This window comes from Thalassolituus alkanivorans (assembly GCF_020447205.1).
GTDB classification, from domain to species: domain Bacteria; phylum Pseudomonadota; class Gammaproteobacteria; order Pseudomonadales; family Oceanobacteraceae; genus Venatoribacter; species Venatoribacter alkanivorans.
On the sequence record NZ_JAJAEL010000007.1, the window covers coordinates 48363 to 104711 of the forward strand.

Annotated in this window: 58 protein-coding genes, 4 tRNA genes and 2 pseudogenes (1 of these 64 cut by a window edge); 31 read left to right on the plus strand and 33 right to left on the minus strand. The window is 53.1% G+C overall.

The window, feature by feature from the left end:
* Positions 1-1449 (plus strand): helix-turn-helix transcriptional regulator (locus LGT44_RS04825; protein ID WP_230333535.1); only part of this gene is annotated, 1449 nt, incomplete at its 5' end.
* A gap of 105 nt (positions 1450-1554) precedes the next feature.
* Entirely contained in the window at positions 1555-3195 is a 1641-nt protein-coding gene (locus tag LGT44_RS04830; protein ID WP_230332238.1) for an electron transfer flavoprotein-ubiquinone oxidoreductase, read from the plus strand.
* A 72-nt stretch (positions 3196-3267) separates the two neighbouring features.
* Here LGT44_RS04830 and LGT44_RS04835 read toward each other — a convergent pair whose 3' ends face one another.
* From LGT44_RS04835 to LGT44_RS04880, 10 genes are all read right to left on the minus strand, one after another.
* The gene (locus LGT44_RS04835; RefSeq protein ID WP_268866386.1) at positions 3268-4083 is read right to left on the minus strand and encodes a DUF6160 family protein; all 816 of its coding nucleotides are present in this window, start codon (positions 4081-4083) and stop codon (positions 3268-3270) included.
* A gap of 170 nt (positions 4084-4253) precedes the next feature.
* On the minus strand, positions 4254-4772 hold the full coding sequence (locus LGT44_RS04840) for a DUF1285 domain-containing protein (RefSeq protein WP_230332240.1): 519 nt from the start codon (positions 4770-4772) through the stop codon (positions 4254-4256).
* Positions 4772-5656 carry a radical SAM protein gene (locus tag LGT44_RS04845; protein ID WP_230332241.1) on the minus strand — a complete coding sequence of 295 codons (885 nt, stop codon included), beginning with the start codon at positions 5654-5656 and terminating at the stop codon, positions 4772-4774. Before LGT44_RS04845 ends, LGT44_RS04840 begins: the two co-directional genes overlap by 1 nt.
* Positions 5657-5767: 111 nt before the next feature.
* Positions 5768-5853, minus strand: a tRNA-Leu gene (locus LGT44_RS04850).
* 41 nt (positions 5854-5894) lie between these two features.
* Positions 5895-5968: transfer RNA gene (locus LGT44_RS04855), tRNA-Cys, on the minus strand.
* 26 nt (positions 5969-5994) lie between these two features.
* A tRNA-Gly gene (locus LGT44_RS04860) sits at positions 5995-6070 on the minus strand.
* A gap of 75 nt (positions 6071-6145) precedes the next feature.
* Positions 6146-6694, minus strand: coding sequence for a CDP-diacylglycerol--glycerol-3-phosphate 3-phosphatidyltransferase (pgsA, locus tag LGT44_RS04865; protein WP_145468673.1), 549 nt, complete (start codon positions 6692-6694; stop codon positions 6146-6148).
* Between the two features lie 15 nt (positions 6695-6709).
* Positions 6710-8530, minus strand: a complete 1821-nt coding sequence (gene uvrC / locus LGT44_RS04870) for an excinuclease ABC subunit UvrC (protein ID WP_230332242.1) — start codon at positions 8528-8530, stop codon at positions 6710-6712.
* Positions 8530-9177 (minus strand): UvrY/SirA/GacA family response regulator transcription factor, encoded by a 648-nt coding sequence (gene uvrY / locus LGT44_RS04875; protein WP_230332243.1) that lies wholly within the window; start codon positions 9175-9177, stop codon positions 8530-8532. Before uvrY ends, uvrC begins: the two co-directional genes overlap by 1 nt.
* An 84-nt stretch (positions 9178-9261) precedes the next feature.
* Positions 9262-11976, minus strand: a complete 2715-nt coding sequence (locus LGT44_RS04880; RefSeq protein ID WP_230332244.1) for a bifunctional acetate--CoA ligase family protein/GNAT family N-acetyltransferase — start codon at positions 11974-11976, stop codon at positions 9262-9264.
* Between the two features lie 81 nt (positions 11977-12057).
* Here LGT44_RS04880 and LGT44_RS04885 point away from each other — a divergent pair, with 81 nt between their 5' ends.
* Positions 12058-12984 carry a histone deacetylase family protein gene (locus tag LGT44_RS04885; protein WP_145468665.1) on the plus strand — a complete coding sequence of 309 codons (927 nt, stop codon included), beginning with the start codon at positions 12058-12060 and terminating at the stop codon, positions 12982-12984.
* A gap of 115 nt (positions 12985-13099) precedes the next feature.
* Positions 13100-13246 (plus strand): hypothetical protein, encoded by a 147-nt coding sequence (locus tag LGT44_RS04890; protein ID WP_230332245.1) that lies wholly within the window; start codon positions 13100-13102, stop codon positions 13244-13246.
* Positions 13247-13296: 50 nt separating this feature from the next.
* Here LGT44_RS04890 and LGT44_RS04895 read toward each other — a convergent pair.
* Positions 13297-13386 (minus strand) — tRNA-Ser (locus LGT44_RS04895).
* A gap of 143 nt (positions 13387-13529) precedes the next feature.
* On the opposite strand from LGT44_RS04895, the gene tusD reads away from it, so the two are divergent.
* From tusD to LGT44_RS04920, 5 genes are read left to right on the plus strand one after another with little or no spacing between them, the layout of a single operon-like run.
* Positions 13530-13919, plus strand: coding sequence for a sulfurtransferase complex subunit TusD (tusD, locus tag LGT44_RS04900; protein WP_230332246.1), 390 nt, complete (start codon positions 13530-13532; stop codon positions 13917-13919).
* Positions 13920-13925: 6 nt separating this feature from the next.
* The gene (locus LGT44_RS04905; RefSeq protein WP_230332247.1) at positions 13926-14273 is read left to right on the plus strand and encodes a DsrE family protein; all 348 of its coding nucleotides are present in this window, start codon (positions 13926-13928) and stop codon (positions 14271-14273) included.
* Between the two features lies 1 nt (position 14274).
* A complete protein-coding gene (locus LGT44_RS04910) occupies positions 14275-14538 on the plus strand; it encodes a DsrH/TusB family sulfur metabolism protein (protein WP_230332248.1) in 264 nt (87 codons plus the stop codon).
* 4 nt (positions 14539-14542) lie between these two features.
* Positions 14543-14857: a TusE/DsrC/DsvC family sulfur relay protein gene (locus LGT44_RS04915; protein WP_145468657.1), complete on the plus strand. Its 315-nt coding sequence runs from the start codon at positions 14543-14545 to the stop codon at positions 14855-14857.
* The gene (locus LGT44_RS04920) at positions 14854-15831 is read left to right on the plus strand and encodes a glycosyl transferase family protein (protein ID WP_230332249.1); all 978 of its coding nucleotides are present in this window, start codon (positions 14854-14856) and stop codon (positions 15829-15831) included. Before LGT44_RS04915 ends, LGT44_RS04920 begins: the two co-directional genes overlap by 4 nt.
* A gap of 77 nt (positions 15832-15908) precedes the next feature.
* On the opposite strand, the gene LGT44_RS04925 is transcribed toward LGT44_RS04920, so the two are convergent.
* The 8 genes and pseudogenes from LGT44_RS04925 to LGT44_RS20250 form a co-directional block, all read right to left on the minus strand.
* Positions 15909-17528 (minus strand): methyl-accepting chemotaxis protein, encoded by a 1620-nt coding sequence (locus LGT44_RS04925; protein ID WP_230332250.1) that lies wholly within the window; start codon positions 17526-17528, stop codon positions 15909-15911.
* A gap of 102 nt (positions 17529-17630) precedes the next feature.
* Positions 17631-19001 carry a siroheme synthase CysG gene (cysG, locus tag LGT44_RS04930; RefSeq protein WP_230332251.1) on the minus strand — a complete coding sequence of 457 codons (1371 nt, stop codon included), beginning with the start codon at positions 18999-19001 and terminating at the stop codon, positions 17631-17633.
* Entirely contained in the window at positions 18998-20272 is a 1275-nt protein-coding gene (serS, locus tag LGT44_RS04935; protein ID WP_230332252.1) for a serine--tRNA ligase, read from the minus strand. The genes cysG and serS overlap by 4 nt, the downstream gene beginning before the upstream one ends.
* 6 nt (positions 20273-20278) lie before the next feature.
* Positions 20279-20653, minus strand: coding sequence for a fluoride efflux transporter CrcB (crcB, locus tag LGT44_RS04940; RefSeq protein ID WP_145468647.1), 375 nt, complete (start codon positions 20651-20653; stop codon positions 20279-20281).
* Positions 20650-21990: a replication-associated recombination protein A gene (locus LGT44_RS04945; protein ID WP_230332253.1), complete on the minus strand. Its 1341-nt coding sequence runs from the start codon at positions 21988-21990 to the stop codon at positions 20650-20652. The genes crcB and LGT44_RS04945 overlap by 4 nt, the downstream gene beginning before the upstream one ends.
* Entirely contained in the window at positions 21980-22666 is a 687-nt protein-coding gene (lolA, locus tag LGT44_RS04950) for an outer membrane lipoprotein chaperone LolA (protein WP_225692689.1), read from the minus strand. Before lolA ends, LGT44_RS04945 begins: the two co-directional genes overlap by 11 nt.
* 12 nt (positions 22667-22678) lie before the next feature.
* Positions 22679-24238 (minus strand): annotated as a pseudogene (locus tag LGT44_RS20245) (DNA translocase FtsK); the annotation flags it as partial.
* Positions 24239-24751: 513 nt separating this feature from the next.
* Positions 24752-25321, minus strand: a pseudogene (locus LGT44_RS20250) (DNA translocase FtsK 4TM domain-containing protein); the annotation flags it as partial.
* 52 nt (positions 25322-25373) lie between these two features.
* Between LGT44_RS20250 and aat the strand changes: the two are divergent.
* The 3 genes from aat to infA all read left to right on the plus strand — a co-directional run bounded on the left by aat (position 25374) and on the right by infA (position 27089).
* Positions 25374-26069 carry a leucyl/phenylalanyl-tRNA--protein transferase gene (aat, locus tag LGT44_RS04965; RefSeq protein WP_230332254.1) on the plus strand — a complete coding sequence of 232 codons (696 nt, stop codon included), beginning with the start codon at positions 25374-25376 and terminating at the stop codon, positions 26067-26069.
* Entirely contained in the window at positions 26066-26770 is a 705-nt protein-coding gene (locus LGT44_RS04970) for an arginyltransferase (RefSeq protein WP_230332255.1), read from the plus strand. Before aat ends, LGT44_RS04970 begins: the two co-directional genes overlap by 4 nt.
* A gap of 100 nt (positions 26771-26870) precedes the next feature.
* Positions 26871-27089, plus strand: a complete 219-nt coding sequence (gene infA, locus LGT44_RS04975) for a translation initiation factor IF-1 (protein WP_028292799.1) — start codon at positions 26871-26873, stop codon at positions 27087-27089.
* Between the two features lie 28 nt (positions 27090-27117).
* Here infA and clpA read toward each other — a convergent pair whose 3' ends face one another.
* Positions 27118-29376, minus strand: coding sequence for an ATP-dependent Clp protease ATP-binding subunit ClpA (gene clpA / locus LGT44_RS04980; RefSeq protein WP_225692686.1), 2259 nt, complete (start codon positions 29374-29376; stop codon positions 27118-27120).
* 14 nt (positions 29377-29390) lie between these two features.
* The gene (clpS, locus tag LGT44_RS04985) at positions 29391-29813 is read right to left on the minus strand and encodes an ATP-dependent Clp protease adapter ClpS (protein ID WP_328296335.1); all 423 of its coding nucleotides are present in this window, start codon (positions 29811-29813) and stop codon (positions 29391-29393) included.
* 183 nt (positions 29814-29996) lie between these two features.
* Between clpS and cspD the strand changes: the two genes are divergently transcribed.
* Entirely contained in the window at positions 29997-30266 is a 270-nt protein-coding gene (gene cspD / locus LGT44_RS04990) for a cold shock domain-containing protein CspD (RefSeq protein ID WP_225692684.1), read from the plus strand.
* 81 nt (positions 30267-30347) lie between these two features.
* Here cspD and LGT44_RS04995 read toward each other — a convergent pair whose 3' ends face one another.
* Complete coding sequence (locus LGT44_RS04995; RefSeq protein WP_230332256.1) at positions 30348-32582, minus strand: NADP-dependent isocitrate dehydrogenase; 2235 nt, start codon at positions 32580-32582, stop codon at positions 30348-30350.
* A 264-nt stretch (positions 32583-32846) separates the two neighbouring features.
* Between LGT44_RS04995 and LGT44_RS05000 the strand changes: the two genes are divergently transcribed.
* Genes LGT44_RS05000 through dusA form a run of 5 tightly spaced genes read left to right on the plus strand, consistent with a single transcriptional unit; the run spans position 32847 to position 36721 of the window.
* Positions 32847-33473, plus strand: a complete 627-nt coding sequence (locus LGT44_RS05000; RefSeq protein WP_230332257.1) for a pseudouridine synthase — start codon at positions 32847-32849, stop codon at positions 33471-33473.
* Between the two features lie 59 nt (positions 33474-33532).
* A complete protein-coding gene (locus LGT44_RS05005) occupies positions 33533-33982 on the plus strand; it encodes an NUDIX hydrolase (protein WP_230332258.1) in 450 nt (149 codons plus the stop codon).
* A gap of 2 nt (positions 33983-33984) precedes the next feature.
* Positions 33985-35082 (plus strand): tRNA 2-thiouridine(34) synthase MnmA, encoded by a 1098-nt coding sequence (gene mnmA / locus LGT44_RS05010; RefSeq protein WP_268866387.1) that lies wholly within the window; start codon positions 33985-33987, stop codon positions 35080-35082.
* Positions 35079-35729 carry a high frequency lysogenization protein HflD gene (gene hflD / locus LGT44_RS05015; RefSeq protein ID WP_230332259.1) on the plus strand — a complete coding sequence of 217 codons (651 nt, stop codon included), beginning with the start codon at positions 35079-35081 and terminating at the stop codon, positions 35727-35729. Before mnmA ends, hflD begins: the two co-directional genes overlap by 4 nt.
* On the plus strand, positions 35726-36721 hold the full coding sequence (dusA, locus tag LGT44_RS05020) for a tRNA dihydrouridine(20/20a) synthase DusA (RefSeq protein WP_230332260.1): 996 nt from the start codon (positions 35726-35728) through the stop codon (positions 36719-36721). Before hflD ends, dusA begins: the two co-directional genes overlap by 4 nt.
* A gap of 44 nt (positions 36722-36765) precedes the next feature.
* Here dusA and LGT44_RS05025 read toward each other — a convergent pair whose 3' ends face one another.
* Complete coding sequence (locus LGT44_RS05025) at positions 36766-37104, minus strand: rhodanese-like domain-containing protein (RefSeq protein ID WP_230332261.1); 339 nt, start codon at positions 37102-37104, stop codon at positions 36766-36768.
* A 165-nt stretch (positions 37105-37269) separates the two neighbouring features.
* Here LGT44_RS05025 and tal point away from each other — a divergent pair, with 165 nt between their 5' ends.
* The 3 genes from tal to LGT44_RS05040 are packed head-to-tail and all read left to right on the plus strand — an operon-like array spanning position 37270 to position 39508.
* Positions 37270-38220 carry a transaldolase gene (tal, locus tag LGT44_RS05030; protein WP_230332262.1) on the plus strand — a complete coding sequence of 317 codons (951 nt, stop codon included), beginning with the start codon at positions 37270-37272 and terminating at the stop codon, positions 38218-38220.
* Positions 38217-38654, plus strand: coding sequence for a tellurite resistance TerB family protein (locus LGT44_RS05035; RefSeq protein WP_230332263.1), 438 nt, complete (start codon positions 38217-38219; stop codon positions 38652-38654). The genes tal and LGT44_RS05035 overlap by 4 nt, the downstream gene beginning before the upstream one ends.
* Positions 38651-39508 (plus strand): DNA replication terminus site-binding protein, encoded by an 858-nt coding sequence (locus LGT44_RS05040; protein WP_230332264.1) that lies wholly within the window; start codon positions 38651-38653, stop codon positions 39506-39508. Before LGT44_RS05035 ends, LGT44_RS05040 begins: the two co-directional genes overlap by 4 nt.
* Positions 39509-39586: 78 nt before the next feature.
* Here LGT44_RS05040 and sthA read toward each other — a convergent pair whose 3' ends face one another.
* The 3 genes from sthA to LGT44_RS05055 all read right to left on the minus strand — a co-directional run bounded on the left by sthA (position 39587) and on the right by LGT44_RS05055 (position 42404).
* Entirely contained in the window at positions 39587-40978 is a 1392-nt protein-coding gene (gene sthA, locus LGT44_RS05045; protein WP_145468612.1) for a Si-specific NAD(P)(+) transhydrogenase, read from the minus strand.
* A gap of 137 nt (positions 40979-41115) precedes the next feature.
* The gene (gene nqrM, locus LGT44_RS05050) at positions 41116-41349 is read right to left on the minus strand and encodes a (Na+)-NQR maturation NqrM (protein ID WP_145468610.1); all 234 of its coding nucleotides are present in this window, start codon (positions 41347-41349) and stop codon (positions 41116-41118) included.
* 17 nt (positions 41350-41366) lie between these two features.
* Positions 41367-42404, minus strand: a complete 1038-nt coding sequence (locus LGT44_RS05055) for an FAD:protein FMN transferase (protein WP_230332265.1) — start codon at positions 42402-42404, stop codon at positions 41367-41369.
* Positions 42405-42621: 217 nt separating this feature from the next.
* Between LGT44_RS05055 and LGT44_RS05060 the strand changes: the two genes are divergently transcribed.
* Complete coding sequence (locus LGT44_RS05060) at positions 42622-42960, plus strand: ArsR/SmtB family transcription factor (RefSeq protein ID WP_145468606.1); 339 nt, start codon at positions 42622-42624, stop codon at positions 42958-42960.
* A gap of 9 nt (positions 42961-42969) precedes the next feature.
* Here LGT44_RS05060 and LGT44_RS05065 read toward each other — a convergent pair whose 3' ends face one another.
* Positions 42970-43899, minus strand: a complete 930-nt coding sequence (locus LGT44_RS05065) for a DUF4062 domain-containing protein (protein WP_230332266.1) — start codon at positions 43897-43899, stop codon at positions 42970-42972.
* Positions 43900-43963: 64 nt separating this feature from the next.
* On the minus strand, positions 43964-44908 hold the full coding sequence (locus tag LGT44_RS05070; protein WP_230332267.1) for an AEC family transporter: 945 nt from the start codon (positions 44906-44908) through the stop codon (positions 43964-43966).
* Between the two features lie 159 nt (positions 44909-45067).
* Here LGT44_RS05070 and LGT44_RS05075 point away from each other — a divergent pair, with 159 nt between their 5' ends.
* Genes LGT44_RS05075 through LGT44_RS05085 form a run of 3 tightly spaced genes read left to right on the plus strand, consistent with a single transcriptional unit; the run spans position 45068 to position 47144 of the window.
* On the plus strand, positions 45068-45430 hold the full coding sequence (locus tag LGT44_RS05075) for a hypothetical protein (RefSeq protein ID WP_230332268.1): 363 nt from the start codon (positions 45068-45070) through the stop codon (positions 45428-45430).
* The gene (locus LGT44_RS05080) at positions 45430-46518 is read left to right on the plus strand and encodes a class I SAM-dependent methyltransferase (protein ID WP_230332269.1); all 1089 of its coding nucleotides are present in this window, start codon (positions 45430-45432) and stop codon (positions 46516-46518) included. The genes LGT44_RS05075 and LGT44_RS05080 overlap by 1 nt, the downstream gene beginning before the upstream one ends.
* Before the next feature lie 8 nt (positions 46519-46526).
* Entirely contained in the window at positions 46527-47144 is a 618-nt protein-coding gene (locus LGT44_RS05085; protein WP_230332270.1) for an IMPACT family protein, read from the plus strand.
* A gap of 1 nt (position 47145) precedes the next feature.
* Here LGT44_RS05085 and LGT44_RS05090 read toward each other — a convergent pair whose 3' ends face one another.
* Positions 47146-47511, minus strand: a complete 366-nt coding sequence (locus tag LGT44_RS05090) for a hypothetical protein (protein WP_145468594.1) — start codon at positions 47509-47511, stop codon at positions 47146-47148.
* A gap of 447 nt (positions 47512-47958) precedes the next feature.
* Between LGT44_RS05090 and LGT44_RS05095 the strand changes: the two genes are divergently transcribed.
* The 6 genes from LGT44_RS05095 (at position 47959) to LGT44_RS05120 (ending at position 53584) form a co-directional block, all read left to right on the plus strand.
* Positions 47959-49002, plus strand: a complete 1044-nt coding sequence (locus LGT44_RS05095; RefSeq protein ID WP_230332271.1) for an MBL fold metallo-hydrolase — start codon at positions 47959-47961, stop codon at positions 49000-49002.
* Entirely contained in the window at positions 48999-49517 is a 519-nt protein-coding gene (locus tag LGT44_RS05100; RefSeq protein WP_230332272.1) for a hypothetical protein, read from the plus strand. The genes LGT44_RS05095 and LGT44_RS05100 overlap by 4 nt, the downstream gene beginning before the upstream one ends.
* Before the next feature lie 72 nt (positions 49518-49589).
* Positions 49590-50135 (plus strand): hypothetical protein, encoded by a 546-nt coding sequence (locus tag LGT44_RS05105; RefSeq protein WP_230332273.1) that lies wholly within the window; start codon positions 49590-49592, stop codon positions 50133-50135.
* A gap of 100 nt (positions 50136-50235) precedes the next feature.
* A complete protein-coding gene (gene trhP, locus LGT44_RS05110; protein WP_145468585.1) occupies positions 50236-51570 on the plus strand; it encodes a prephenate-dependent tRNA uridine(34) hydroxylase TrhP in 1335 nt (444 codons plus the stop codon).
* A gap of 98 nt (positions 51571-51668) precedes the next feature.
* Complete coding sequence (locus tag LGT44_RS05115) at positions 51669-52970, plus strand: ABC transporter substrate-binding protein (RefSeq protein WP_230332274.1); 1302 nt, start codon at positions 51669-51671, stop codon at positions 52968-52970.
* On the plus strand, positions 52967-53584 hold the full coding sequence (locus tag LGT44_RS05120) for an RluA family pseudouridine synthase (protein WP_145468581.1): 618 nt from the start codon (positions 52967-52969) through the stop codon (positions 53582-53584). The genes LGT44_RS05115 and LGT44_RS05120 overlap by 4 nt, the downstream gene beginning before the upstream one ends.
* Before the next feature lie 25 nt (positions 53585-53609).
* Here the strand turns inward: LGT44_RS05120 and LGT44_RS05125 are convergent, their stop codons facing one another.
* From LGT44_RS05125 to sixA, 4 genes are all read right to left on the minus strand, one after another.
* Entirely contained in the window at positions 53610-54335 is a 726-nt protein-coding gene (locus LGT44_RS05125) for a lipoprotein intramolecular transacylase Lit (protein WP_230332275.1), read from the minus strand.
* The gene (locus tag LGT44_RS05130) at positions 54332-55174 is read right to left on the minus strand and encodes an alpha/beta fold hydrolase (RefSeq protein ID WP_230332276.1); all 843 of its coding nucleotides are present in this window, start codon (positions 55172-55174) and stop codon (positions 54332-54334) included. Before LGT44_RS05130 ends, LGT44_RS05125 begins: the two co-directional genes overlap by 4 nt.
* Positions 55171-55956 carry an alpha/beta fold hydrolase gene (locus LGT44_RS05135; RefSeq protein WP_230332277.1) on the minus strand — a complete coding sequence of 262 codons (786 nt, stop codon included), beginning with the start codon at positions 55954-55956 and terminating at the stop codon, positions 55171-55173. The genes LGT44_RS05130 and LGT44_RS05135 overlap by 4 nt, the downstream gene beginning before the upstream one ends.
* Before the next feature lie 97 nt (positions 55957-56053).
* Positions 56054-56349, minus strand: partial view of a phosphohistidine phosphatase SixA gene (gene sixA, locus LGT44_RS05140; protein WP_145468574.1) — the 3' portion only. It continues 169 nt past the right edge of the window; only the last 296 of its 465 coding nucleotides appear in the window; its start codon lies beyond the right edge, outside the window; its stop codon occupies positions 56054-56056.

A 56349-nucleotide genomic window follows, 5' to 3' on the forward strand; every position in this document is an offset into this window, starting at 1 on the left:
ATCCTGAACAGCAGCGAGGGCGGCCAGCTGGTAGTGATTTCAGCCCCCGCAGGCTATGGCAAAACCACACTGATCAGCCAGTGGCTGCACCATTCTCCACATACCTTTTCATGGCTGGCGCTGGATGATACTCAGGCGGCTCCGGGGATTTTCTGGCGCTACTTTATCACCGCACTGAATCAGGCATCCCCCGGCTGTGGCGAACACCCTCTGCAGCTGTTGAGAGAGAATCAAAACGAACACGCACTGGAAAATGCCCTTATTGCACTGCTCAATGAGCTGGACGCTATCAGTCCATCCTCTCCACGCGATGCAATAACACTGGTTTTGGATGATTTTCACCTGGTCGCAACACCGGAGCTGAGCGGGCAATTCAACAGCTTTCTAAACCACCTGCCACCGTCACTGCGCATTGTTATTACCTCACGCAGCGCGCCTGATCTGGCGCTGGCCAGACGGCGCGCCAGCAATCAGCTGGTCGAGATTAATCAGCACCAGTTGCGCTTCTCCGCAGAAGACAGCAACCGTTTTCTGCAACAGACAATGAGTTTGCAGATCGACAACAACCAGAGTCAGCTTTACTTTCGGGAAACCGAAGGCTGGATTGCCGGCCTGCAGCTGATCGGGCTGTCATTACAGAAGGCCGACACAACGCCAGCCCCTGCCGTCGAAAACCACCAAGCTGAGAGCAACAGCACCCTCCCTGGGCTGTCCGCGCCATCGCTGCAACGTAACATTGCCGATTATCTGCTTGATGAAGTGTTCTCACAACAGAGCCTCGACATTCAGCACTTCTTACTGCTGAGTGCAGCCGTGCCACGCTTTACCGCCGGCCTGTGTAATGCCCTGACCGGACGCAATGACAGCCTGAGCGTGATCAGCCACCTTGATCGCCACAATCTGTTTCTGCTGCCACTGGATAATCACGGCGTATGGTTTCGCTATCACGACCTGTTCCGCCGCTTCCTGTTGCAACATTTTAACGGGCTGGACGCAGATTTCCGGCAACAGGGGCACACCACAGCCGCGCAGTGGTTCGAGCTAAATGGCTATCTGCAGGAGGCACTGGAGCAAAGACTACAACTCCGAGACTGGGATAAAGCAGAAGCACTGCTGCTGCAGTTACTTGCCGGTGATGATGAAATCAACACACTGCTGCCCGGCTGGCTGGAGCATTTTCCGCACGAGCACCCGGTGCATCAGCATATACCGCAAACGCCGGGCCGGACATTATCCCCGCAGGCATTCGATACCCTGCTGACCTCACGCGAGCAGCAGGTTCTGGAGCTGGTAAGCCAGGGGCATTCCAATAAAGAAATCGCCCGCCAACTGCACATCTCACTCAACACACTGAAAGTACACATCCGTAATCTGTACGGAAAAATCGGCGTGGAAAACCGAACCGAAGCATTGCATAAACTCCTCAGCCAGGACGACAGATCACCGTAATTTCACCCCCACCAGATAGCGGTTATCACCCCCAGGGGTGATAACAAGCTGCACCGCTTTGCTTACTCTGACCGCTCAACAGGTGAAGTCTCAGAGGAGAACGCAATGACAAGAGAAACAATGGAATACGATGTGGTAATCGTTGGTGGCGGCCCTGCCGGATTGTCAGCCGCATGCCGTATTAAACAATCAGCCTCTGCCGCCGGACAGGATATTTCCGTTTGCCTGGTAGAAAAAGGCTCGGAAATTGGCGCCCACATTCTGTCTGGCGCTGTAATCGAAGACCGCGCACTGAAAGAACTTTTTCCTGACTGGAAAGCACAGAAAGCCCCACTCAATGTCGCAGTAACACACGATGATATTTATTTCCTGACGACACAAAAAAGAAGTATTAAAGCGCCACACTGGGCCATACCACGAACCATGCATAATCAGGGGAATTATATCGTCTCGCTTGGCAGCCTTTGCCGCTGGCTGGCCGAACAGGCTGAAAACCTCGGCGTAGAAATCTACCCCGGTTTTACCGCCGCAGAATACATCCTCGAAGATGGTGTCATTAAAGGCATCATTACCGGCGACATGGGTGTTAACCATAACGGTCAGCCAAAAGATGAATATGTACCGGGCATGGAACTGCGCGCCAAGTACACCGTATTTGCCGAAGGCTGCCGCGGCCACCTGGGCAAGCGCCTGATTGCCGAATTCAAACTGGATGCCGATAAAGATCCTCAGCATTACTCGCTTGGTATTAAAGAGCTGTGGGACCTCGACCCCGCCCGACACCGCGAAGGACTGGTACTGCACGGTACCGGCTGGCCACTGATGGGATCATCCACTGCCGGCGGATTCTTTTTATACCACACTGAAAATAATCAGGCGGTGGTCGGACTGTTTACCGATTTGTCATACAGCAATCCACACCTGAGCCCATTTAATGAATTTCAGCGCCTGAAACACCACCCGGTGTTAAAACAATACTTACAGGGCGGCAAGCGGGTTTCTTATGGCGCCAGAGCTGCAGCCAAAGGCGGGATTAATTGCCTGCCGAAAATGACATTCCCCGGAGGCTTGCTGATAGGTTGCGACGCCGGCACGCTGAATTTTGCCAAAATAAAAGGTGTTCATACCGGAATGAAAAGCGGCATGGTTGCCGCCGAAGAAATAGTCGCCGCCTTAAGCCGAGGGCGTGAGCACGATGAAATTACAGAATTCACTACCGCCTTCGAAGCATCCTGGGCCTGCAAAGAGCTGCAGCGCAGCCGCAACTTTGCCCCGGCCATGCATAAATTCGGAGTATTTGGCGGCGCAGCCTTTAACTTTATCGATCAGAACATTCTGCCAGTGCCATTCACCCTGCACGACACCACACCCGATTACACCGCACTGAAACCCGCTGCCAAGAGCCCGCAGATCGATTACCCGAAACCAGACGGCAAGCTGAGCTTTAGCCGGCTGGACTCTGTTTTTATCAGCAATGTAAACCACGCAGAAGATCAGCCATGCCACCTGAAACTGCAAGACGCTTCCATTCCACTGAGCGTTAACCTGCCTGAATGGGATGAGCCTGCTCAGCGCTACTGCCCTGCAGGCGTGTATGAAATAACAGAAGACGAAAACGGCAAGCATTTTCAGATCAATGCTCAGAACTGCGTTCACTGTAAAACCTGCGACATCAAAGACCCGTCGCAGAACATTACCTGGGTTACTCCGGAAGGTGCTGGCGGCCCTAACTACCCGAATATGTAGAAACGTTATTGCAGATAAAACAAAGGAGTTTTGCTCCTTTGTTTTCACGCCATTTATTCAGCCTCCGGTACCTTACAAATGCCCACTGATGCGCATATTTAATCCACCAAGATTGAGATCATCCACCGCTACTCTGCCAATACTTTCCTGCGCCAGCTCAATAGCTTCAACGTTCATATCGGCAAAAAAATTAACCAGACGAATATCCAGCCCAAGATCGCTGGCATGGATATTAATGCCAACAGGCAATTGCACATCCGATAATGACAACGCAGAAGAACCCCAGTCTTCCAGAGATTCAAAATAGGTATGATTAGCCAGAACCATATTGCGTACATTAATACCCAGCGGGGTTGCATCAACATCCAGATCAGCAATCCCCATCGCCATCTGGATTTGAATATCCGTCGTCTGTGCATCCACTTTCATCCGGTATTGCGTTGCCAGCACGGCGATACTAACGGAGTTAATCAGCGCAGCACTGTGTGCATTATCCGCTGAAGATAAAGCGATCTGGCCGGTCGACAGCCCAAAATCAATCACCCCTCCGCCCAGCCCCGGATCAACAAAAGCAGATAGCACGATGTCACCATCAGGAAGAACATCGACTGTCATCATCGTTCCATCAAGACGATCGCCAGAGCGCGAACTGTAACCCCAGTCTTTGCCAAAATAGCTGCTTCTGTTGGCACCACCCAACGCAACCTGGTTGATCTGCAGGCGGCCTTCATCCCGATATTCAATCTGACCAACAGTAAGCCGCGCAGATGTAACAATGGTGATGCCGTCCTGTCCGGAAATATCAGCCAATTGTGTATCGCTAACCGGGTCCAGAGCAGCAAAAGCAAGGCACGGAGATAAAAAACAGAGAGGAAAAATGTAGCGCATAGCCGTCCATGGTGTTCGTTATTATTGAATTGGCGGCAATGTAAGGAGCGCTTATGCAGGGTTCAAGCTAAAAAACAAAAGCGGGAAAATATTCAGAATTAACTATTAAAACAAATGTTCCGGAATGAATAAGACCTGCACGCAGGTCTTATTTTTATAATTACTCCGGATCAGGATAAAAAATATTTACTTCCCTCACTGGTAACAAAATAGCGCCCATCATTATCTTCATGGGCCATATCACTGAGATCGTAAAACGCATTGCGGGAAAAACGCGCATACAGATCAGCCCGGACATTTACTTCCGGCAACAGAACACCATCCAGCTCGCTCATTAACAGAGGATGATCCTGCCCGATGGTTACAACATCTCCGCTATTGGTGATGGCGCGTATGCTTTCATCCACACGCTCAATCATTACAATCAATAACGGCCGGTCCTCAACACTGACGCGCCATTTTTCGACCGGGGTCAGCAGGAAATATTCATCACCTTCTTTGCGCAGGATGCTGGCAAATAAGCGCACCAGTTTTTCACGTTTTATCTGCACACCTTCATGCCACCAGGTACCATCACGACGAATAACCATATCCATATCGCCGGATAATTGCGGGTGCCATTTTTCGACCGGTGGATACTGATTTTCAGCTTCAAGGCCAAGCTGTTGCTGCAAAGCATTCAGATTCATCACAACCCCCTTTGCCACTCCTGACGCAGACGAATACGTTCCGGATTATTAATTGCCATATCCAGCTGAGCCAGCATAGCGGACTTATCGGCACCAAGCGTGCCCTTTAACGGCAGATAATTGGATGCATGATCACTGCGGAAAACCGTGTTGGTTAACTCCAGATGGGAAATTAACCTGTGCAGCTCGACAAACAGATAATGCTGATCCGGCAGTTGGTAATTTCCGTTAAAACCCTCAACGACGCGCTGATCGCCGAGCGGATAGCTGACAATCAATGTCGATAGAAAATCCGGCTGCGCCTCATTCATCAGCAGAGCGGAGTTACGCGCATGCTGCTCACTGTAGGCAACACCACCCATACCGTTCAGGATCATCACCGATGACTGAATGCCGGCCTGTTTTATTTTTAAAAGCGCATCCAGCGTACTCTGCCAGGTTTCCCCTTTTTTAATAAAACCCAGCACGTCATCATCACCACTTTCGGCGCCAACATAAAGAATACCCAACCCCAGCCTGCGCAACTCGGTCATCTCTTCCACCGACTTTTTACGGATATTGCGCGGCAGGCAATAAGCTCCCACCCGCTTAACCCAGGGCAGATGTTCTTTAATGGCCAGCAGAATATTCGTAAGGCGGCGCACCGGCAGCACCATGGCGTCACCATCGGCCAGAAAGACTTTTTCAAAACGCGGACCCAGGGCAGCCGCCTGACGGATTTCATTCAGCACATCGGCTTCGTCACGGGCACGGAATTTTTTTTGCGGCTGAGTGTACATATCGCAGAAAGTACACTGATTCCACGAGCAGCCATTGGTGACTTGCAAAATAAGGGAGCGGGCTTCGCTGGGGGGACGGAATACAGGTTCGATGTAATTGAACATAAACGATGTCTCAGCCGGAAATTAACAGAGTATCAGGTATTATCCCTGAAGCTGCGATCGCAGAACACATCGGATGTTTTTAAAAAGGAGGAGTACTGCGAATGCTAGAAATGGTGCCCCGGGCCGGAGTCGAACCGGCACAGCCATAGGCCGAGGGATTTTAAATCCCTTGTGTCTACCAATTTCACCACCGGGGCATCTTGCCGCGCAGCTCGGCGAATGTCGGGATCACCGAATTTGGAGGCGCGAGCCGGAATCGAACCGGCATCGGCGGATTTGCAATCCGCAGCATAACCATTTTGCTATCGCGCCGAGATTCATTGAGTGCAATGAAAATTTGGAGCGGGAAACGAGACTCGAACTCGCGACCCCAACCTTGGCAAGGTTGTGCTCTACCAACTGAGCTATTCCCGCTTAAGTGCTGCGCATTTTAAATGGAGCAGCCTGAGAGTCAAGTGTTTTTTCTTACTTTTTAAGCACTTAGACGATTTATGCCTTGGCACGCAGTTCCGGCCAGGCAGCACGCAGATAAACCAGCATGGACCAGATGGTCAGTACCGCCGCCAGATAAAGGGTCACATAACCTGCTTCAATTAACAGCTGATGATCACCGGATGCCATCAGAATGGTAATAGAAGCCATCTGCAGTGCCGTTTTTACTTTACCGACATAACTAACGGCAATATTGGCCCTTTTGCCCAGCTCAGCCATCCACTCGCGCAGGGCTGAGATCACAATTTCCCGGCCAACAATAATGGATGCCGGAATGGTCAGCCACATACTGGCAAAGTTTTCGACCAGCAGTACCAGCGCGACCGCTACAATCAGCTTATCAGCCACCGGATCGAGGAAGGCACCCAGCGGGGTTGTCTGATTGAGCTTACGCGCCAGATAACCATCAAACCAATCGGTAACGGCGGCTAGTGCAAACAACACGGCGGCCCCGATCTTCCCGTCCGGGCCAAACCAGTAAAAACTGACCACCATCAGCGGAATCATCAGAATGCGACTCAGGGTCAGTATGTTGGGCAAATTCATTAAAACGTATCTCCGCTACTCGCCGTGTAATTGCATGAATATCTGTTCGGCAAGTTTTTTACTAATGCCTGGAACCTTTTCCAACTCTTCGCGCGGTGCGCTGCGCATGTTTTTCAGACTGCCAAAATGCAGCAGCAGTTCACGCCGGCGCTTAGGCCCGACGCCTGTCAGAGAATCCACATCTGACTGACTGCGCGATTTTGCCCGGGCTTTACGATGCCCGGTAATGGCAAAACGGTGTGCTTCATCACGCACCCATTGCAGCAAACGGAATCCCTCATGATGGGCGTCGGGCATTATAGGTTGTGTAGCACCGGCTTCCCACAAGAATTCCCAGCCCGACTTACGGGTCTCTCCTTTTGAGATGCCAAAGGCTGGCAGTGAACTCAATTGCAGACGCTGCAGCACTTCCTGAATCCTGCCAATCTGGCCTTTTCCCCCGTCGATCAACAGCAAACCGGGTAAATCATCCTGCTCTTTCAGGCGTGTCAGATGGCGGGTGACCGCCTGCTCCAGTGCGGCATAATCATCACCGGCAACAACGCCTTTAATTGAGAAGCGCCGGTAGCGCTGTTTCATTAAACCTTCTTCGCCATACACAACACAGGATGCGTAGGTCGCCTCGCCCTGCGCATGACTGATATCGAAACACTCGATGCGTTTGGGTGGCTCGGCCAGATTCAGCAATTGTGCAACCTGACTGAGTTTATTCAGTGCTGCCTGATGACCGGAGATTTTCGTCTGCGCACCGGTGCGGGCATTCTCGCTGGCCATATGCAGCCACTTGCGGTTCTGCCCACGACCACCGCGGCTGTGCTGAACCCTTGCCTGACGGTGCAGGCGCAATGCCTCCAGCAAGGGGGCAACATCTTCATCGCCAACATCCACAACCAGATCACGCGGAATACCTTCAAGGGCATGGTCGGCCAGATAAAACTGACTGATAAAATCCAGCAATAACTGCTCATCGCTTTCGCCGGCCGGATTATCCGGATAGTAATTCTTACTCGCCACCAATCGTCCCTGACGGAACGCCAGACGGTGAATGCAGAGAACATTCTGCCACTCAATAATGGCCCAGGCATCCGCTTCACCCTGCCCGGCATCGACAAACTGTTTTTCCTGAGTCTGGCGCAACAGTTCAATCTGATCGCGCAACGCGGCCGCTTTTTCAAAATCCAGGGTTTCGGCCGCTGTCAGCATCTGCGTTTGTAGTTCCTGCAGCAACTCCTGACTTTTACCCTGCAAAAACAGTGTCGCCTGCCGTACGCTTTGCTGGTAATCCTGCTGGCTGATTTTATTGACACAGGGTGCAGAGCAGCGCTTGATCTCATACTGCAGACAGGGCCGGCTGCGGTGATTGAAATAACTGTCTTCGCAGGAACGCAGCAAAAATAATCGTTGCAGGTAATTCAGGGTGTCACGCGCCGCACCGGCATTCGGGTAAGGGCCAAACAAGCGGCCATCGCGGCGCTTTTTCCCTCTCCTGTAAGCCAGCAAAGGGAAGTCGTGCTCTGACAGGTGAATAAAGGGATAAGATTTATCGTCTTTCAGCAGGATGTTGTACTGCGGCTTGTGCTGTTTGATCAGCGTTTGCTCAAGCAGCAGCGCTTCCGCCTCGCTGGCGGTGACGGTCACTTCGATATGATCAATACGGCTGACCAGCGCAACCGTCTTGCTGTTCAGACCACGGGCACGGAAATAACTGGAAACACGGTTTTTAAGATTCTTGGCTTTGCCGACGTAAAGCAATTCATCGTCGGCCGAGAACATGCGGTAAACCCCGGCCCGCTGGGTCAGGGTCTGCAGAAATGCACTGATATCAAAGTCTGCCATCAGGCGGTCGCCGCAGGATCCACCAGACCGTGGCGCATAGCCAGCAGAGTCAGTTCAACATCGCTGTCGATTTCGAGTTTTTCGAAAATCCGGTAGCGGTAGCTGTTGACGGTTTTAGGACTGAGGAACAGTTTTTCACTGATTTCAGCGACCTTCTGGCAACCAACAATCATCAGCGTAATCTGCATTTCCCGCTCTGAAAGCTCATCAAAAGGTGATGTTTGATCCTGCTGGAATGGCTTGAGGGCCATACGCTGAGCAATATCCGGGCTGATGTACTTCTGCCCGCTCTTCACCTTCATAATGGCGCGAACCATTTCATCCGCGTCTGCGCCCTTGGTGATATAGCCCGCAGCCCCGGCCTGCAACAGGCGCGTGGCATAAGGATTGTCATCACAGGCAGTGACCGCAATCACCTGAATTTCCGGATTATGACGCGTAATCTTGCGGGTGGCCTCAAGCCCACCAATACCCGGCATGCGGATATCCATAAGAATAATGTCGGGTGAGAACTCTTTGGCGAACTGAACCGCCTCCTCACCACTTGCTGCTTCACCGACTACTTCAATTCCCTTTGCGTCTGTCAGCAGACGAGAGATACCTGAGCGAACCAGCTCATGGTCATCGACAACCAGCACTTTAATCAAGGGACCACCCCGTTATTACACAATCTCAGCAGCGCAATGCATCATGGCACTGTCGTTGTTATTTGCGGAAATATAACAAACCGTTCACAGAGGGTACATTCGTTTTCTCTGCCAGGCGTATTTAAGCGGGTTCAGATTCTTACCCACCTCCACAACCCCCTCATCCATATTGTGGTGCGCACTGAAGCCCAGACGCTCTGCCAGCTTCAGCATGCCACCATTATGCGGCAGAACGGTGCCGAAAATCTGCAGCACACCACGTTCGGTCAGGTAGCCAATAATGCCCTGCATCAGCCGCAACCCCAGCCCTTCTCCGCGACAGTTGTCATCGATAATAACCGAGAACTCCGCCGCGACATCATCGGCATCGATATACACCCGCACCACACCGTACAATTCCCCTTCGCGCAGCGCGACAAAGGCCATTTCACGGTCATAATCAATCTGCGTGAAGCGCGCCAGTTCCCGGTGATCAAACTGGCGGCGTGCCGAGAAGAACCTCAGGCGCAGCGATTCCGGACTCAGTCGCTGATAAAAGCGTTCCAGCGCCGGTTCATCTTCAGCACGGATCGGGCGCACATCGTAGGCGTGACCATTACGACTTTCATACTGACTTTCCAGCTCTTTCGGATAAGGCATGATGGCACTTTTCGCCGGATGCCCCACCTCGCCAGCCACACCAATCACCATATAGCGACCCACCTGGCGGCGGATGGCGTTCACTTCAAAGCCCGCCATCCACGGATGGTTCAGCGCCATATGTGACAGCGCAACCAGCCAGCGCTCCAGTGTTACCAGTTCACGCTCAATGTTGTCGGAACGCTCACTCAGCACCTGATAAAAGTGGCTGCGTTTGATCAGTTTTTCCGCCAGATTGGCATTCAGCGGCGGCAATGCCACCTGACGATCCACCAGGATGTCGGCAGTAGAGCCACCACCACCAAAGAACAGGTAAGGGCCGATTTCAGAATCGCGGCCAATACCAAAAGAAAACTGCAGGTTGTCCAGCGCCCTGTGCATGGTTTGCAGGGTGTAACCCAGCACCGGGCTGTTCGGGAAAGCCGTGGCAATCTTACTTTCCAGATCCTCTGCGGCATTGGTGACATCTTCAATAGTTTTCAGCTCGCGCGCCACCGAACGCAGACGCTCGCGCGGGTTGTTGCCGTAAGCAAAGGGATAGAGGTAATCACGGTGATGTACCCGTAATACCCAGGGGCCTTTGACTTCTTCCGCTACGCTCAGCAACTCTGACAGCGAGGCACGATAGCGGTTTTCCGCACAGGAGAAACCGTAGGCGTTGAGCAGATCCCAGGCCTGATCCGGCAGCAGGTAATCACCGGGGCGATGGACCGCCAGAATGGCTTTATCGACCTCGGTGTGCACGGAAGAAATCGGAATTTCAAGACTCTCCGGCGTCTCGCGCAACAGATCCTGGGTACGCTGGTGCTGCACCATGTACATATAAGACTTAATGGCATTGTCCGGTGTATCAAAAGTGGGAATGCCATGCTGGTCGAAGCATTCGCGCGCAGCTTCCACCGAGTACTCCCCCATCCAGCTGGTCAGCACGCTTTTATTGCTGTGCTGAGCGATTTTGACCAGTGTTTCGGCATTGGCCAGCGGATCTGAGCCCAGACTCGGAATGTAGATGACCAGTAAGGCATCAACCTGCTTGTCGCGCAGCAGCGTATTGGCAACCGCCGCCAGCTGCTGCGGCTTCAGCTCCGGATTCAGCAGCACCGGATTGTCGGTTTTCACATATTCAGGCAACAGGCTGCGCAGATGGGTACGGGTATCTTCTGACAGCGTGGCCAGTCTTCCCTTGTCGTGCAGTAGCCGGTCCATAGCCAGTATCGCCGGTCCGCGACCATTAGCGATGATTGCCAGGCGCGGACCAAAACTTTCGCGTCGACGACTCAGGGCATCGACGCAATCAAACAGTTCATCAGTGGCCGATACCCGCAATACACCGGCACGGGCCAGAGTCTCATCCACCAACGCATCACGGGAACGCAGCCCTTTCGGGCTGGCAATGCGGTTTAATGGGTTTTCCTGAAAGCGATTGCTCTTAACCGCCAGTACCAGCTTATGCCGGGAGGCGGCCCGCAACGCACGGATCAGTGCTTTGCCAGAGCCTATTTCGTCCAGCTGAATCAGCAGTGTGCGCACCTGGGGCTCCTGCACGATGTAGTCGATCAGATCCGGCAGGGTTACGTCCTGACTCTTACCCAGCGTCAGCACGTGAGAAAAACCGATATTACGGCTGAATGCCCAATCCATAACACCGGAAGCCAGCGTGCCCGATTGCCCGACGTAGGCAATGTGTCCGCTGCGTACCGGCACATGAAGAAAGCTGGCGTTCAGCTTACGTCCGGGAATCACCATACCCAAACAATCAGGGCCAAGTATGCGCATCCGGGTCTGCTGGATAACCTGATTCAGACGATCGGACGATGGCCGGAACTGCCAGGAACGGGTTCGGGCAATACCACCGGTCAGCAACATAGCAGCACCAACATTCTTACTGTGAAGCTGCTTAATAATCTTCGGGACGGTTTCCGCCGGAGTACAGATAATGGCCAGATCGACAGCACCATCAATCTGCCCTATGCGGGACAAAGCCGGTATGCCATACACTTCTTTATAGCCGCGCGAGTTCACCGGAATGATCACACCGGGGTATTCGCCATTGACCAGATTGCGCACAATGGCACCGCCGAGACTGCCGACCCGCTCAGAGGCACCGATGACGGCAATTGTTTTGGGCTGAAAAAATAACTCGAGAGAGCGGGTTCCCATAAGGAATGATCCTTAAGTTTAGTTGGCGTAAACACTGGCCCTATATACACTGGGCACACAAAAAGACAAAAACTACCTCATATGACCACAGCCTACTACTCCTTCCAGCAGCATTTTGAGCACGATACCGGCGATGAACATCCGGAACACGCCATGCGTATTCTGGCGATTGAGCAGCAGCTCAAATCGCGAGGAGTGTGGGATCAGCTAACCATTCTTGACGGTCAGACCGCGCATAAGCCAGATATCCTGCGCGCCCACAGCCCGGGCTATGTCGACCAGCTGCAGCTGATTCAGCCCAAGCAGGGTCATATTTATGTCGACGAGGATACACCAATGTCCTCCGGCAGCCTTGATGCAGCTCTCTATTCTGTCGGCACCAGCACATTGGCACTGGACGACATTATGGCGGGCAAATATGACAACGCTTTTGTTTCCGTGCGCCCACCGGGTCATCATGCAGAACACCGTAAAAGTATGGGGTTCTGCTTTTTTAACAATGTCGCGATTACAGCACTGCGGGCAGCAGAAGTTCACCATGCGCAGCGCGTAGCCATCCTCGACTTTGATGCACACCAGGGCAATGGCACCGTCGACATTCTTAAAAACGATCCCCGGTTTTTAATCTGCTCAAGCTTTCAGCACCCGTTTTACCCCTACTCCCACTATCAGATCGATAAATACAGCAACCTGATTAACGTTCATCTGAATGCAGGAGCCGGCAGCGATGAATTCCGCAGCAAAGTCGAAGAATCATGGGCACCCGCGCTGCGTGGCTTCGCACCCGAGGTAATTATTGTCTCGGCCGGATTCGATGCTCACCGGGATGACCCTATGGCTGAGCTGTGCCTGCTGGACGACGACTATCGCTGGATTGGGCGCTGGATTCAGGAATATGCCGCCTCGCGCAATATTCCGTGGATGGCCATCCTCGAAGGGGGATACAATCTGAACGCCCTGGGGCGTTCAGTATGTGAATTTATCAATGAAATGCTGGGTAAAAGATAATCACACAACGCCGGTGACTGATTACTCAGCGATACAGAATATGTACACGACTACAACATCACTAGGATAAAACCTAAGTCATTCTTACTGCAGGTCATCGCAGTGGAATTGCATCATGATTATCAAACGTTCCTCCTCACATCAGGATGAGGTTTCTGTCTCCCCTGCCTTATTGGCAAAAATCTATCAGGCCGAGTGGCTGGCTATCACACTGGTTGCAGGCTGCAGCTTGTACCTGCTCATCCAGGCAACTCTTTCCTGAGCTTTTCAGGCATAAAAAAAGGCCAGCGCATGCGCTGGCCTTTTGGTATTTGGCGGAGGGATAGGGATTCGAACCCTAGATAGGGATTAACCTATGCCGGTTTTCAAGACCGGTGCTTTTAACCGCTCAGCCATCCCTCCGAACAGTGCGCGTATAATACTGAATCCAGAATTTGGGTCAATACTTTTTTTTATAAATCAACACGATAGCGGCAAAACCAACCTCCGCTTTGCATTATTGGCACAGCCGATTACCATAGCAGCAACCTTTCCGGACCCATGTTATGGCCACGTTTTCACTACTTCTGACCCAGAGTCCGCACTCCGGCATATCCCATACTCTGGCGCAGCAATTTGCCCGATCCCTGCTCTCGCAGGGACATACTCTGCAGCGCGTATTTTTCTATCAGGATGCCGTTTTTGCCGCTCTGGGCACACAGAATCCGGTGCAGGGGCAGCCGTCCATCTGCCAGCAGTGGCAGGCCCTGGCTACTGAGCATGGTTTTTCACTACAGGTCTGTATTGCTAACGCCTTGCGCAGGGGTGTGGTCGACAAAACAGAGCAGCAGCGCTACAACCTACCCACAGACACCCTGGCCGAAGGCTTTGAACTTGCAGGACTGGGCGAAATGGCCGAAGCAGCGCTGGATTCTGACCGTATCATCGACTTCTGAGGGCTTATGAGCACTGTTTGTATTTTAATTCGCACCGCCCCAGGGAATGACCCGGAAGCACTGGAAATGGCAATGGCACTGGCGGCCTTTGAGCATAAAATCAGCCTGCTGTTTCAGGGAGCAGGCATATTCTGGCTGCTGAACACTCAGGAAGCGCGCAAGCCTGGCGGGAAATCGCCTGCAAAAATCATCAATGCCTTGCCAATGTATGACTGCGAGACGGTTTATTATGCTGAAGATGACCTGCAGGCATTCAATATTCCAGTGGCCAGCATAAACAAACTGGCTCAGCCTCTCAGCAACCCTCAAATTCCATCGTTACTGAGCAGCGCCCAATACTGTCTGAGTTTTTAATATGACCCTGCACCTGCTATTTACCAGTCAGCTATCCAGCTTAAATGATCTCAGACGCAGCCTGAGCAGCGAAGATGCCATCGCCTTTATCGGTGATGGCGTATACGCCCTGCCCAATTGGGACAGCAGTCATCCATGCTACTACCGCATCGCAGACTGCACCCAGAGAGGCCTGCCAGAGATCCCCGGAGCCATAGCCATTGATGATGCACAGTGGGTCGAACTCTGCCTGCAATATCCCCGCACCCTGAGCTGGAAGTTATAACCCCATGAGCGAATTACAACTCGATAAGGACGGCTTTTTGCAGAATCTGGGCGACTGGTCAGAGGCCGTTGCTGCTGAGCTGGCCCAAAGCGAAGGCATTGAGCTGACTCCGGATCACTGGGAAATCCTCTGGGCGCTTCGTGACTTTTACCAACAGTACGATCTTGCTCCGGCGATGCGTCCATTGAGCAAATACCTTAAGCAGACACTCGGTGCCGATAAAGCAGGCAGCATTTATCTGCTGACATTATTCCCCGGCAGCCCGGCCAAAGTGGCTGCCAAAATTGCAGGCCTGCCCCGTCCGGAGAATTGCCTTTGAATTCGCAACACAAACTGGCGGATTACGTCCGCATTCTGGCCCGCGGGAAAAACGCCAGCCGCAGCATGTCCTATGAAGAAGCTCAGTTCACCATGCAAACGATGCTCGCCGGTGAGTATGAGCCAGAGCAGCTGGGCGCTATTTTCATGCTGATGCGCGTCAAAGAAGAAAGCGCAGAAGAGCTGGCCGGCTTTGCTGCCGCTATTAATCAGCTATGGCCTGCTGATATTCCGGCCGACCTGATCTGGCCAAGCTACGCCGGTAAACGCCGCCAGCCATTCTGGTGTTTTCTGTCTGCTCTACTGCTGACACAGATGGGATATCGCATTCTGTTTCATGGCACCGAAGCCCATACCTCCGGCCGCCTCTATATGGCCGACGTTTTTGCCCATTTCAGAATCCCGGTTGCAGGCACACTGAATGACATTTTGTCGATTTCAGCGACAGCACCATTAATGTATCTGCCCTGCTCTGTGCTGAATCCGCAACTGCAGCGCTGGTTATCCCTGAAATCGATCCTCGGAGTCCGTTCGCCAATCAATACGGTAATGAAGACCATTGCCCCTGCAGGCATTGCCAGCGTTCAGGGGGTATTTCATCCAAATTACGCGTTCACTCACATCGATGCTGCCCGACTGAATCAGAATGATGCTCTGGTGATTAAAGGAGAAGGTGGCGAGTTTGAAGTTAATCCGGAACGCGACTGCACTGCGCAGAGCTTTTTTGCACAAGAAGCCGGTGAAATTCACATTCCGAAACTGGCATCTCACATTGATGATAAGCCCCAGAACACCGATATCGACTGGCTGGCGCAGATATGGCAAGGGAAAGCAGAAAATACTTATGCCAACAGCGCTATCTTACAGACGGCGGCCCTGGCCCTGTGCGCTATTGAAAGAAACAATGATATTGATACAGCCCTGCAACGATGCCGTGACGCATGGAGCAACAGAGACTGTAGCCTGTTGGTATAAGGCTGGCCATGGAAATAGCAGCAGTCATAAAAAAACCGGCAAGATGCCGGTTTTTTTTATATTTAGCGACCCATGCTTCAGACTTTAAATTGCCCGGTAATACGCTGCAGTGTCTGCGCAATCTCCGTCAATGAGCGACTGGCCGCTGCCACTTTCTGCATGCTGGCCATCGCTGTCGCCGAGGTATCTTTGATGCCGACCACGTTATCTTTAATGCTGTGCGCAGCCTGTTCCTGACGGTCAGTTGCGGAAGCGATCTGGCTGTTCATCGCCGTAATCGATTCAACTTTACTGGTGATCGCCTGCAGACTTTCATCAGTTTTTGCCGCCTGGCTAACACTGGTTTGTGCCCGCTCTTTACTGGAACTCATCACCTCAACCGCCGAGCGTGCAGCAGACTGCAATTCTTCAATAACCGCCTGAATTTCCTGCGTCGAGTCCTGGGTACGCGAAGCCAGTGTACGTACTTCATCGGCAACAACCGCAAACCCCCGTCCCTGCTCACCCGCGCGGGCAGCTTCAATGGCTGCGTTCAATGCAAGCAGATTGGTCTGTTCGGCGATACCTTTAATCACATCCAGAATACTGCCTACGTTTGCTGTATCTGCTTCTAGTTTGCGAATAACTTCACTGGCACGCTCAACTTCACCGGCCAGAGCATTAATGCTTTTCACCGTATCATTAACTATGGTACGACCTTCCTTGGCGGCCTGATCTGCTTCCCGAGCCGCCTGAGCCGCGGAGCTGGCATTCACGGAAACATTTTTAACACTGGCAACCATTTCATCGACCACAAATGACACTTCTTCGGTTGCCCGGTTTTGCTGCTCTGCTATCTGCGATGTCTGCGACGTAAGGCTGCCAAGATCACCGGATACGCCACTCAGAGGTCTGGTGGTTGCAACCACCTCACCAATACTGCGATGCAGTTTGTCGACAAACTGATTGAACCAATCAACCACCTCGCCAATTTCATCATTGGATGATTTGGATATACGCCGGGTAAGATCCCCTTCACCAGAAGCAATATCTTTCAGGGATGTCAGAAGGCTGCTCACTGCGGTATTGATTGAGCTGCTGGTGCTCCAGGCAACAAATGCGAGAAACACGAGCGTTACCAGAGTAACAACCAAACCGATAGACAATGCATTCTGCGCGGCCTCATTAGACTGGGCGACCGTCTGATTGAACGCCTCAAGGCCATCATCGCTGTACTTCTGCATCAGTTTTCGGGCTGTCGCCAAAGCGGTGTTCATGGTGTCGATGGATGACGACATTAACGATGGCTCCAGTGTGCCGTCGATCATGCCACCCGACAGTTTTTTAGCTGCGGTAAAATAGGCATTAAATGCATTGCGGGTATCGCCTACCTCAGCAGCACGTTCCGGCCAAATGGTTTCAAGCTTTGCCAGCGCGTCAGTAACTTCTTTTCTGACTTTTTCTGCGGCATTCACAAAGTCCATTTCACCGGTGCTCACTGCGGTGGAAAATAGCTCTTCAAGACGGGACAGGCGCACAAGGTTAGCCTTTGAAATCTCAACCACCGGGAAGAAGGTCTTCTGAATCGTTTGCAGACGCTCAGAGTTCGCCGTATTCATATTGGTATTCACCAGAATACTGACGATAAAACCAAGAACCGCAACGCCAGTGAGAGACAGGATTTTGGTTTTAATACTTAAAGAATTCAGAAGACTCATTGCTCAGACCTGATAGTTACAACCACTAAGTCCAAGCATAGTGCATATTTTTGACTCTGCCGCTTCAGCAAGCGGCAGACTAACGTCAGAAAAGGTCGGTTTTTAACGCCATTTCAGCCGCTCATGCAGACTGACGACTGAGCCGACGATAGTGAGTGTTGGCGCCTGAATGGTGCGTCCGGCGATGTAGTCAGGCATATCCTCCAGAGTACTGACATGAACCTTCTGGTCTGGCAAGGTTCCCTTCTCAACCAGAGCCACCGGTGTTGTTTTCTCCATACCGGCAGCCATCAGCTGGGCGCAAATATGTGGCAGACCACTCAGCCCCATATATATCACCAGTGTCTGTCCCGGATGAACCAGCTCCTGCCAGGGCAAGTCACAGGTTCCGTTCTTCAGGTGCCCGGTTACAAAGCGCACGCTTTGTGCGTGATCACGATGTGTCAGTGGAATACCGGCATAGGCTGCACAGCCACTGGCTGCGGTAATGCCCGGCACCACCTGAAACGGAATGCCAGCCGCAGCCAGCTCCTCGATTTCTTCACCGCCACGGCCAAATATAAAAGGATCTCCGCCTTTCAGGCGCAGTACTTTTTTACCGCTCCGGGCGGCGTCAACCAGCAACTGGTTAATCCCTTCCTGTGGTACCGCATGGTCACTTTTTGCCTTGCCGACATAAAAGCGTTCAGCCTGCGGATGGATAAAGTCCAGGATCAGCGGATTGACCAGACGGTCGTAAAACACCACGTCTGCACTCTGAATCAGGCGCAAAGCACGAAACGTGAGCAGATCCGGATCGCCGGGCCCGGCGCCCACCAGGTAGACTTCGCCCTGCTCCTCAACATCTCCATTCAGCAATTCTGCAGTAACAGCCTCGGCCCGCTCAGCCTGTCGCGCCAGTATCAGCTCAGGAGCCAGACTGCCGATCCAGCGGCGCCAGAACCCGGCTCGCAGCGGCGCAGCAAGCTGCTGCTTAATCTGCCCGCGCAGACGCTCAGCAAAGGCTCCAAGGTCGCGGTATTCCTGCGGCAAAAAAGCTTCCAGACGCTGACGCACATGGCGTGTTAATGCCGGCGATGCACCACTGGTTGAAATACTGACAAGCAGCGGCGATCGGTCGATTACCGCCGGAAAGATAAAATCATTGTCTTCAGTTTCATCACAGCGACACACCAGACAACCGGCCTTGCGGGCGTTGATTGCCAGCTGCTTGTTCAACGCATGGTTATCGGTCGCCAGAACCACCAGAGAACCGGAATCAAAGGTTTCGGTTAGACTGGCGGGGCGCTGTTCGATGCTAAGGAGAGGATTTCCGGCACAAGCGGCAATGTCCGCGTGCAGCTCGGGGGCAATCAGCTGAACCTGAGCGCCGGCTTTCAGTAATGTCAGCAGCTTGCGGGCGGCAACCTGGCCGCCCCCAACCAGCACAAAAGGCCGGGCACTCCCCCGGAGAACCAGGGGCAGATTCATCATGGACGGATAACTTCAAGGCCACGCATATAAGGGCGCAGCGCTTCAGGAACAACTATACTGCCGTCTTCCTGCTGATAGTTTTCCAGAATCGCAACCATGGTGCGGCCAACCGCCAGACCGGAGCCGTTCAGGGTGTGCAGCAGCTCTGGCTTGCCGGTTTCCGGGTTGCGCCAGCGCGCTTGCATGCGACGCGCCTGATAATCACCAAAGGTGCTGCAGGAAGAGATTTCACGGTATTTCTGCTGACCTGGCAGCCAGACTTCCAGATCGTAGGTTTTGGCTGCAGAAAAGCCCAGATCGCCACCGCACAGAATCACTTTGCGGTATGGCAGGTTGAGCTTTTGCAGAATGGCTTCCGCATGACCGGTTAATTCTTCCAGCGCAGCATCAGAATCCTGTGGGCGGACAAACTGCACCAGTTCTACCTTGTCGAACTGATGCTGGCGGATCATGCCGCGGGTATCGCGACCATAACTGCCCGCTTCGCTGCGGAAGCACGGAGTGTGCGCCACCTTTTTAATTGGCAGGGTCTTGTCCGTCACGCTGTCGCGCAGCAAATTGGTGACCGGAACCTCTGCCGTCGGAATCAGGTAGAAATCTTTCTCACCCGGCACCTTGAACAGATCTTCCTCGAATTTTGGCAACTGACCGGTACCTTCCAGCGCCTGGCGATTGACCAGGTAAGGCACATAGGTCTCTTCGTAGCCGTGTTCTTCGCTGTGGGTGTCGAGCATAAACTGGGTAATAGCACGATGCAGACGCGCCATGGCGCCACTCATCGCCACAAAACGGGAGCCGGCAACCAGAGCGCCGTCGTCAAAGCTGAGGCCCAGCGGCTCGCCCAGATCAACGTGATCCTTGGCCTCGAAACTGAACGCAACAGGCTCACCCCAGGTCAGCACTTCAACGTTATCATTTTCGTCAGAACCAAATGGCACATCGTTCTGCGGCACGTTCGGAATGCTCATCAGCAACTCGCGCAGACTCTGCTCAGCCTGTTTTGCTGCCAGCTCGGCTTCACCGATATCGGAATCGATACTGCCCATCACCTGAGCCTTAGCATCTTCCGGAGACATGCCCTGACCGATTAATGCGCCAATCTGTTTGGACGCTTTTTTCTTCTCGGCCTGCAGGGATTGAGCGCTGGTCAGTGCGGCTTTGCGCGCTTCGTCCAGGCGGGTGAATTCGGCTTCATCAAACATAAAGCCTTTCTTGGCCAGGGCTGCTTTTACCTGATCCAGATTGTCGCGAATAAACTTAACGTCCAGCATTGTTTCTTATACCAAGGATTTAGATAACCACATGCCTGCGGCAGTCGCCAGCAGACAGCCTGTAACACTGAAGCCGACATAGCTGGCCATCGCCAGCCAACGCTCCTGCTGCAGCAGTGCAATACTTTCTAATGAAAACGTAGAGAAGGTGGTAAAAGCACCGAGGAAGCCGATCATCGCCAGTTGCTTGTGATGATCACCGCCCCACTGGTGTTCTACCAGCCAAATATAGGCCATACCGATGGCGAAGGAGCCTAGCAGGTTCACTGTTAAGGTGCCATAGGGAAAGGGCTTGTCGGCCCAGCGGAAAACGGCCGTTGCCAGCAGATAACGGGAAATGGCGCCGAGCGCACCCCCGATGCCGATCCACAGATACGTCATTCACCCTCTCCTGCGTCACTCAGTGGGTAACGCTGTTGTGTGGACTGCTGATTCAGCTGCTGAAGATGCTCCAGTTTCTGCCGTATCTTACTTTCCAGCCCACGGTTTACCGGCTCGTACAGCTGAGTATCTTTCAGTTCCGGCGGAAAATAATTTTCACCGGCGGCAAAGGCATCCGGCTCGTCATGGGCATAGCGGTATTCCGCACCGTAATCGAGCTGCTTCATTAATTTGGTTGGCGCATTGCGTAAATGCAGAGGCACTTCGTAGCTTGGCTGCGAAGCGATCATCGCCCGCACTTTGTTAAAAGCCTTATAGACCGCATTACTTTTCGGGGCGCAGGCCAGATAAGTAACAGCCTGCGCAATGGCCAGCTCACCTTCCGGCGACCCCAGCCGCTCCTGCACATCCCAGGCATTCACACACAGCGTCAGGGCACGCGGATCGGCATTGCCAATATCTTCGCTGGCCATACGCACGACCCGGCGGGCGATATACAAAGGATCGCAACCACCATCGAGCATGCGTGCAAACCAATAAAGGGCTGCATCCGGGTCCGAGCCGCGCACCGATTTATGCAGCGCTGAAATCTGATCGTAAAAAGCCTCACCGCCTTTATCAAAGCGACGCGCCTGATTACCCAGCAATTCTTTAACAACCGCCACACTGAGTTCATCATCTTCACCGCTGAGCTGCAGCGCGAATTCGAGCATATTCAAAGCACGCCGTGCATCGCCATCGGCGACATCGGCGATCATTTGCAACGCTTCTGCACTGGCTCGCGGCGCAGGATCAAGCTGCGCAATCCCCTGCTGCAAAATCTGCTGCAACTGCTCCGCACTCAGGCTTTTTAAAACATAAACCTGAGCACGGGACAGCAAGGCATTATTTAATTCAAAGGAAGGGTTTTCGGTTGTCGCGCCAACGAAGATAAAGGTGCCGTCTTCCACATAGGGTAAAAAGGCATCCTGCTGGGATTTATTAAAGCGGTGTACTTCGTCAATAAACAACACCGTTTTACGACCCGTTGCACGGTATTGCTGCGCGCGCTGCACTGCCTCACGGATTTCTTTAACCCCGGACATTACCGCACTGAGGGCCAGAAAAGCCGCATCAACGTATTGTGCAATCAGGCGTGCGAGAGTGGTTTTACCTACGCCCGGCGGGCCCCAGAAAATAACCGAATGCAGCTGCCCGGCATCCAGTGATTTACGCAATGGCGTGCCCGGCCCGATAACATGTTCCTGGCCGATATAATGTTCCAGCCGCTGCGGACGAAGCCTTGAGGCTAAAGGTTCGTATGCGGGCGTATGGTTACCGAAAAGATCAGATGCCATGGCGTCCGTCGATTACGTCCACACCTTCAGGTACATCAAATATAAAAGCGGAAGGATCTACGGCGGTGTTTACATTGGCGGCTGAAAATGAAATTTCCGTCACCTGACCGGCCGCATCGTAAATCATCATGCGCTTAAGGTTTTTGCCCTGATAATGAAATTCCAGCGACTCAAACAACTGGCTCGGATCTTTGGGTACCAGCTGGAAAATAATTTCGTTGCTGGCCACTTCTTTAGCAACAACAAAACTTTTTTCAACATCGGCAGTACTGCCGCTCAGCAGCAAAGCCGGAGTTTCCTGAACACGCTGATCCATGTCGCGAATAGTTACCTGCTCCAGATCCATATCGTAAATCCAGATCAGCTTGCCATCAGAAACAACCAGCTGCTCAAAAGGTGCATCTGTCTGCCAGCGCATTTTTCCGGGCTTGGCGACGGTCAGACTGCCACTCATCTGTTGCAGAATGCGTCCGGATGTATCGCGGGTGGTCTGCACAAAAGAGGATTCAAGACTCTGCAGCTGTTTCAGGCGCAGTAAAAAATCCGCTAAGGCGTCGCCGGATGATTGCGCACCGGAAGGCAGGCTGAAAGTTAAAGCACCCATAAAAATCAGCAAATATTTGCGGAAGAATTCAGATAAAAACACGTCGGTTACCACTTGTTTAGCGTACGTCAAAATAAAATCCGCTCAGTAATTCGGCGGCGCACCCGCCAGCACTTCACGTGAGCCATTATGTGCCGGCGATGATACAACACCGGCCGCCTCCATTGTTTCTACAAGGCGTGCGGCGCGATTATAGCCGATGCGCAGTTTGCGCTGCACAGAGGAAATAGAGCATTTGCCACTTTCGGTGACAAAGGCGACCGCCTGATCATACAGATCGTCTTTTTCATCACCGCCTTCCAGTGAGAAAGCTCCGCCGCCATCTTCGTCGCTGCTGGTGATTTCCTCAATATAATTGGGTTCGCCACGCAGCTTCCACTCGGCCACCACACGGTGAACCTCATCATCGTCAACGAAGGCGCCATGCACACGCTCAGGCAATGCATTTCCCGGTGGCATATACAGCATGTCACCGTGTCCGAGCAGTTGCTCCGCCCCGCCCTGATCAAGAATGGTGCGAGAATCGATTTTGGATGACACCTGGAACGCAATCCGGGTCGGCACGTTGGCTTTAATTAAGCCGGTAATAACATCCACCGACGGACGCTGAGTCGCCAGAATCATATGAATACCAGCGGCACGGGCTTTTTGCGCGATACGGGCAATCAGCTCTTCCACCTTTTTACCCACCATCATCATCATGTCGGCAAATTCGTCGATCACAATAACGATATAAGGCAGAGGCTCCAGCGCTGGCGGTGTCGTTTCAAAAGATTTATCGATCTGCCATAAAGGGTCTGTCAGCGGCTGTCCGGCTTCGATAGCATCACGGACCTTCTTGTTGTAGCCGGCGAGGTTACGCACACCCATCGCGGCCATCAGCATATAGCGCCGTTCCATTTCGGCAACCGACCAGCGCAGACCGTTGGCCGCTTCTTTCATATCGGTAATGACCGGCGTCAGCAGGTGCGGAATTCCTTCATATACCGACAATTCCAGCATTTTCGGGTCAACCAGAATCAGGCGCAGCTCATCCGGTGTCGATTTAAACAGCAGGCTAAGCAGCATGGCGTTCACCCCAACCGATTTACCGGAACCAGTTGTACCGGCAACCAGCAGGTGAGGCATTTTTGCCAGATCTGTAATGATCGGATTGCCGCCAATATCGTGTCCGAGGGCAAGCGTCAGCGGCGATTTTGAGCGGTCATATTCTTCTGATGACAAAACTTCAGACAGTGATACCACGGCGCGATCTTCGTTGGGCACTTCAATCCCCATGACCGACTTGCCGGGAATTACCTCAACCACACGCACACTGATCATCGCCATCGAGCGAGCCAGATCGCGGGCCAGATTCGAAATCTTGCTGGCCTTTACGCCGGGTGCCGGCTGAATTTCAAAGCGGGTAATCACCGGGCCCGGAGCCACAGCAGTCACTTCGATTTTTACGCCGAAGTCCGCCAGTTTCTGCACCAGAAGTTTCGACATTTCCTGCAGACGCTCGGGCGAGAAGCCGCTTTTCTGATCATTACGCGGGGGATCAAGTAACGCGATGGAGGGCAACGGCTGATCGCTCTTAAACAATGTTCCCTGTAATTCACGCTGAGCACGCTCGCTGGTGCGGTTTTCTTTGCGCGCCAGAGGCTCAATAGGAATTACAGCCTCCGCAGGCTCGGCATTTACCGTTTTGGTTTTTACCGGCGTATCTTCCCATGGAGGGATTTCTGATGTGTCAGCCGCTGGCTCCGGCGTGACGGCCGGAGTGGTTTTTTCCTGGCGTGGCGGCAGATCAGTTACTGCAAGGTTATCACTGGCCGCGACCTGATCATCGCTGCTGCTGAAAACATCCAGATCGCCAAGCCATGGTTCGACGTCATCGTCTGCAGCGGCTGTAGCAGCATCCATTCGGCTGAAGAAACGATCGAAACCTGCGATCTCATCACCTGGTTTATTGGTGCTTACGGATGTTGCTTTGTCCTTTTTACCTGCGGGAGCTTTGACAGGCTCCGCCTCAGCCTGCTCAGCAGAGCTCTCATAATCATCTGTGTCGTTATAATCACCGGTTACCGCAACTGCATCTGAGCTGACATGCCGTGCACTCTGGCGACGGGCGATACTGCGTTCACGCAATTCCAGCAACCATCCGCCCAGGCGGTCGAACAATTGCAGCCAGGAAAATTCAAGAAACAGCATCAGCCCCAGAGCCAGTAATGCGGTAAAAATAATGGCTGAGCCAACGAAGCTGAACAGCGGCAGAAAACCACCCACAATCACCTTGCCAACGATACCACCGGAGCCAACAGGCAAACCCTCGCCATGCCAGATACTCATCTCAGCCAGCGCACACAGCATGCTGACAGAGAGCACCATGCCGAGTGTGCGCAACAACCAGATGCGACCGCCGGGTCGCGGAGCTTTGCGGAACAGCAACCACAGTTTGGCCATGACCAGCAGAGGCAGAGCGAAAGCCAGGTAACCCAGGCCATGAAAAAGAAGGTCGGCAATGACCGCACCAATACGGCCAACCGAATTATGAGTTGCCCCCTCTCCCGCCGCGGACCAGGCCAGATCGGAGGGGGTATACGAAAACAGAGCGAGCAGGAGCAGCAGGCTGACCAGCGTCAGCAGCAAAAAAATAACATCATGGCGCCGCTGCCAGCTGCCGGCAGAAGCAGAATCCGGTGTTGTTGCTGGCTGAAAACCTGCTTCAGACGTATCCTTTGGCAAAATACCCTTCCCGTTACCCTTATTCAGAGGCGAAGTTTACCACGGGTTTATCATGATTGATTGGCTAGATGAAGTCCTTCCGCCGGTATTTCCGGCTACGTCAAAAGCCCTGAACGAACCCAACGGCCTGCTCGCAGCCGGAGGCCGGGTAAGTCCGCTATGGGCGGACAGCGCCTACCGTAAAGGGATCTTTCCCTGGAATGATCCGGGGGAAGCACGGCTATGGTGGAGCCCAGCCCCACGCGCGGTCATTACCGCCGAAAGTTTTCATCTGCCGCGTACGGTGCGCAAACTGTTGCGCCGCGAGCAACTCAGTATCAGCTGCAACCTGGCTTTTGACAGCGTTATTCAGTCCTGCGCACAGCCACGTGACTATGAAAGCGGCACCTGGATCTGCGATGAAATCATCGACTGCTACAGCAGATTGCAGCGGGCCGGGCGGGCGTTCAGCGTGGAATGCTGGGACACAGACGGATACCTATGTGGCGGCTTTTATGGTCTGACCATCGGCAGCGCCGTATTCGGAGAATCGATGTTCTCGAGACGCAGCAACGCATCAAAACTGGCTTTCGCCACTGCAGCGCCGATATTGTTTGCCTCCGGAGTAACGCTGATTGACTGTCAGATGAAAACCGATCATCTGGGGCAATTTGGCCTTATTGAACTTGAGCGCAAAGCTTTTGAAGGCATATTACAGAAAGCAACAGAGCAGCCACTGCAACTGATGCTGCCAGGGTGGCTGGCATGAAAAAAATCATGTTATTCCAACCACCGGAGACCCACAGCTGCAGTTATCTTGAAGATCAGCAGTCGCGGAGTTTATATGTTGACCCTCGCGCCGAACTCGACCAGGAAACCCTGACACTGCTCAGCCTTAACGGTTTCCGCCGCAGTGGCCGCCTGGTATACCGCCCTGACTGCCCGGCCTGTTCGGCTTGCATTTCCGTACGCCTGCGGGTTAAAGACTTTCAGCCCTCCCGCAGTCAGCGGCGCATTCTTAATAAAAATACCGACCTGCAGCTGCGCATCGAAAAACCCAGCGACAGCGATGAAATATACAATCTGTTTGAACAGTACATTAATGCTCAGCACGCCGATGGTGATATGTATCCACCCAGTCGCCGACAATTCACGGATTTTCTGGTCAGCGACTTCGGCACAACAGACCTTCTGACAGCGCGCCTGGGAGGAAAGCTGGTTGCTTGCATGGTTTTTGATCATTTGCAGGATGGGTTGTCAGCGGTTTATTGCTTCTACAGCGATGAATTGCCACAACGCTCCCTTGGCACCCTGATGATTCTCAGGCTAACCCAGCTCTGCCAACCTCTCGGGCTGTCTTTCAACTATCTGGGCTATCTGGTTAATGGCAGTAGAAAGATGAACTATAAGCGACAGTTTGTGCCATTAGAGGCTTACCGCGCAGGCCAATGGTCCCTCCTCAACAGCTGATTCCCACCATCCGAAACGCAACAAACGGATAGCGCTTTGCTTATTGTTGAAATTTAAGGCAGAATGCGCCCGCGTTGTGCAAGGTCTAAACAGGTGACGAATGGCAAAAGATGATCACATTGAAATGGAAGGTGAAGTAATCGACACGCTTCCAAATACGATGTTCCGGGTAAAGCTGGAGAACGGGCACGTTGTGACTGCTCATATTTCAGGAAAAATGCGTAAGAACTACATCCGCATTCTGACCGGCGACAAGGTGAAAGTTGAATTAACACCTTACGACTTAAGCAAAGGTCGTATCACCTACCGGGCACGCTGATGCCAACATGCCCGGCAGGTGACAGCAATCAGGCTGGCACCTCCTCGGGCACTGTCAGAACCAACTCTCCATCCTCGACTGCAATATCCACTTCCCCGCCCTGAGCAAGCTCGCCGAACAGAATCTTCTCGGCCAATGGCTTTTTCACTTTATCCTGAACCAGACGACTCATTGGGCGAGCTCCCATGCGCTCATCATAGCCGTGCTCAGCCAGCCACTGGCGCGCATCGTCATCGACATTCAGCAGCACGCGTTTGTCATCCAGCTGCCCCTGCAGTTCTGCCAAAAACTTATCGACAACGTGCAGGATGGTATCGCGCGATAATGGCGAGAACTGAATAATACTGTCGATCCGGTTGCGGAACTCAGGCGTAAAGGTTTTCTTCAGCGCCTCCATACCATCCGTACTGTGATCCTGGAAGGTAAAGCCAATACTCGAGCGGCTCATCTGCTCCGCCCCGGCATTGGTTGTCATGATCAGAATCACGTTACGGAAATCGGTTTTGCGACCATTGTTATCCGTCAGCGTGCCGTGATCCATCACCTGCAGAAGAATATTGAACACTTCCGGGTGGGCCTTCTCAATTTCGTCCAATAACAATACGCAGTGTGGATTCTTATTAATTGCCTCGGTAAGCAGACCACCCTGGTCATAACCTACATAGCCCGGAGGCGCACCGATCAGACGGGAAACAGTATGCCGTTCCATGTATTCCGACATATCAAAGCGGATTAATTCCATTCCCATAACATTCGCCAGCTGTCGCGACACCTCGGTTTTACCAACACCGGTAGGCCCGGCAAACAGGAATGAGCCAATGGGTTTTTGCGGAGAATTAAGTCCGGCACGCGACATTTTAATCGCTGTCGATAACGTCTGGATCGCCTCATCCTGACCAAACACCACCATGGATAATTTATCTTCCAGCTTAAACAGAAGTTCTTTATCCGAAGCCGATACGGTTTTTGGCGGAATACGGGCAATCGCCGCAACGACCTGTTCAACCTCAGTCACGCCGATCACTTTCTTGCGTTTGTTCGCTGGCAACAGATGTTGCAGCGCACCGACTTCATCAATTACGTCAATCGCTTTATCCGGCAGATTACGGTCTGTGATATAGCGCTCCGCCAACTCAGCCGCCGCTTTTAACGCCTTATCGGTGTAGCGAATATTGTGATGCTCCTCAAAACGGGACTTCAGCCCCTTAAGAATTTTATAAGTATCTTCAACCGATGGCTGAGCTACATCGATTTTCTGGAAGCGACGGGTCAGCGCGCTGTCTTTTTCAAAAATTCCGCGGAATTCGGTAAAGGTTGTAGAGCCAATGCAGCGTATTTCACCGGAACTCAGCAGAGGTTTTAATAAATTACTGGCATCCATAACGCCACCGGATGCAGCACCGGCACCGATGATGGTATGAATTTCATCAATAAATAAAATTCCATGCGGTTGTTTTTTCAGTTCGGCAAGCAAGGCTTTAAAACGTTTTTCAAAGTCGCCGCGATATTTTGTTCCGGCAAGAAGCGCGCCCATATCCAGACTGTAAACAACGGCATCCTCAATAACCTCAGGCACATCGTGATCAACAATGCGCTTGGCCAGACCTTCAACAATGGCGGTTTTACCAACACCGGAGTCGCCAACTAACAGTGGATTATTTTTGCGCCGGCGGGCCAGTGTCTGCACCAGACGACTGACCTCGTAATCACGACCAATCAGCGGATCAATCTTACCTTCCCGCGCCAAACGGTTCAGGTTGGTTGCATAACCTTCCAGCGCACTTTTACTGCTGTTCTCAGCTTCCTCTTCCGACCCTTCGGACAGGTGGTCAGAAGACTCATCCGGGCCGGATACTTTAGAAATTCCATGAGAGATGTAATTCACCACATCAATACGGGCGATATTCTGTTGTTTCAGGAAGTAAACGGCCTGACTTTCCTGTTCAGAGAAAATAGCAACCAGAACATTTGCCCCGGTAACTTCAGACTTTCCGGACGACTGAACATGAAATACGGCCCGTTGCAGTACGCGCTGAAATCCCAGCGTTGGCTGGGTTTCCCGCTCACCATCATGCTCAGGAATCAGTGGTGTAGTGGAGTCAACAAACTCCTGCAGTTCTTTGCGCAGCTTGGTGATGTCTGCGCCACAGGCCTCCAGCACAGACGCTGCCGCCTCATTATCCAGCAAGGCCAGAAGCAGGTGTTCTACCGTCATAAATTCATGACGTTTCGAGCGAGCATCCTTAAATGCATCATTCAGTGTTTGCTCTAACTCTCGGTTCAGCATATTGCCTCCTAACCTCAGTCATCTGCCGGAGAAATTTCACACATCAATGGATGCTGACAATCTCTTGCATATTGATTCACTACAGCCGCTTTAGTTTCCGCTACGTCTTTCGTATGTATTGCGCAAACTGCACTGCCTTTAGTGTGAACCGTTAACATAATCTGCGTTGCCTGCTCTGGCGTTTTACTGAAAAAACGCTGCAACACTTCAACTACGAACTCCATGGGTGTGTAGTCATCATTCATCATAACCACACAATACATAGGGGGCTTTTTCAGAGCCGGCTTTACCGCTTCAGTTACCACCCCGCCATGATCATTGGAGTAAGGATCTTCTGCTTGTAAGTTTAGTTGAGAATCAAAGATGTGGTGCATAGCCTGATAGAATCGTTGCATTTTGCTGGCATGATAACCCTCTGCCCCCCACACCTCTAGCACAGCAATGCTTCCAGGGTATTATTTGTTAAATGCGGGCGCCCCAAACAATAACAAGTGTGAATGCAAATAAAGACCACTTATGGACGCTTGACGCTCTGTTTTTGTGGGGTTAGTGTGTTATTCAGCCATGGGTAGTAAGCCAGAGCTTATTTCAGTCGTAAGGCATGCAAGGGAGGCATAATAATGAAAACAGGGAAGGTAAAATGGTTCAACAACGCAAAAGGCTACGGTTTCATTCTTGCTGATGACAGCAATGAAGACCTGTTCGCCCATTACTCGACCATCCAGATGGATGGCTACCGCACACTGAAAGCTGGCCAGGCCGTTCAGTTTGACACCAAGCCCAGCGATAAAGGCACCCATGCTATTAACATCCGCGCTCTAGAGACTGATGCAGCTTCGGCTGATAACGAAACTTCAGACGAGCATTCATTTGCTCCCGAGGGAGCCTGATCTCATCAGGCTGCATGCACGACAAGACAAACGGACATAAAAAAACCGCCTTTCGGCGGTTTTTTTATGTTGCTTAACTGATCAGCAGGAGTGGCCATCAATGGCTGCATTCAACGTTGCACTTGGACGCATCGCCTTCTCTGCCAAAGCCGGCACCGGACGATAGTAACCTCCAATGTCAACTTTGCTACCCTGCACTGCGGACAGCTCAGCCATAATTGCCGCTTCGTTATCCGAGAGTTTTTTCGCCAGCGGCGCAAAGCATGACTGAAGGTCAGCATCTTTAGTCTGCTCAGCCAGTGCTTTTGCCCAATACAGCGCCAGATAAAAATGACTGCCGCGGTTATCAATATCACCCACTTTACGGGATGGCGATTTGTTATTGTCGAGCACCTGACCTGTTGCGAGATCCAGAGTTTCTGCCAGCACGTGAGCTTTATCATTGCCGGTAGCATGCGCCAGATGTTCGAGAGAGGCCGACAATGCCATAAATTCACCCAGCGAATCCCAGCGCAGGAAATCTTCTTCCAGTAACTGCTGTACATGCTTAGGTGCAGAACCACCGGCACCTGTTTCAAACAGACCACCGCCAGCCATTAATGGCACGATAGAGAGCATTTTGGCGCTGGTGCCCAGCTCCATAATCGGGAACAGATCCGTCAGGTAATCACGCAGAACGTTACCGGTAACGGAAATCGTATCTTTGCCTTCTTTCAGGCGCTGCAGGGTTACACGAGTCGCTTCTTCCGGGGTCATAATGCTGATATCCAGACCCGAAGTATCGTGCTGAGCCAGATACTTCTCAACCTTGGCAATCAGCTGTGCATCATGAGCACGGTTTTTATCCAGCCAGAAAATCGCTGGCGTATCACTAAGACGGGCACGGGTTACTGCAAGCTTCACCCAGTCCTGAATCGGTGCATCTTTGGCCTGACACATACGCCAGATATCGCCTTCTTCTACGGCATGCTCAAGCAATACGTTACCGCCAGCGTCGACGACCTGAACGCGGCCATCAGCCTGAATCTCGAAGGTTTTATCGTGTGAGCCGTATTCTTCCGCCTTCTGCGCCATCAGGCCAACATTAGGCACACTGCCCATTGTGCGCGGATCGAACGCACCATTTTTCTTACAGAAGTTAATGGTTTCCTGATACACGCCGGCATAGCAGCGATCCGGAATAATGGCTTTGGTGTCCTGCAGACCACCTTCTTTATCCCAGAATTTACCAGACGCCCGGATCATCGCTGGCATAGACGCATCAACAATCACATCGTTTGGTACATGCAGGTTGGTGATACCCTTATCGGAATTCACCATACCCAGCTCAGGACGCTTGCTGTAACACGCCTGAATATCGGCTTCGATGGCAGCACGCTGCTCTTCTGGCAGATGGCGCAGTTTCCACAGCAAATCACCCAGACCGTTATTTGGATTAATGCCCAGCTCATCAAAGGTTTCGGCGTATTTTTCAAACACATCAGAGAAGAATACAGATACCGCATGACCAAAGATGATCGGATCGGATACTTTCATCATGGTGGCTTTCAGGTGCACAGACAGCAGTACACCCTGCTGACGCGCATCTTCAAACTCACGGGCAAAAAATTCACGCAGTGCCTTACGGCTCATCACTGAAGCATCGATAACTTCATCAGCCAGCAGCGGCAGCTTGGCTTTAAGAACCGTTTTTTCACCATCAGCGGCGATGAATTCAATACGGGCATCGGTCGCCGCTGCCATGGTTACCGACTTTTCACTGCCGTAGAAATCGCCATGATCCATGTGGGCAACATGGGTTTTAGAATCCGCAGACCATTCACCCATGCTGTGAGGATTATTGCGGGCGTACTGTTTAACCGAGGCTGGCGCGCGACGGTCTGAGTTGCCTTCACGCAATACCGGGTTTACCGCACTGCCTTTGATTTTGTCGTAACGGCGCTTAGCTTCTTTTTCTTCCTCAGTTTCCGGCTCTTCCAGATAACGGGGGATTTTAAAACCCTTGGCTTTTAATTCTTTGATGGCATCAATCAGCTGCGGCACAGAGGCACTGATATTTGGCAGCTTAATGATGTTGGCTTCAGGACGGTTCGCCAGAGCACCCAGCTCTGCCAGGTCGTCAGACTGACGTTGTTCTTCGGTCAGGTATTCCGGGAAAGCAGCCAGAATACGGCCGGCAAGAGAGATGTCGCGGGTTTCAACAGCAATACCAGCAGACTGAGTAAATGCCTTAACGATCGGAAGCAGAGAGTAGGTTGCCAGTGCCGGCGCTTCATCGGTCTCTGTGTAAATGATCTTTGGGGTATCGGTGGACATTGTTACTCCTATCGCATGGTAGCTGATTGCTGTTTCGCATGAGGCTTAACAGGCGGGTAGCTTTTGGCCACCGCATTTCCTGTACAATAAAGCCTCCGGTTCGGGATCTGTCCTGCTTATGCTGGGACAGTCAACCGCATCGGTGCCGGGGATTAGTTCCGGCGACTCATAGAGTCCGGGGCGGTAATTTGTAGTTTTTCTACAAAAAATGCAAGCTAGACGAAAGAATAAGTAGTTTTCTTACAGAACCAACCAGACAAAGCCATGGCCACCCTGATACTGCTCAACAAGCCTTTTAACGTCCTCTCCCAGTTTAGTGACTCTGAGGGGCGCTGCACGCTCAAGGCGCATATTGACCTACCCGGCGCTTATCCGGCCGGCCGCCTCGATTACGACTCCGAAGGCCTGCTGCTTCTGACTGACAACGGCCAACTGCAGGCGCGCATCGCCGACCCGCAGCACAAGATGGAAAAAACCTATTGGGTTCAGGTTGAGGGGATTCCGGATGATGCCGCTCTGCAGGCCTTGCGCAGCGGCATCACCTTAAAAGACGGGCCGACCCGCCCCGCTGGCGCCCGCATTATTGAAGAGCCGCCACTATGGCCCCGCCATCCGCCCATCCGCCAGCGCGCCAACGACATCACCAGCTGGCTTGAGATCCGCATCCGTGAAGGCCGCAACCGTCAGGTGCGGCGCATGACTGCTCATATCGGACACCCGACCCTGCGTCTGGTACGCGCCAGTATTGGCCCCTGGTCTCTGGGTGATCTGCAGCCTGGCGAATACCGTAAAGAAACTGTACACATGCCAGCCCCGACGCCGGGTAAATCCCGCCCGACCACACAGCAGCGTGGCAGGCGCAAAATCAGCACGGCACGTAAACCGCGCTGATTTGAGCAAGCGCCCTTATTTCGGGTAAACTCCCTGCCCCTTTTTTATCAGGATGTCTCATGTCTGAGCGCTGGACTCCACATGCCACCGTTGCCACCATCGTCGAACACGAAGGCCGCTTCCTTATGGTTGAAGAAATCAGCCTCGGCCAGCAGGTAATCAATCAGCCAGCCGGACATATAGAAGAAGGCGAAACCGTTATCGACGCGGCACGGCGCGAGACCCTGGAAGAAACCGGCTGGCTGGTGGAGCCTGAAGGCCTGGTTGGCCTGTACACCTACACCGCCCCGGCCAATCAGGTGACCTACCACCGCTACTGCCTGTTCGCCCGGGCGCTGCATGCGGTAGAAGGCGCCGTGCTCGATGATGGCATTATTGGCCCGCGCTGGCTGAGCATTGATGAACTGCGCACAAGCACACAGCTGCGCAGCCCGATGGTTCTGACCTGTATTGAGGATTATCTCGCCGGGAAGCGTTACCCTCTGGACGTTATTGTAGAGCACCCTTAATCATGAAAACGCCTTCTGAAACCAAAGTCATTGTCGGCATGTCCGGCGGCGTCGACTCCTCTGTTTCCGCTTACCTTCTGCTTGAGCAGGGCTATCAGGTCGAAGGCCTGTTCATGAAGAACTGGGACGAAGACGACGGCACAGAATACTGCACCGCCAAAGAAGATCTGGCCGATGCCCAGCAGGTGTGTGACACCCTGGGTATTAAGCTGCATCAGGCCAACTTTGCTGCCGAATACTGGGACAATGTGTTCGAGTATTTCCTCAACGAATACAAAGCCGGCCGTACGCCCAATCCGGATATCCTCTGTAACCGTGAAATCAAGTTCAAAGCCTTCCTTGATTACGCCAAGGTGCTGGGTGCCGATCTGATCGCCACCGGACACTATGTGCGCCGCCTCGATAAAGACGGCCACACCTATCTGCTCAAAGGACTCGATGGCAATAAAGATCAGAGCTACTTCCTGCATGCCGTCGGTGAAGCCGAAATCCGCCAGACCCTGTTTCCGGTTGGTGAACTGGAAAAACCGGAAGTGCGCCGTATCGCCGAAGAACAGGGGCTGATCACCGCAGGTAAAAAAGACTCCACCGGCATCTGCTTTATCGGTGAGCGCCGTTTCAGCGATTTTCTTAAGCAATATCTGCCGGCCCAGCCCGGCCGCATTGAGACCGACAAAGGTGAAGACATCGGTGTCCACCAGGGCTTGATGTACCACACCTTAGGTCAGCGTCAGGGGCTCGGCATCGGTGGTTTGGCCGGCTATCCGGATGAACCCTGGTTTGTTGCCGGCAAAGATCTGGAGCGGAACGTTCTGATCGCCGTTCAGGGCAAGAATCACCCATTACTGTTCAAAGACTGGCTGACCACCGAACAGGTTTTCTGGGTTAATGGCGAACCTGAACTGCCACTGCGCTGCAGCGCCAAAGTGCGCTACCGTCAGGATGATCAGGCCTGCCTGATCGAACGTGATGGCAACCAGTACCGCATTACCTTTGATCAGCCACAGCGGGCTATTACTCCCGGCCAGTCGGTGGTGTTTTATGTTGACGAAACCTGCCTCGGTGGCGGGGTTATTGAACAGACCGGTGATAACGAATGATGCTTTCCCGCAATGAAGAGCAAGCCATTGCCCTGGCTGCCGTGGTACAGGCTGCGGTGCTGGTTGAACAGTTAGCCCGGACCGGGGACATCCCTGCCGACTCATCCGAGCCATTGTTACGCGCCCTGTTTATTCAGTCACCGCAGCATTTCAGCGATGTTTACGGCAACCCTCATACCAGCCTGAACGTCGGCCTGAACCACTTGGGTACCATGCTCAATCGTTCAATGCAGGGCGTCAGCCCTGACGTTACCCGCTACGCCCTGAGCCTGTTGCACCTGGAGCGCAAGCTGCGTCAGAAACCAGCGATGATGGCCGCGCTGGGCGATGGCATCCAGAGTGCCTCGCGTCAGGCTGATCATTTTTCTGTCGGACATGAAAACACCGTCGCTGCACTGGCAGGCCTGTATAAGCAGACACTGAGCAATCTCAGCTTCCGCATTCACGTCACCGGCAACCCGACACACCTGCAGAATGCCCACACTGCCAACCGCGTACGTGCGCTGCTGCTGGCTGGTATCCGCGGCGCCATTCTCTGGCGTCAGGTTGGCGGCAAACGCTGGCATCTGCTGATAAACCGCAGCCGCTACCTGAAAGCCTGCACCACCCTGCTGCAAAACCCTGCGGATAACGATCGCCAGCCATGACCAGAAAACACATCGACCGAACCTTTACCACCGCTCCGATGATGGAGTGGTCTGACCGCCATTGCCGCTATTTCTGGCGCCAGCTGACACGTCATGCCGTGCTCTATACCGAAATGGTCACAACCGGCGCCCTGATTCACGGCAACCGTGAACGCTTCCTTGAATACAACGAGCTTGAGCATCCTGTCGCTCTGCAGCTGGGTGGCAGCAATCCGGAGGCGCTGGGCCAGTGCGCGCGCTTTGCCGAAGAATGGGGCTATGACGAAGTTAACCTGAACGTGGGCTGTCCCAGCGACCGGGTGCAGAACAATATGATCGGCGCCTGCCTGATGGCTCACCCGCAGCTGGTGGCCGACTGCGTTAAGGCCATGAAAGACTCAACCAGTATTGATGTCACCGTCAAACACCGTATCGGCATCGATGATCAGGACAGCTATGAACAGCTGCGTGATTTTGTCGGCACCGTCGCCGATGCAGGCTGTGAGACCTTTATTGTGCACGCGCGCAAAGCCATTCTGCAGGGCCTGTCGCCGAAGGAAAACCGCGAAATTCCACCGCTGCAATACGACACAGTATTCCGCCTGAAACAGGAGTTTCCGCAGCTGGAGATTTTGATCAACGGCGGCATCACCACCCACGAGCAGATTGCAGAGCTGATGCCCCATGTTGATGGCGTGATGCTTGGTCGCGAGGCGTACCATAACCCGTCGGTTCTGGCCGAAGTGGATCAGCGTTATTACTCCGCGACCTCAGAACACAGCGAAAGCCCGGCTGCCATCGACAAGGCCGCCATCGTACGCAGCCTCTACCCTTATATCGAACAGCAGCTGAGTAAAGGTGCCACCCTGCACCATATCAGCCGCCATACCCTGGGGCTGTTCAATGGTCAGCCTGGCGCGCGCCTGTACCGTCGCCATCTGAGCGAGCAGGCACCGAAGCGTACTTCCGGTGTTGAAGTGCTTGAACAGGCATTGGCGCTGATGGGTTATTAATCCTCAGCGCCAATTACGGTTGCCGGCGGCCGGATTTTGACGGCTTACTTAGCCGCCTTTGCTTTCTTATCCATTTCCGCTTTCAGGCGTAGCGCATCGCCCAGACCGCCGACATTAGTGACCTGGGTGTAGCCGAGCTCCAGCAGCGCATCGCGGGCAATGCCTGCCCGGCGGCCGGACTTACAGTACAGGTAGATATCGGCGTCTTTTTCCAGCTTCAGTTTGCCAATCTGCTCCGCCATCTGCTGGTGAGGAATATGATGGGCAACACCAACATGCCCGGCATTGAATTCATCGGCGGTGCGCACATCAATCCAGACCGGCTCACCGGCCAGAGCAACCACACTGATCAGCCATAACGCAATGCTGCTGAAAACTTTCATAATCCATCCCCAAGTGTTTGTATTGAAATGCTTTTTTAACAGAGAAAGGCAAGGGCCGCATTGACCTTGTACCGTCATTGCGACACTCTACTCAGTATCCGATCAAACTTCAGCATAGCCCGCCACAGCAAGGCCCTGCTGCCGCAAATAAGGTTTTGGAACCCCATGAGCAAACTGGACGCCCTGAGAGCCATGACCGTTGTCGTTGCCGACACCGGTGATATCGACGCCATCCGCCAGCACAAACCGCAGGATGCCACCACCAACCCGTCACTGATTCTGAAAGCGGCTGAACTGCCGGCCTACCAGGATCTCATCCGTCACTCACTGCAGTGGGCGCAAGGCATCCATAACAGCGACAGCCTGATTGTGAACGCCTGTGACAAAATCGCCGTGGCGATTGGTTGCGAAATTCTGAACATCATCCCCGGCCTGATCTCCACCGAGGTCGACGCCCGTTTATCCTTTGATACCGCCGCAACCGTTGCCAAAGCACGCAAGCTGATTCAGATGTACGCCGATGCCGGCATTGGCCGCGAACGCATTCTGATCAAAATCGCTTCCACCTGGGAAGGCATTCAGGCCGCGCGCATACTTGAGCAGGAAGGCATTCACTGTAACCTGACCCTGCTGTTCAACTTCAGCCAGGCCGTAGCCTGCGCCGAAGCCGGGGCAACGCTTATTTCTCCGTTTGTCGGCCGTATTCTCGACTGGTACAAAGCCAGCAAGCCGGACGCCGATTACAGCGGCAAAGCCGATCCGGGTGTTATTTCAGTCAGCCAGATTTACAACCATTACAAAGCTCACGGCTACAAGACGGTGGTAATGGGTGCCAGCTTCCGCAACACCGGCGAAGTGGAAGCACTGGCCGGTTGCGACAAGCTGACCATCAGCCCGGAGCTTCTGGCCCAGCTCAGCAGCTCTGCTGGCGATCTGCCGCAACAGCTGAACCCGGCGCAAGCCCACTCTGAAATCGCCAAACACAGCGTCAGCGAAGCGCAGTTCCGCTGGGCGATGAATGAAGATGCCATGGCCACCGAAAAACTGGCCGACGGCATCCGCCGCTTTGCCGCGGATCAGCAATTACTTGAACAACGCCTGAGTCAGTTACTGTGATTGAACGCCTGCTGAGCCTGTTTCGTGACGAACAAAAGCGTCCGGAACCCCACCACATCAATCTGGCCTGTGCAGCGCTGCTGGCCGAAGTCATGCGCGCTGATCACAGCATCGATGCAGAGGAAGAACAGGCACTGACTTTGGTGCTGAAAAACCTGTTTAACCTGAGCAGCAGCGAGTGCAGCGAACTGCTGCAGGATGCTCTGCAGCGGGTGGAAATATCCAGCGATCTGTTTCAGTTTACTGCGGTCATCAATCAGCAACTGGATGCCGCGGCCAAGTTCCGGCTGATGACCGGGCTGTGGCAGGTTGCCTACAGCAGCAACGGGCTGGATAAATACGAAGAGCACATTATCCGCCGCATCGCAGAACTGCTGTACGTTCCTCACAGCGAGTTTATCCGTGCCAAACTGGAAGCCCGAGATTCTCAGTGATCAGCGATCTGACCAGCGAATTTGATGCCCTGGTGGCTGCATTACAGACACTGCGCCAGCAATTACAGGACGCCCGCCCCACTCTCTGGATTCCGCTTAATCCCGGCGAGCAGAAAGCAACCAGCCAGCTGCAGTTTCTGACCGATATTATCTGTGACCTGTGGTATCGCGATGGTCAGGATGGCCGCGAAACCCGCAGCCGCCACGGCTTAGTCATGGCCAATGCAGAAATTGCAGAACAAATCCGGGCCATCAATCTGCAGAAAGACCGTTTCCGCAAAGCCGTGCAGCAGGTGCGTCAGGAATTGGACAATAATGACTGGCTGGAACATTACAGCCAGCTTGGCCAGCGCCACGATTCTCTGCGTGAATCCCTGACCTTTGCCGGCCTTAAACGCATCCATTTAAAACAGTGTTTCCGTCATATTCCGCTGCTTGAACATTGCCCGCAAAAAGTCGGCTTCAGCTGGTACGTCAACGGCCGCAGCATTAAAAAAATCAGTGTTCAGCAGGCGCAGGAAAAACTGCTGGAGCTGGGAGAAGAAAAAACACATATCCAGGTGCAGCTGAATAAACTGGCGCAGTTACCGGCTCACCTGCAACTGGCACAGATACAAACCCTGGCACCCGTGGTGCGGGCTAATCTGGTATTTAAACCTGAGTCAGGCCTGAGCAAAAAAGCCATGAATCTGGCGCTGCCATTATTTATCACAGGCTCCGACGCACAACTGCCGGCGTTTAACGAAATACCACCCGAACCACCAAGCGGACGCACCCGCCAGCAACGTGGTGATCAGAAAATCAGCGACGAAGCATTTTTGCCCAGCCTGCGCATTCATACTTATCAGGCATAAAACCCGGGCAATAAAAACAGAGCAATAAAAAAGCCGCAAAAGCGGCTTTTTTATTGCTCTGAACATGCATCTGAACACTTACAGGCGGTTCAAACCATTCAGTGCGGCAACCCGATAAGCTTCTGCCATGGTCGGATAGTTAAAGGTGGTGTTCACAAAATATTTCAGTGAATTCCCTTCGCCCTTCTGACTCATAATTGCCTGACCGATGTGCACAATTTCAGCCGCCTGGTCACCAAAGCAATGAATGCCAAGAATTTCCAGCGTCTGGCGATGGAATAATATTTTCAGCATACCAACGCCTTCGGCGGTGATTTGTGCGCGGGCCAGATTTTTGAAGAAGGCCTGCCCTACCTCGTACGGAATTTTTTCTTCCGTCAGCTGACGCTCAGTTTTACCAACCGAGCTGATTTCCGGAATGGTATAAATCCCGGTTGGAACCGAATCGACAAAACGGAAATCTTCCGGTGAAGCAATAATGGCTGCCGCTGCACGCCCCTGATCGTAGGCTGCAGAAGCCAGCGATGGCCAGCCAATCACATCACCTACCGCATAGACATTGGAAATGGCCGTGCGGTATTCATGATCGACATCGATCTGACCGCGCCCATTTGGTTTCAGGCCAATATTTTCCAGCCCAAGACCTTTGGTATTACCGCTGCGCCCTGCCGCCCAGAGGAAGGCATCCGCTTTTACTTTTTTGCCAGACGCCATCACCATCGTCACATAACGCTCATTGCCTTCGACTGAATCGAATTGCTCGTTGTGACGGATTAATGCACCTTTATCACGCAGGTGATAACTGAGGGCATCTGAAATTTCATCATCAAGGAAATTCAGCAGACGATCACCCGGGTGAATTAAGTCTACCTTTACGCCCAGACCGGAAAAAATAGAGGCATATTCACAGCCAATAACCCCGGCGCCATAAATAATAATGGTGCGCGGCGTGTGCTCCAGCTGCAGGATGGTGTCTGAGTCGTAAATACGCGGGTGGGTAAAATCAATATTGTCCGGACGCCATGGGCTGGAACCGGTGGCAATAACAATTTCCTGCGCATGCAAGCGGGTATTGCTCATGCTGCCATGGTAAACATCAATGGTATTGGCATCGGCAAATTTTGCGTTACCGGTGTACACGCTGATGCGGTTGCGCCCGTAAAATTCAGTGCGCAGCTTTACCTGTTTGGCAATTACACGCTCAGCATTTTTTAATACCCGCGGGAAAGAAAACCAGCGCGGCTCGCCAATCTCCCGGAACATCGGATTGGTGTTGAACTGAATGATTTGTTTAACAGCATGACGCAACGCTTTTGAAGGAATTGTGCCCCAGTGGGTACAGTTTCCGCCGACCATGCTTTTATCCTCGACGACCGCCACCTTTTTGCCTTTTTTGGCGGCGTTCATTGCGGCACCTTCCCCGGCGGGGCCTGCACCTATAACAACGACGTCGTAGTGATAATCTGCCATGCCTGTTTACTCCATCATTCCGTCGGATTTCCGCAGAATAGACTGCGGTTTAAAGTGTGCGACAGGCCGTATGTTGAGGCCTGCCGCAGCTATCATAGACAGCTGTTATTGTAGGTGAAAATACCTATTCCGCATGATTAGCGCTTAGTCGCATCATAGAAATCTGCGCCAGACGACTGCTCAGCAGCCTCTTTGCTTTCTTTTTCGCATTTATTTTTGTCGCCACCGCAAACATCACAGGCGCCATCCATACCGATGGCGCTCATGCCGCCACAGGAACCACTGATTGGCTTACGGCCAACTAATACACCAATGGCCATTGCCGCAACGATCAGCAGCATAACGGCGAACGCAACCAACATTGTTAACATAATCAGATCCTCGTAAGTCAGTGTTCAACTGACTGATAATGTGGAAACAGCTGACGAAAACGACTGGAAGCCAGTTCATAAAAGCCATCATCAGCGCGCACAATCATAAAAACAGCCAGTTGCTCCTGCTCGGCCAGTTGCATGCCGACATCCGGGCCTGCAACATTTAAAGCGGTTGCCCAGCCATCCGCCATACCGGCTGATTCATGGACAACGGTTACCGAAGCCAGACGATGAACAATCGGGCGACCGGTAAAAGGATTGATGGTGTGAGAATAGCGCACACCATTTTCTTCAAAATAATTGCGGTAATCACCGGACGTTGCGACCGCCATCTCACCAGGCTCAATCACCAGTTCTATGCCGCGAACATCGGGCATACTACCCGGACGCTCTACCGCAATGCGCCAGAGAGAACCATCCGGCTTCACACCAGAGGTATGCACCTCACCACCCACTTCAACCATAAAACGTGAGATGCCCTGAGTACGCAAAAGATCCGCCAGTTCGTCTACCGCCCAGCCTTTGGCAATAGCTGACAAGTCGATATACAGAGGCTTTTGCAGCCTTACCGCTGATGTCGCGGCATTCAGCTCAATGGCTTCCGGCCCGGTCTGCGCCAGCGCCGCAGCGATAGCAGCATCCGAAGGCACCTCATCAGTGGCCGGAGTCGGGCCAAATCCCCAGAGATTCACCAATGGGCCAACGGTAACATCAAATAGTCCACGACTTTTCGTATGAATTTCCGCAGCGTCAGTGAGGACTGCAAAGAGGTCTTCAGATAATACTGTCCAGCCGCCGTCAGACACAGGCAAACGCCCCTGATTCAGCTTAGATAATTCGGAGTTCGGGTCGTAAGTTGACATGCTGCGGTTAATATCAGCCAGGCGTTGATCGATCTGCGCCTGAATACCGGCTGCAGCGTTCTGGTCCTGCCCGACCCAGAGAATATGATAGGACGTCCCCATGGTCGGTCCACTGATACGGATGACGTCATCCGCTGGTTGAGAACACCCGGCCAGAAACACCAAAAGCAAAACAACAAAAATACGCATAACAGTTCCCATAAAGGCTGGCCGCAGTATACCTATTGTTGCCGTGGCTTGCATGACACCCGAATGGAAAATACCTTTCTCAGCGGCAGCCAGCCAACCGGCAACTAATAACAAAACAGAATATCCATAGAAATAATCATTACACAGGATGACTACATAATTATATTCTCAGTGCAGCAGTTGATTTAAAATCCGCGTACATACCGGAGAGAGCTATATGCAAGAAGTAATGTCTGATGAAATGCTGGAACTGATCGCCCAGCGCTTCCGACTGCTGTCGGACCCAATGCGCCTGCGAATCCTGCACCAGCTGCAGGGGGGAGAAAAATCCGTCAGCGAGCTGGTTGAGGCGACCGGTGCGTCACAACCTAATGTATCCAAGCACCTTTCAACTCTCCGTACCCACGGCCTGGTTCGCCGTCGCCAGGAAGGCAATATGGCTTACTTCAGTATCGGGGCACCGTTCATTTTTGATGTGTGCAATACCGTCTGCGACAGCATGAAAAGTGAATGGGAGCAGCGTAACTCCCTGCTTGGCCAGTTCAATAACGCCTGAAACCACCTGTCAGGCTTTGGCGACATCCGCCAGAGCCTTCCACAATGCCCGCACACCTTCGCCACTGACCGTCACAAACCCCAGGCCCTGCCATTGACGCAAAATCTGCTGGAACTGCCCGCGACTGATACGGATATCATCCACTGCATGCGCCTGAGTGTTACGCTTTAACAGCTGGGATTTCACCGTTCCGGCCACGACGCCCTCCAGTTGTGCGCGTAAACGATCTTCACTGGCACCGCTTTTCAGCAGCGGCATCACACCCTGCAGCAACTGATCCAGCCGCACCGGCAGCAACACCTCTTCCTGCGACAGATTTCCTCCCTGATAGACCTTGGCAGCAATCTGCAGATTCACCACCTGGCGGCTGCGGGCAAGACGCTGGCGTGCTGACAATGGCTCCGCCGTCTCTTTTGCAGGTTCAGCGGCGATAGGCATTTCTGCCACCTTCCCTGCTCCGGCAGGCACCCAGCCCGGACCAAGAACCAGCATGGAACTGGACAGAGAAGCCCGAACATGGGACATCAGCTCTTCGCGCAGGTGCCACAGCTTGTAGGGTGACTGCTGAGCCACAATCCGGTGAAAACCGGCAAGACGACGCTGATCTTCAGTCAGATTCTTTTCCGGCAGAGTATTTTTAATAAAAGCCAGGGTTGGTTTATTCAGCGATTTGGCATGAACAAATTCACGATGCAGATAGCTGATACCTGTCGGTGCCATCGGGCCGTAATCGTCACCCAGCAACAGAATAAACAGGTCTGCGCTTTCAATTTGCGAGCGCACCAGATTCCAGTCATAAGGGCCGGCATCTTCACGACAGGCAAAGCCGACATTGACCATACCGTGACGGGCAAGCTGCCTTTGTACTTCATAACGTTCCAGATCCAGACCCTGAGAATTTGAGGCCAGATAGACCAGATAGCGTTTATCTACAGGCATTGAGCTCACCGACAGCGATTCCCTTTTATTTGGCAAAGCAATTTGAATTGTTTTCTGACGTCAACTATACCAGCGGCAAAAGACTGAGGACATAGACAAATCCACTGACCGTCAGCACAGAGCCAATTGTTGTCAATGCAATGGCATTAGCCGTCAATTCCGCATCCGACCCCATACTTCTGGCCATCACGAATGCCGCAGCGGCAGTTGGGCTGGCAAACATCAGACAGATAACACCCAGCTCAACGCCTCGAAAGCCACACATCCATGCCGCCACTGCAATAATAACAGGCACGACCAGCAATTTAAGAGTAACGATATGCAACACGACGGCACTGCCACGTCGCAACGCGGCAAAACTAAGCGACCCACCGACTCCGATTAATGCCAGAGGCAATGTCATCGCCGCCAGAGAGTTACCGACCCGCAACGCAACCTCCGGCAGAGGCCACTGCAACGCACTGAATGGCACAGCCAGGACAATGGCGATGATCAGAGGATTCGACAATATAAGACGTAACTGAGCCAGCCAGCGAACCTGTTGCTGCCGGGTAAGAAAAAATACAGCCAGCAGATTGTACACCGGGGTAATCACCGCCAGCAGCAAGACACCCAACACACCGCCTTCCTCACCATAAGCATTAATACAGAGCGCCAGACCGATGATGCCGAGGTTGCTGCGAAACGACGCCTGAATAAAAGCCCCACGTTGCGGCACAGACAACATAAGCGCCCCGGCCCACAAAGCAGACAGCAGCGCTCCCAGCAGTGCCGCCGACAGAACAAAACCAATCAGAGGTAAATGCTGCCCGGCGCCGCTGTCCGAACGGGCAACAGCCATAAACATCAGAACCGGCAGGGTAATATTGAAAACCAGCTTTGATGACGTGGCGATGAACGCATCATCAATCACGCTACGCCGCCGCAGCAGTAATCCGAGCAAAACAAGGATAAAAATAGGGAGAGTTGTTTCCAGCGTAAACAGCAACGACTGCCAGTACATATCCATTCCGGTTACCGTCAATAATGGTCTGATGTCCGCAGCGTATGCAGACAATCAGCGAGCGGAGCGCCACCTTACGCTTTACACGAAAAAAGTAAATCCGCATTACAACCCCTCACGGACTGCGCTAAAATGGCGGGCTACGCACCTCGCAGCATAATTCCGATGACCCGCATTAAGAAAACCCGCTCCCTGAAGCGCATCCACAAAGTAAAGACCGGCAGCATTTCCAAACTGAAGCGCGAAGCTGGTGCAGACCGTCAGAACACCAAACGCCTTAAAGGCCGTAAAACGCTGTCTGTATTTGAAAAATATCTGCTTGAAAATCCGGAAGCCAAAGAAGCGCTGACCCAGCCTGCGGCTGGTGCCGAACGACCTGCCACCAAAGGCGCTGACAAGAAAAAAGACGACAAAGCCAAAAAACAAAGCAATGAATCCTCCGTTGCGGAAAAAGCGGAAGAACGCACCGAGCGCAGCAAAACCCTGCTTGAGCAGCTCGACAGCAAAGATTTTGACAATTTCTACTGATGCCAGTCTGGGAAAACACCGGACTGACACTGTCCTGTCATCCGCTCGTACCTGATCATATCGCCCTGCCCTGGGATGCTGCAGACGATTATCTGCTGACCCGGATTGAGCCGCTCAAAACCCTGACGATCAACGACCGGCATGGTGCACTGAGCTGTGCACTGGCCGCTCGCGGCATGGACGGCATCAACTGGCATGACAGCGCCTGCGCCTGCGAAGCAACCCGACTAAACCACCACAGCAACCAGCTCCCTTTGGCGAACGATCAACTGATTCTGGACGAAGACCAGATCCCATCAACCATACGTCAGGTACTGATCAAACTGCCAAAAAATCTTGAACAGCTGAAATACTGGCTGCAGTGCTGTCGCGAGCGCCTGCCGGCGGATACACGCTATTTGCTGGCGGGAATGGTCAAGCACATGCCGGTGAGTTGGCTCAACTGGCTGGAGCAGGAAGCCACGACCTACCGCCAGGAAAAAGTCGTCAGAAAGGCACGCTTGCTGGAAATGACCTTCAGCCCGCAGGCCCGCCATATCGATGACTGGCGTGGATATCAGACCGCTACCGGCCTGACACTTTCCGGCCTGCCCGGCGTGTTTTCCCGTCAACAGCATGATATTGGCAGCCGGGTTTTGCTGCAGCACACCGACTTACCCTTTGCCGGGCGCCTGTGCGACCTGGGTTGCGGCAATGGTCTGCTGGGCCTGACGCTGAAACAGGCGCATCCGGAGCTCGACGTCATTCTCACCGATGACTCCTGGCTGGCGGTGTGTTCCGCCCGCCACAATGCTATTCAGAACAAACTGGATGTATCCCTGAATCATGGCGACATTCTTGCCGGCATTGAAGAGCCTCTGGACTGGATTGTCTGCAACCCACCATTCCACGATGGTCATAAGCAGCTCACCAATATTGCCGAGCGCATGTTTGAGCAAAGCGCAGCAGCTCTGGTATCAGGTGGCCATTTACTGGTAATTGCCAACCGCCACCTCCCTTACGCAGGTAAACTGCGCAAGGAATTCCACACGGTTGAGGTTTTGTCTTCCGACAGCCGCTTCTCGGTTTACCTTTGCCAGAAACGCTGATTCCGCACATGCAGCAACCATTGATCAGCCTGCATGCCGAAACTGAAGAAAAGCGCAGCCGTTTTATCAGCCTGCTTATTCCTGTTACTTCCGAAGAGTCCGTACGCAACCGCCTGGCTACCGAGTGGCAGGCACATCCGAAAGCCAGCCATATATGCTGGGCTTTCCGTGTGCAGCCGACGCCTGCCAATGCGGGTGGAAACCTTCAATTGCAGGAAGGCTATAGTGATGATGGCGAACCATCCGGCACCGCAGGCATGCCCATTCTTAAACAATTACGGCATGCAAACCTGATAAATTGTGCCCTGCTTGTCATTCGCTATTACGGCGGCACCAAGCTCGGCACCGGCGGACTGCAGCGTGCCTACAGTCGCAGTGCACAGGACGTTCTGGCACAACTGAACGAAGAGAGTTGCGAACATATTATTCCCCGCCAGCGTCTACGTATCGCCTGTGACTTTGCCGAAGAGGCCCATATCAGATATCTGGCCGAACGCTATGACGGTGTACTGCAAAACACACAATATGATACGCAGGGGGTCATTCTGGAAGTGGATATTAAAGAGGGGGATGATCGTTTAAGGCAGGACGTCCTTGTCCGGGCAGGCGTATATATCAAAGAATAATTCAGGCCAGACGGCTTTTGCGGGCAGAGCGGGCCTGGTCAATATCAAATACCGGATTGGGTGTTAAATGCTCGGATATAAGGCGATATGCGTTTTGCTCAAGCTCACCAAAACGAACCGTTACCACGCTCAGCGTCTGTGAGGCGCGGCGAACAGAATAAACACTGCCATTACCATTTATTGTACATTCGCCGGCATAACTGCGAACCGTCAACTCAAGCTCAAGGCTCTTATAGCGCCCGGCTTCGTCACGCAGACGTTCCATTTCACACAATTGCAATTCACATTGAAAACCCAGCGGGGTTATCTCAATAATATTGCCTCGCACTAATATGTCGTCTTTTTCTTTTAATAATACGGTTGCCATGCCAATACACACCTGCCAGCTGTACACAAAACAGACAATAGCCTATATACATTTTTATGCCAAGCTCACAAAAACGTGAATGCGTAATGCCCTGTAATGAATTGCATACACATCGCTAATCTTTGTGCTTTGACGCCAAACATATAACGCTGATCATCCATCACTAACCCTGATTTATACAATATTCACAAATATCTTCGCGATAACGTGACCTACTGCTCATTTATCCGGAAATCCTCTGTATTAGCGAATAACTTAACCAGCCTGACAATAACGGCGAATTACCGCAATGGCGTAATATGGCCAAATCATATCCACCGTTAAATACCATTTCCTTATTCGCGGGTCTCCGACCCATGAGCGACAAGTAAGTTCAATTCCCCCTTACCTCCTGCGGTCGTCAAGGCTACAATTCCGCCCTTCATTCCCTGACCTGACATAACAACAATGACAAAAAAACATTCTCATCTGCTGATGCTGATCTCAGCCATCCTTATTCTGCTATCCGGTTGCTCCAGCAAGCTGCACATTCCAACCTACGCTGATGCACCAGCAACCGCCCCAGCCGCCATGCAGCATCCGCTGAGCATTCAGTATCTGGGCGTTGGCGGCCACCTGATCAAATACGATGACGTCACCCTGCTGACAGCACCTTCTTTTACCAACCCGCACTTTATGCGCGTCGGCCCTTTTATGCCGATCAGCACCGATAAAGAGCGTGTCGACCAATACCTGCCGGATGTGTCCGATGCCGAAATGATTCTGGTGGGTCATGCTCATTATGATCACCTGATGGACGTTCCTTACATCATGAATCAGTACGCCACCAAGGCAGATGTCTATGGTTCCCGCACCATGGCCAATACGCTGATGCCTGCAGTACCCGCCGAGCGGATTCATGTGATGAACGATCTTATGGGCAACATCAGCAAACCCGGCGAATGGGTATACAGCCATAGCGGGCGTATCCGCATCATGGCGCTGGAGTCTTTCCATGCCCCCCACTTTATGGGCATGAAATTTATGCAGGGTACCTATGATGAGCCGCAGGAATCGCTGCCATGGCATGCCTTTGGCTGGAAAGAAGGCCAGACGCTGGCCTTCCTGATCGATTTTCTTGATCAGAATAAAGAGCCCGCTTACCGTATTTTTTATCAGGATTCAGCCAGTCAGGAACCACTGGGTCTGGTGCCAGAACTGGATGATCAGAAAGACATCGACATCGCGATTCTTTGCCCGGCGTCATTCTCTCAGGTTGATAACTACCCTGAGTCCATCGTGAAAAACACCCAAGCCAAACATTTTATTCTGGGCCACTGGGAAGACTTTTTTGCCAACGACCTCAGTGGCGAGCAGCGCTTTGTCCGCAACACCAACCAGGATGAATTTATTGAGCGGTTAAATGCCGTCCTGCCTGCCGGCAGCGACTGGACCTTGCCTGCTTTATTCAGCATTCAATACTTTGCCCCCGAAGGAGCATCTGCACAGTGACCACCACTCCGATTCAGCGCGCCAGTCTGTGCGCCGCTATTGCCAGCATCAACCTGCCACATATCCATTTCTGGTGTGAGCAGCAAAACGGCGATCCGGAAGCCTACCGCAAGCTGTTGAGCAAAGTGCTGTCCTACCTGCGCGGCGAGCTGAAATCGGAAGCCAACCTGCTGCGCTTTCACGAGGCCTTTTCCGAGTGGCGTCTGGCACAGAACGAAGAAGACTCGCTCTCCTATCGCATTCTGGAAGCCAGCTGCGCCGCCCTGTACAGTGCCACCGAAACCCTGTTCGACGCCGAATGTGACGATCTTGAGCTGCTGCGCCAGAGCCTGAGCGCTATTTACGATGAAATGGACGAACTGGGCGCCGAAACGGGTGATCTGCGCGAATACTGGCAAAGCCTGCAGTCAGAATGGCGCGACATGATCACCGACAACAGCCGCATTCCGCTGCCTAAAGCCTATTTCGCATGGCTGAAAGAAGCGGATGTCAGCCTGTTCGGACTGGCTGATTAAAGCAGGATGCTGCCCGCGGGCTTTCAGGATAAACTGCCCGGAAGCCCGCGCCCTAACGACCAAGGAACTGTTATGAGAAAGATGCCTTCAGCCCTCAAAGCATTCACGCTGAGCCTGACACTGCTTGCCAGTACACTGAGCTATGCCTCGCCAGCCTCAATGGAAACCCTGCGCCTGCGCGATCAGCATGACACCCCTATTAAGATGTCCGCCAACGTGCGCTTTGTCATCTTTGCCCACGACATGCCAGGCAAAGATCTGGTGAAAGAGATGCTGGCCAAAGCCGGCGAAAACTACCTGACCGAACATCACGTCGTGTTTGTTGCCGATGTCAGTGGCATGCCGCGCATCATCGCCCGAATGTTCGCCTACCCCGCCATGCGTAAAGCACCCTATCAGATTCTGATTGACGAAGTTGGCAGCCGCACTGGTGACTGGGAGCGTCAGGACTCGGCCGTTACCCTGTTCCGCCTGCAGGAATTTGCTGTTACCGGCTACGAGTTTATCGATACTCCGGAGGCTCTGAACGAAGCCATTAACCGTGCCGCAGAAGCGGTTACAGAAGTGCCAGAAACACAGACCGAAGAGAGCGACACGGAAACACCGGCCGGCGAATAGATCCAGCGCAAGTTTCGCGCAGCTTTTGCCCGGCCCGGGCTGCGGAGCTTTCCGCCAGCCTGATATAATGCCCGGATTTTCTATCCGGGCATTTGTTTTTATGACACCTGAATTACTCTCTCCCGCCGGCACCGTACGTAACATGGAATACGCCTTTGCCTATGGCGCCGATGCCGTTTACGCCGGCCAGCCGCGTTACAGCCTGCGCGTGCGCAACAACGATTTCACCCTCGACAATCTGGCCTATGGCATCGGCCGTGCTCACGAACTGGGTAAACAGTTTTACGTCGCCAGCAACATCGCGCCACACAACAGTAAAATCGACACTTATATGCGCGATATTGAGCCGGTGATCGGTATGAACCCGGACGCACTGATCATGTCCGATCCGGGCCTGATCATGATGGTCAAAGACCGCTGGCCGGATCAGGTGATTCACCTGTCGGTGCAGGCCAACGTGGTGAACTACGCCTCGGTTGAATTCTGGCGCCGCCAGGGCGTAAGCCGCATCATTCTGTCGCGCGAGCTGTCTCTGGAAGAAATTGCTGAAATCCGCCAGCGCTGCCCGGAAATGGAAATCGAAGTGTTCGTCCACGGCGCTCTGTGCATTGCCTATTCCGGTCGCTGCCTGCTGTCTGGCTATATGAACCATCGCGATCCGAATCAGGGTACCTGCACCAACGCCTGCCGCTGGAAGTACGATGCTCACGAAGCGCAGGAAACCCTGTCCGGTGATGTAATCCCGGCCGGTGTAAACGAATTTGACCCGACACTGGGGATTGGTCAGCCATCTGATAAGATTTTCCTGCTGCAGGAAGGCAACCGCGATAACGAATACATGCCAGCCTTCGAAGACGAGCATGGCACTTACATCATGAATTCAAAGGATCTGCGCGCCATCCAGCATATCGAAAAGCTGGTAGAGCTGGGTGTGCACTCGCTCAAAATTGAAGGCCGCACCAAATCACACTACTACGTAGCGCGCACCGCCCAGGCCTACCGCAAGGCAATCGACGATGCTGTTGCCGGTCGCCGCTTTGATAAAAATCTGATGGACACCCTGGAAAACATGTCCAACCGTGGTTACACCGAAGGCTTCTTCCGTCGCCATGTACATGACGAATACCAGAATTATGAGCGTGGCAGTTCACTCAGTACCCGTCAGCAATTTGTTGCTGAAGTCGTTGCCAGCGACGATAAAGAACTGACGCTTGACGTTAAAAACCGTTTCGAAAGTGGCGATTCAATGGAATTGATGACCCCCGCAGGCAACATCAGCTTCACCCTGAACAGCATTCTCGACCGTAACAATAAGCCGCGCGATGATGCCCCCGGTTCTGGTTTTGTTGTCAAAATCCCCCGTCCTCAGGGCGTCTGCACAGAAGATCTGAGCAAAGCGCTGCTGATCCGCAATCTGCCGGAATTAACCGCCTGAATCAGGGTCAAACTGCGCCAGGGCTTCTCTGTCAGAGAAGCCTTCTCTATAGTTCACCTGAGTAAACTCACGGATAAACAACAAAAAACGGGGACGTTATGAAATACGCGCTGCAATCTGTGCTGTTTGTCGCCTGCCTGCTGTTCGGACTGACCGTACAGGCCGCAGACGATGCACCACGAACCACGGTCGAGACCACGGCCAAAGCCATGACCGATCGTCTGATCAGTGACCGGGAATTAGTCCAGAATCAGGAGAACTACGTTGAACAACTGGTCGATGAGCTGCTGCTGCCAGTGGTCGACCACGTTTATATGGCCAAGCGTGTTCTGGGTAAATACTGGAAACGGGCATCCATGGAGCAGCAAAAAACCTTCACCATTGCCTTTAAAGAGAAAGTCATCCGCACTTATGCCGGAGCTTTCCGCGCCTTTGACGGCCAGACCATTTTATTTGAAGACTCCCGTCTGAATGACGAAGGCAATCAGGCCATTGTTAAAAGCCAGATTCAGCGGGTTGGCGCACCACCGATCCGGGTCGACTACAAACTTTATCTGAAGCAGAAGCAATGGCAGGTATTTGACGTCATTATCGAAGGAGTCAGCCTGACCAAGAGCTTCCGTGATCAGGTATCCCTGAGCATCGAACAGGATGGCCTGGCACAGGCTATTTCAAAACTGGCCGATGAATACAAGAGTGCCGCCCCAACGGTAAAGCTGGGGGCACGCGCGTGGGGACCTTATCTGGGCAGTAACCTGCCCGGTTTTGGTCTTGCAGCCGATATTGTAACGACTGCATTCGCGCGTGCCGGCTATCAGGTCGAACTGGTGTTTGCTCCGGCCCTGAAGATCGAAGAAAACACCAGCGCAGGTCAGCTGCAGGGAGAAATTGCCGCCTGGCAACCTCAGCAAGCGTCAGCCACACAGCTTTATTCCGTCCCTTATCTGGAGAATACCCTGGTATTTATCAAGCGCGACGACGATCCCTTTGACTATGCCAGTCCGGATATGCTTAAGCAGCACCTGACAAACAAAGGCTACCGCCTCGGAGTTTTCAATGGTGTCGATTATGGCCAGGCGTTCAGCCAGATAGCCCCTCTGTTTCATCTGCAGAAGCTGGATTATTGCTCCCAGCTGTTCCGTGAAGTGGCCAACAAATCCATTGACCTGGCCCTGGTTGATTCCTGGATGGCGGATATTGAGCTGAACAGCAAAGAACATATTGCCAATCACCTGCAGAGAGTCGCTACGCCTTTGGCGAGCCGCGAGCTGCGTGTTAGTATCGCGCGCTCTGCAACCGGGGCCGAAGCCCTGATTCAGGCATTCAATACCGGACTGGAACGCATTAAAGCCGACGGTACATACCAATCTTTGCTGAAAAAACACAACTACCCACAATGACCCCCCTTGATATCATTCTGGCCGATGACGACATCATCATTCTGAACAAGCCCGCCGGTCTGCTGAGCGTCCCCGGACGCTACATACCCGAATCGGCCTTCTCTCTGCTGGCTGAGCAGTTCGGCGAACTGCATGTGATCCACCGCCTCGACCGCGATACATCAGGAATTATTGTTTTCGCCCGCCATAAGGCCGCGCTTACCCATGTGCAGCAACAGTTCGAAAAGCAGAAAACCCGCAAAGTGTACGAAAGCCTGGTGATCGGCCAGCTGAAAGGCAACTGGGGCTGCGTTAATCTGCCGATTTGCGTGGACTGGCCCAACCGGCCACTGCAGAAAATCAGCCACGTTAATGGCCGCTATGCCCTGACCCGCTGGAAACGACTGGCACAGGATGAAGAAACAACCCGGGTGGAAATGTATCCGAAAACCGGACGCTCCCATCAGCTGCGCCTGCATATGCTGAATCTGGGCCATCCGATTGTCGGCGACGTGTTCTACGCCGGTGAAAGTGCCAAAGAGCAGCCGCGTATGATGCTGCACGCCCGTGAGCTGGATTTCACCCACCCCGGCAGCGGCGAAGCGTTGCAGATTGTTTGCCCAACGCCGTTCTGACGCCGGACCTTATCAGCAACTCCGCTCAGGCAGGTACAACCCCTGAGCGGAGCCTCAGAAGCCAGCGCAGCAATAACACAAACAGTGCAAAAAACAGCACCCCGCCAGCAATAATCGCCAGAGCAATGCCGCCAAACAGCACAGGCGCTTTCATCAGTGTGCTCATCAGTGAATCCTGATAATAAAAAAACCACTGATGATTATCGGGAAAAATCCACACATGCAGCTGATAGAAAACCTCTTTGGGGCCAACAATCAGCACTACAGCCCCGGCCATCAGCAAAGTACCCAGCAGCCAGAACAGCTGCTGCTTCCAAAGCGGTGCTGCACCCCGCCATAGCAAGCCAGCCAGCATCAATAATGTGACAAAAGCAATCAGCAGCGATGCGCTGTACAGCACATCAATCAGGTTGGCCACATCCTGCAGATGAATTATTTCCGCCCGGTGCAGCAGACCCACGGCCTGACCATTATGCTCAAACTGAATGACCTCCAGTCCCTCACCATGCCGGTGTACCGCAATACTGATGTCATCAAACAGACGTACATGCTCTTCTTTGTCCAGAAGCTCCAGTCCGGCGATATAGCGGTTTTTCGGGCCGAAGCGCTCAATATGGGCGCCGATGCTGTACCAGTCATACCAGAAGCCATAGCTGTAATTCTGCTTGGCCTGCACCAACCAGCCCAGCGCCAGGCAGCTGATAAATCCACCCAGTAAGGTCAGAAACCACAGCCCCTGAATTCTCTTCATGCCAGATCCTGCCAGAAATGGTTAATCCGGGCTGCCAAAGCGGTCACCGTGGATTCCTCCAGATGGAAATGATGGTGTCCCGGAAATTCTTCCAGTGTGGCCCGTGGCAGGTGCTTAATACGCAGATCAAACATCGCACGCGGAATCAGCCCCTGTTCGGCACGCAACACCAGAGCAGGCATATTCATCGCAGCCATAAAAGCTTCGATCTGCGGTTCGGTCAGGCGCACCTTTGAGATCGCCCGCAGGCGCCCATCGGTACGCCAGCCGACACCGCCTTCCAGTGATTGCAGGTTACGCTCGACCACCGGCCAGATGCACTCCGGACTCAACTCCGGGTTCTGCCGCACTCTGGCGGCCAATGCGTCCTCAGCACCGGCATGCACCTTCAGCGTTGTGGTTTTTACCGGCGCCATAATGGCTTTAGCCAGCTGTTCCGGCGCCTGAGCTGGCGGCGTAGTCAGCGGCCCCAGCGCGTCCAGAGCAACATAAGAAGCGATTCTGTCAGGAAAAGCACCAGCCAGCAGCATGCCCGCTGCCGAGCCCATTGAATGCCCCAGCAGGTGTACAGGCTCATCCACGGACAGCAACAGATCGTATAAAGCTTCCAGCGAAGACCAGATGGCATAATCGGCACCTTCGCCCAGCCAGTCGGAATGGCCGTGTCCCGGCAAATCCGGGGCAATAACACAGACGTCCTGCAGCAGTGGCGCCAGCCGCGAAAAGGTTGCGGCATTGTCCAGCCAGCCATGCAAAGCCAGCACTTTAGGCTTTACCTGCTCCCCCCACTGCAATCCACGTAAAGTACCAAAGCGGCACCGCCATTCAATGGATGTCATGCCAGCAACTCTCCTAATAACTGATGAATCACCGCCGCCGTCCGCTCCGGACGCTCCAGTGGAAACATATGACTGCCCGGTAGCCAGCGCACTTTCATACCGAGGCGGCTTTGCATGTAAGCGCCATTAAGACGGCGGAATACTTTGCTGTGCTCACCGCCGAGCGCGGCACCAGGAACCTGAAGTCCGGAACGGATACGCAGGTTATGCGGCACCGTGCGGTAAATCTTCATTTCAATATCCGGATCAAAACGCAGAGCGACACCATTCGCTGTCGGCTCAGTTCCGCTTTGCACATAATCCTTCAGGCAACGCTCATCGAAATAACGCAACAACGACTTGCCGCGGAAGTACTCAATGGCATCCTTTTGCGAAGCCCACTCACTGCGCCGCCCTTCTGTTCGTCCGGCCGGTGTGACTTTATCAACCAGCCCCAGGCGTTTAACCAGTCGCAGGCCATTAGCCTCCAGCGGTGACAATGCCGGAGAGTCCAGCATGATCAGGGCTTTTACCAGATCAGGACGCTTTACTGCCACCATCAGACTCAGCAGCCCTCCGAGCGAGTGCCCCACGGCAATCACAGGTTGCCTGTAATGATGCTCAAAATAGTGGATCAGCTCGGCTTCCAGATGGCGCCAGTTATCGGTGACCGGGTAATCCGGATTGTGTCCGATTCGATCGATGCTGCGTACATCGTAATGGGCCGACAGCGCTTCGAATAACACCCGATAGGTGCCAGCCGGAAAACCATTGGCATGAGAAAAATGGAGAATATCTTTCATAAACGCGCGCAATAAAAAAACGCAACGCTATAACCATGCGGGAAACAACACAAGGGGGAATGCGGCCGTTATCGGAGCTTAACGGCCACAATACATTTCACAGTCCGTCGAGCACCGGGTACCAGACAGCATCGACACTCATACAAGCGGCAGCAGCAAGATCCCCCTGCAGAATCCAGCATTCAGCCGGCGACCAGGGCTGATCATACAGCTGGCCATCAACCAGCATGGCAGCCAGATGACCGACCAGAGGTAAATGCGACACCAGAATCAGATCCTGCTCCTGGGCGGAAAGATCATTCAGCAACTGCTGAACATCACCGTCCGGCACCAGATGCGGCATGGTTTCAACCGCCAATCCCAGACTCCCGGCAATGGCCTGTGCCGTTTGCT

Bases quoted from the DNA above. Each gene is read 5' to 3' on its own strand.
- LGT44_RS04830 (WP_230332238.1), top strand. From the start codon at position 1,555: ATGACAAGAGAAACAATGGAATACGATGTGGTAATCGTTGGTGGCGGC.
- LGT44_RS04835 (WP_268866386.1), bottom strand. From the start codon at position 4,083: ATGCGCTACATTTTTCCTCTCTGTTTTTTATCTCCGTGCCTTGCTTTT.
- LGT44_RS04840 (WP_230332240.1), bottom strand. From the start codon at position 4,772: ATGAATCTGAATGCTTTGCAGCAACAGCTTGGCCTTGAAGCTGAAAAT.
- LGT44_RS04845 (WP_230332241.1), bottom strand. From the start codon at position 5,656: ATGTTCAATTACATCGAACCTGTATTCCGTCCCCCCAGCGAAGCCCGC.
- pgsA (WP_145468673.1), bottom strand. From the start codon at position 6,694: ATGAATTTGCCCAACATACTGACCCTGAGTCGCATTCTGATGATTCCG.
- uvrC (WP_230332242.1), bottom strand. From the start codon at position 8,530: ATGGCAGACTTTGATATCAGTGCATTTCTGCAGACCCTGACCCAGCGG.
- LGT44_RS04880 (WP_230332244.1), bottom strand. From the start codon at position 11,976: ATGGGAACCCGCTCTCTCGAGTTATTTTTTCAGCCCAAAACAATTGCC.
- LGT44_RS04885 (WP_145468665.1), top strand. From the start codon at position 12,058: ATGACCACAGCCTACTACTCCTTCCAGCAGCATTTTGAGCACGATACC.
- LGT44_RS04890 (WP_230332245.1), top strand. From the start codon at position 13,100: ATGATTATCAAACGTTCCTCCTCACATCAGGATGAGGTTTCTGTCTCC.
- tusD (WP_230332246.1), top strand. From the start codon at position 13,530: ATGGCCACGTTTTCACTACTTCTGACCCAGAGTCCGCACTCCGGCATA.
- LGT44_RS04905 (WP_230332247.1), top strand. From the start codon at position 13,926: ATGAGCACTGTTTGTATTTTAATTCGCACCGCCCCAGGGAATGACCCG.
- LGT44_RS04910 (WP_230332248.1), top strand. From the start codon at position 14,275: ATGACCCTGCACCTGCTATTTACCAGTCAGCTATCCAGCTTAAATGAT.
- LGT44_RS04915 (WP_145468657.1), top strand. From the start codon at position 14,543: ATGAGCGAATTACAACTCGATAAGGACGGCTTTTTGCAGAATCTGGGC.
- LGT44_RS04925 (WP_230332250.1), bottom strand. From the start codon at position 17,528: ATGAGTCTTCTGAATTCTTTAAGTATTAAAACCAAAATCCTGTCTCTC.
- cysG (WP_230332251.1), bottom strand. From the start codon at position 19,001: ATGATGAATCTGCCCCTGGTTCTCCGGGGGAGTGCCCGGCCTTTTGTG.
- serS (WP_230332252.1), bottom strand. From the start codon at position 20,272: ATGCTGGACGTTAAGTTTATTCGCGACAATCTGGATCAGGTAAAAGCA.
- crcB (WP_145468647.1), bottom strand. From the start codon at position 20,653: ATGACGTATCTGTGGATCGGCATCGGGGGTGCGCTCGGCGCCATTTCC.
- LGT44_RS04945 (WP_230332253.1), bottom strand. From the start codon at position 21,990: ATGGCATCTGATCTTTTCGGTAACCATACGCCCGCATACGAACCTTTA.
- aat (WP_230332254.1), top strand. From the start codon at position 25,374: ATGATTGATTGGCTAGATGAAGTCCTTCCGCCGGTATTTCCGGCTACG.
- LGT44_RS04970 (WP_230332255.1), top strand. From the start codon at position 26,066: ATGAAAAAAATCATGTTATTCCAACCACCGGAGACCCACAGCTGCAGT.
- infA (WP_028292799.1), top strand. From the start codon at position 26,871: ATGGCAAAAGATGATCACATTGAAATGGAAGGTGAAGTAATCGACACG.
- clpA (WP_225692686.1), bottom strand. From the start codon at position 29,376: ATGCTGAACCGAGAGTTAGAGCAAACACTGAATGATGCATTTAAGGAT.
- cspD (WP_225692684.1), top strand. From the start codon at position 29,997: ATGAAAACAGGGAAGGTAAAATGGTTCAACAACGCAAAAGGCTACGGT.
- LGT44_RS04995 (WP_230332256.1), bottom strand. From the start codon at position 32,582: ATGTCCACCGATACCCCAAAGATCATTTACACAGAGACCGATGAAGCG.
- LGT44_RS05000 (WP_230332257.1), top strand. From the start codon at position 32,847: ATGGCCACCCTGATACTGCTCAACAAGCCTTTTAACGTCCTCTCCCAG.
- LGT44_RS05005 (WP_230332258.1), top strand. From the start codon at position 33,533: ATGTCTGAGCGCTGGACTCCACATGCCACCGTTGCCACCATCGTCGAA.
- mnmA (WP_268866387.1), top strand. From the start codon at position 33,985: ATGAAAACGCCTTCTGAAACCAAAGTCATTGTCGGCATGTCCGGCGGC.
- hflD (WP_230332259.1), top strand. From the start codon at position 35,079: ATGATGCTTTCCCGCAATGAAGAGCAAGCCATTGCCCTGGCTGCCGTG.
- dusA (WP_230332260.1), top strand. From the start codon at position 35,726: ATGACCAGAAAACACATCGACCGAACCTTTACCACCGCTCCGATGATG.
- LGT44_RS05025 (WP_230332261.1), bottom strand. From the start codon at position 37,104: ATGAAAGTTTTCAGCAGCATTGCGTTATGGCTGATCAGTGTGGTTGCT.
- tal (WP_230332262.1), top strand. From the start codon at position 37,270: ATGAGCAAACTGGACGCCCTGAGAGCCATGACCGTTGTCGTTGCCGAC.
- sthA (WP_145468612.1), bottom strand. From the start codon at position 40,978: ATGGCAGATTATCACTACGACGTCGTTGTTATAGGTGCAGGCCCCGCC.
- nqrM (WP_145468610.1), bottom strand. From the start codon at position 41,349: ATGTTAACAATGTTGGTTGCGTTCGCCGTTATGCTGCTGATCGTTGCG.
- LGT44_RS05055 (WP_230332265.1), bottom strand. From the start codon at position 42,404: ATGCGTATTTTTGTTGTTTTGCTTTTGGTGTTTCTGGCCGGGTGTTCT.
- LGT44_RS05060 (WP_145468606.1), top strand. From the start codon at position 42,622: ATGCAAGAAGTAATGTCTGATGAAATGCTGGAACTGATCGCCCAGCGC.
- LGT44_RS05065 (WP_230332266.1), bottom strand. From the start codon at position 43,899: ATGCCTGTAGATAAACGCTATCTGGTCTATCTGGCCTCAAATTCTCAG.
- LGT44_RS05070 (WP_230332267.1), bottom strand. From the start codon at position 44,908: ATGGATATGTACTGGCAGTCGTTGCTGTTTACGCTGGAAACAACTCTC.
- LGT44_RS05075 (WP_230332268.1), top strand. From the start codon at position 45,068: ATGACCCGCATTAAGAAAACCCGCTCCCTGAAGCGCATCCACAAAGTA.
- LGT44_RS05080 (WP_230332269.1), top strand. From the start codon at position 45,430: ATGCCAGTCTGGGAAAACACCGGACTGACACTGTCCTGTCATCCGCTC.
- LGT44_RS05085 (WP_230332270.1), top strand. From the start codon at position 46,527: ATGCAGCAACCATTGATCAGCCTGCATGCCGAAACTGAAGAAAAGCGC.
- LGT44_RS05090 (WP_145468594.1), bottom strand. From the start codon at position 47,511: ATGGCAACCGTATTATTAAAAGAAAAAGACGACATATTAGTGCGAGGC.
- LGT44_RS05095 (WP_230332271.1), top strand. From the start codon at position 47,959: ATGACAAAAAAACATTCTCATCTGCTGATGCTGATCTCAGCCATCCTT.
- LGT44_RS05105 (WP_230332273.1), top strand. From the start codon at position 49,590: ATGAGAAAGATGCCTTCAGCCCTCAAAGCATTCACGCTGAGCCTGACA.
- trhP (WP_145468585.1), top strand. From the start codon at position 50,236: ATGACACCTGAATTACTCTCTCCCGCCGGCACCGTACGTAACATGGAA.
- LGT44_RS05115 (WP_230332274.1), top strand. From the start codon at position 51,669: ATGAAATACGCGCTGCAATCTGTGCTGTTTGTCGCCTGCCTGCTGTTC.
- LGT44_RS05120 (WP_145468581.1), top strand. From the start codon at position 52,967: ATGACCCCCCTTGATATCATTCTGGCCGATGACGACATCATCATTCTG.
- LGT44_RS05125 (WP_230332275.1), bottom strand. From the start codon at position 54,335: ATGAAGAGAATTCAGGGGCTGTGGTTTCTGACCTTACTGGGTGGATTT.
- LGT44_RS05130 (WP_230332276.1), bottom strand. From the start codon at position 55,174: ATGACATCCATTGAATGGCGGTGCCGCTTTGGTACTTTACGTGGATTG.
- LGT44_RS05135 (WP_230332277.1), bottom strand. From the start codon at position 55,956: ATGAAAGATATTCTCCATTTTTCTCATGCCAATGGTTTTCCGGCTGGC.